This window comes from Xanthomonas sacchari, from assembly GCF_040529065.1.
Lineage (GTDB): Bacteria > Pseudomonadota > Gammaproteobacteria > Xanthomonadales > Xanthomonadaceae > Xanthomonas_A > Xanthomonas_A sacchari.
Genome location: NZ_CP132343.1, coordinates 2,167,708 through 2,223,859, shown reverse-complemented (window position 1 = coordinate 2,223,859; position 56,152 = coordinate 2,167,708). Strand labels below are relative to the sequence as shown.

At 70.0% G+C, this 56,152-nt stretch carries 52 protein-coding genes (2 of these 52 running past the window's edge); 26 read left to right on the top strand and 26 right to left on the bottom strand.

The features are described from left to right. The 6 genes from eno to RAB71_RS09370 all read right to left on the bottom strand — a co-directional run. On the bottom strand, positions 1 to 169 hold the 5' portion of the coding sequence (gene eno, locus RAB71_RS09395; RefSeq protein ID WP_010343432.1) for a phosphopyruvate hydratase. The gene continues 1,124 nt to the left of window position 1, outside the view; the window shows 169 of its 1,293 coding nt (coding positions 1-169); the start codon lies at positions 167 to 169; its stop codon lies beyond the left edge, outside the window. Between the two features lie 99 nt (positions 170 to 268). Beyond that, positions 269 to 598 (bottom strand): hypothetical protein, encoded by a 330-nt coding sequence (locus tag RAB71_RS09390; protein WP_010343430.1) that lies wholly within the window; start codon positions 596 to 598, stop codon positions 269 to 271. Positions 599 to 605: 7 nt separating this feature from the next. After that, positions 606 to 1,436: a 3-deoxy-8-phosphooctulonate synthase gene (kdsA, locus tag RAB71_RS09385; RefSeq protein WP_010343429.1), complete on the bottom strand. Its 831-nt coding sequence runs from the start codon at positions 1,434 to 1,436 to the stop codon at positions 606 to 608. Positions 1,437 to 1,443: 7 nt separating this feature from the next. Beyond that, a complete protein-coding gene (locus RAB71_RS09380) occupies positions 1,444 to 1,932 on the bottom strand; it encodes an acetyltransferase (protein ID WP_010343428.1) in 489 nt (162 codons plus the stop codon). Further along, entirely contained in the window at positions 1,929 to 3,596 is a 1,668-nt protein-coding gene (locus tag RAB71_RS09375; protein WP_010343427.1) for a CTP synthase, read from the bottom strand. Before RAB71_RS09375 ends, RAB71_RS09380 begins: the two co-directional genes overlap by 4 nt. A 137-nt stretch (positions 3,597 to 3,733) precedes the next feature. Further along, positions 3,734 to 3,988: a hypothetical protein gene (locus tag RAB71_RS09370; protein WP_010343426.1), complete on the bottom strand. Its 255-nt coding sequence runs from the start codon at positions 3,986 to 3,988 to the stop codon at positions 3,734 to 3,736. Positions 3,989 to 4,153: 165 nt separating this feature from the next. Here RAB71_RS09370 and parE point away from each other — a divergent pair, with 165 nt between their 5' ends. Continuing rightward, positions 4,154 to 6,043, top strand: a complete 1,890-nt coding sequence (gene parE / locus RAB71_RS09365; RefSeq protein WP_010343425.1) for a DNA topoisomerase IV subunit B — start codon at positions 4,154 to 4,156, stop codon at positions 6,041 to 6,043. Positions 6,044 to 6,328: 285 nt separating this feature from the next. Here the strand turns inward: parE and RAB71_RS09360 are convergent, their stop codons facing one another. Further along, complete coding sequence (locus tag RAB71_RS09360; protein ID WP_040902098.1) at positions 6,329 to 7,141, bottom strand: CDP-diacylglycerol diphosphatase; 813 nt, start codon at positions 7,139 to 7,141, stop codon at positions 6,329 to 6,331. A 156-nt stretch (positions 7,142 to 7,297) separates the two neighbouring features. On the opposite strand from RAB71_RS09360, the gene RAB71_RS09355 reads away from it, so the two are divergent. Then, positions 7,298 to 8,800: a S10 family peptidase gene (locus RAB71_RS09355; protein ID WP_029562153.1), complete on the top strand. Its 1,503-nt coding sequence runs from the start codon at positions 7,298 to 7,300 to the stop codon at positions 8,798 to 8,800. A 267-nt stretch (positions 8,801 to 9,067) separates the two neighbouring features. Here the strand turns inward: RAB71_RS09355 and RAB71_RS09350 are convergent, their stop codons facing one another. Further along, the gene (locus RAB71_RS09350; RefSeq protein ID WP_010343422.1) at positions 9,068 to 10,189 is read right to left on the bottom strand and encodes an inorganic phosphate transporter; all 1,122 of its coding nucleotides are present in this window, start codon (positions 10,187 to 10,189) and stop codon (positions 9,068 to 9,070) included. 85 nt (positions 10,190 to 10,274) lie between these two features. Next, positions 10,275 to 10,901, bottom strand: a complete 627-nt coding sequence (locus tag RAB71_RS09345; protein WP_010343421.1) for a DUF47 domain-containing protein — start codon at positions 10,899 to 10,901, stop codon at positions 10,275 to 10,277. 260 nt (positions 10,902 to 11,161) lie between these two features. On the opposite strand from RAB71_RS09345, the gene RAB71_RS09340 reads away from it, so the two are divergent. After that, positions 11,162 to 12,505 carry a hemolysin family protein gene (locus RAB71_RS09340; protein WP_010343420.1) on the top strand — a complete coding sequence of 448 codons (1,344 nt, stop codon included), beginning with the start codon at positions 11,162 to 11,164 and terminating at the stop codon, positions 12,503 to 12,505. Beyond that, positions 12,489 to 13,151, top strand: coding sequence for an exopolysaccharide biosynthesis protein (locus RAB71_RS09335; RefSeq protein ID WP_010343419.1), 663 nt, complete (start codon positions 12,489 to 12,491; stop codon positions 13,149 to 13,151). The genes RAB71_RS09340 and RAB71_RS09335 overlap by 17 nt, the downstream gene beginning before the upstream one ends. A 33-nt stretch (positions 13,152 to 13,184) precedes the next feature. Here the strand turns inward: RAB71_RS09335 and RAB71_RS09330 are convergent, their stop codons facing one another. Continuing rightward, the gene (locus tag RAB71_RS09330; protein WP_010343418.1) at positions 13,185 to 13,373 is read right to left on the bottom strand and encodes a hypothetical protein; all 189 of its coding nucleotides are present in this window, start codon (positions 13,371 to 13,373) and stop codon (positions 13,185 to 13,187) included. Between the two features lie 198 nt (positions 13,374 to 13,571). Next, a complete protein-coding gene (locus tag RAB71_RS09325) occupies positions 13,572 to 14,570 on the bottom strand; it encodes an LLM class flavin-dependent oxidoreductase (protein WP_010343417.1) in 999 nt (332 codons plus the stop codon). Positions 14,571 to 15,053: 483 nt separating this feature from the next. On the opposite strand from RAB71_RS09325, the gene RAB71_RS09320 reads away from it, so the two are divergent. Further along, on the top strand, positions 15,054 to 15,860 hold the full coding sequence (locus tag RAB71_RS09320; RefSeq protein ID WP_041500098.1) for an SDR family oxidoreductase: 807 nt from the start codon (positions 15,054 to 15,056) through the stop codon (positions 15,858 to 15,860). 134 nt (positions 15,861 to 15,994) lie between these two features. Here RAB71_RS09320 and RAB71_RS09315 read toward each other — a convergent pair whose 3' ends face one another. Both RAB71_RS09315 and RAB71_RS09310 read right to left on the bottom strand, forming a co-directional pair. After that, positions 15,995 to 16,732: a sulfurtransferase gene (locus RAB71_RS09315; protein ID WP_010341044.1), complete on the bottom strand. Its 738-nt coding sequence runs from the start codon at positions 16,730 to 16,732 to the stop codon at positions 15,995 to 15,997. Between the two features lie 97 nt (positions 16,733 to 16,829). Next, positions 16,830 to 17,195 carry a DUF6164 family protein gene (locus tag RAB71_RS09310; protein WP_010341043.1) on the bottom strand — a complete coding sequence of 122 codons (366 nt, stop codon included), beginning with the start codon at positions 17,193 to 17,195 and terminating at the stop codon, positions 16,830 to 16,832. A gap of 67 nt (positions 17,196 to 17,262) precedes the next feature. Between RAB71_RS09310 and RAB71_RS09305 the strand changes: the two genes are divergently transcribed. The 3 genes from RAB71_RS09305 (at position 17,263) to RAB71_RS09295 (ending at position 20,578) form a co-directional block, all read left to right on the top strand. Further along, positions 17,263 to 17,706, top strand: coding sequence for an FKBP-type peptidyl-prolyl cis-trans isomerase (locus RAB71_RS09305; RefSeq protein WP_010341042.1), 444 nt, complete (start codon positions 17,263 to 17,265; stop codon positions 17,704 to 17,706). A 13-nt stretch (positions 17,707 to 17,719) separates the two neighbouring features. Beyond that, positions 17,720 to 18,979 carry a TIGR03862 family flavoprotein gene (locus RAB71_RS09300; protein ID WP_010341041.1) on the top strand — a complete coding sequence of 420 codons (1,260 nt, stop codon included), beginning with the start codon at positions 17,720 to 17,722 and terminating at the stop codon, positions 18,977 to 18,979. A gap of 141 nt (positions 18,980 to 19,120) precedes the next feature. Then, positions 19,121 to 20,578 (top strand): serine hydrolase, encoded by a 1,458-nt coding sequence (locus RAB71_RS09295; protein WP_010341040.1) that lies wholly within the window; start codon positions 19,121 to 19,123, stop codon positions 20,576 to 20,578. Positions 20,579 to 20,609: 31 nt separating this feature from the next. Here the strand turns inward: RAB71_RS09295 and RAB71_RS09290 are convergent, their stop codons facing one another. From RAB71_RS09290 to RAB71_RS09275, 4 genes are all read right to left on the bottom strand, one after another. After that, positions 20,610 to 22,796, bottom strand: a complete 2,187-nt coding sequence (locus RAB71_RS09290) for a diguanylate cyclase domain-containing protein (protein ID WP_010341039.1) — start codon at positions 22,794 to 22,796, stop codon at positions 20,610 to 20,612. Between the two features lie 129 nt (positions 22,797 to 22,925). Beyond that, positions 22,926 to 23,420, bottom strand: a complete 495-nt coding sequence (locus RAB71_RS09285; RefSeq protein WP_081481901.1) for a GNAT family N-acetyltransferase — start codon at positions 23,418 to 23,420, stop codon at positions 22,926 to 22,928. Next, a complete protein-coding gene (locus tag RAB71_RS09280) occupies positions 23,417 to 25,039 on the bottom strand; it encodes an FMN-binding glutamate synthase family protein (RefSeq protein WP_010341037.1) in 1,623 nt (540 codons plus the stop codon). The genes RAB71_RS09285 and RAB71_RS09280 overlap by 4 nt, the downstream gene beginning before the upstream one ends. Positions 25,040 to 25,165: 126 nt before the next feature. After that, the gene (locus RAB71_RS09275; protein ID WP_010341036.1) at positions 25,166 to 26,455 is read right to left on the bottom strand and encodes a nucleotide sugar dehydrogenase; all 1,290 of its coding nucleotides are present in this window, start codon (positions 26,453 to 26,455) and stop codon (positions 25,166 to 25,168) included. Positions 26,456 to 26,819: 364 nt separating this feature from the next. Between RAB71_RS09275 and RAB71_RS09270 the strand changes: the two genes are divergently transcribed. Then, positions 26,820 to 27,143 carry a hypothetical protein gene (locus tag RAB71_RS09270; RefSeq protein WP_017911090.1) on the top strand — a complete coding sequence of 108 codons (324 nt, stop codon included), beginning with the start codon at positions 26,820 to 26,822 and terminating at the stop codon, positions 27,141 to 27,143. A 15-nt stretch (positions 27,144 to 27,158) separates the two neighbouring features. Then, a complete protein-coding gene (locus tag RAB71_RS09265) occupies positions 27,159 to 27,335 on the top strand; it encodes a hypothetical protein (protein WP_010341034.1) in 177 nt (58 codons plus the stop codon). A 78-nt stretch (positions 27,336 to 27,413) separates the two neighbouring features. Here the strand turns inward: RAB71_RS09265 and RAB71_RS09260 are convergent, their stop codons facing one another. Then, complete coding sequence (locus RAB71_RS09260; protein WP_010341033.1) at positions 27,414 to 28,394, bottom strand: LacI family DNA-binding transcriptional regulator; 981 nt, start codon at positions 28,392 to 28,394, stop codon at positions 27,414 to 27,416. A gap of 161 nt (positions 28,395 to 28,555) precedes the next feature. On the opposite strand from RAB71_RS09260, the gene ptsP reads away from it, so the two are divergent. From ptsP to RAB71_RS09190, 14 genes are all read left to right on the top strand, one after another. Beyond that, positions 28,556 to 31,069 carry a phosphoenolpyruvate--protein phosphotransferase gene (gene ptsP, locus RAB71_RS09255; RefSeq protein ID WP_010341032.1) on the top strand — a complete coding sequence of 838 codons (2,514 nt, stop codon included), beginning with the start codon at positions 28,556 to 28,558 and terminating at the stop codon, positions 31,067 to 31,069. Continuing rightward, positions 31,066 to 32,019 (top strand): 1-phosphofructokinase, encoded by a 954-nt coding sequence (gene pfkB / locus RAB71_RS09250; protein WP_041501137.1) that lies wholly within the window; start codon positions 31,066 to 31,068, stop codon positions 32,017 to 32,019. Before ptsP ends, pfkB begins: the two co-directional genes overlap by 4 nt. A gap of 55 nt (positions 32,020 to 32,074) precedes the next feature. Continuing rightward, positions 32,075 to 33,805: a PTS fructose transporter subunit IIC gene (locus RAB71_RS09245; RefSeq protein ID WP_104609566.1), complete on the top strand. Its 1,731-nt coding sequence runs from the start codon at positions 32,075 to 32,077 to the stop codon at positions 33,803 to 33,805. A 92-nt stretch (positions 33,806 to 33,897) separates the two neighbouring features. Then, on the top strand, positions 33,898 to 35,166 hold the full coding sequence (locus RAB71_RS09240) for a carbohydrate porin (protein ID WP_010342681.1): 1,269 nt from the start codon (positions 33,898 to 33,900) through the stop codon (positions 35,164 to 35,166). 597 nt (positions 35,167 to 35,763) lie between these two features. Further along, positions 35,764 to 36,471 (top strand): response regulator transcription factor, encoded by a 708-nt coding sequence (locus tag RAB71_RS09235; RefSeq protein WP_019802458.1) that lies wholly within the window; start codon positions 35,764 to 35,766, stop codon positions 36,469 to 36,471. After that, a complete protein-coding gene (locus RAB71_RS09230) occupies positions 36,468 to 37,889 on the top strand; it encodes a sensor histidine kinase (protein WP_010342683.1) in 1,422 nt (473 codons plus the stop codon). Before RAB71_RS09235 ends, RAB71_RS09230 begins: the two co-directional genes overlap by 4 nt. Beyond that, positions 37,886 to 39,316, top strand: coding sequence for an efflux transporter outer membrane subunit (locus RAB71_RS09225; RefSeq protein WP_104609565.1), 1,431 nt, complete (start codon positions 37,886 to 37,888; stop codon positions 39,314 to 39,316). The genes RAB71_RS09230 and RAB71_RS09225 overlap by 4 nt, the downstream gene beginning before the upstream one ends. Next, positions 39,316 to 40,449: an ABC transporter permease gene (locus tag RAB71_RS09220; RefSeq protein WP_010342589.1), complete on the top strand. Its 1,134-nt coding sequence runs from the start codon at positions 39,316 to 39,318 to the stop codon at positions 40,447 to 40,449. Before RAB71_RS09225 ends, RAB71_RS09220 begins: the two co-directional genes overlap by 1 nt. Beyond that, positions 40,446 to 41,210, top strand: a complete 765-nt coding sequence (locus tag RAB71_RS09215) for an ABC transporter ATP-binding protein (protein WP_010342590.1) — start codon at positions 40,446 to 40,448, stop codon at positions 41,208 to 41,210. Before RAB71_RS09220 ends, RAB71_RS09215 begins: the two co-directional genes overlap by 4 nt. Beyond that, the gene (locus RAB71_RS09210; RefSeq protein ID WP_104609564.1) at positions 41,207 to 42,109 is read left to right on the top strand and encodes an HlyD family secretion protein; all 903 of its coding nucleotides are present in this window, start codon (positions 41,207 to 41,209) and stop codon (positions 42,107 to 42,109) included. The genes RAB71_RS09215 and RAB71_RS09210 overlap by 4 nt, the downstream gene beginning before the upstream one ends. Positions 42,110 to 42,201: 92 nt before the next feature. Further along, positions 42,202 to 43,029 carry a carboxylesterase gene (locus tag RAB71_RS09205; RefSeq protein ID WP_010342592.1) on the top strand — a complete coding sequence of 276 codons (828 nt, stop codon included), beginning with the start codon at positions 42,202 to 42,204 and terminating at the stop codon, positions 43,027 to 43,029. Further along, a complete protein-coding gene (locus RAB71_RS09200; protein ID WP_010342593.1) occupies positions 43,029 to 43,391 on the top strand; it encodes an EamA family transporter in 363 nt (120 codons plus the stop codon). Before RAB71_RS09205 ends, RAB71_RS09200 begins: the two co-directional genes overlap by 1 nt. Further along, a complete protein-coding gene (locus RAB71_RS09195) occupies positions 43,388 to 43,786 on the top strand; it encodes a multidrug efflux SMR transporter (protein ID WP_010342594.1) in 399 nt (132 codons plus the stop codon). The genes RAB71_RS09200 and RAB71_RS09195 overlap by 4 nt, the downstream gene beginning before the upstream one ends. Then, positions 43,776 to 45,029, top strand: coding sequence for a DegT/DnrJ/EryC1/StrS family aminotransferase (locus RAB71_RS09190; protein WP_010342595.1), 1,254 nt, complete (start codon positions 43,776 to 43,778; stop codon positions 45,027 to 45,029). Before RAB71_RS09195 ends, RAB71_RS09190 begins: the two co-directional genes overlap by 11 nt. Positions 45,030 to 45,176: 147 nt before the next feature. On the opposite strand, the gene RAB71_RS09185 is transcribed toward RAB71_RS09190, so the two are convergent. Together RAB71_RS09185 and RAB71_RS09180 are read right to left on the bottom strand one after the other, a co-directional pair. Then, positions 45,177 to 46,055, bottom strand: coding sequence for an arginase family protein (locus RAB71_RS09185; RefSeq protein ID WP_010342596.1), 879 nt, complete (start codon positions 46,053 to 46,055; stop codon positions 45,177 to 45,179). Between the two features lies 1 nt (position 46,056). Further along, positions 46,057 to 47,124 (bottom strand): GNAT family N-acetyltransferase, encoded by a 1,068-nt coding sequence (locus tag RAB71_RS09180; RefSeq protein ID WP_029562030.1) that lies wholly within the window; start codon positions 47,122 to 47,124, stop codon positions 46,057 to 46,059. A gap of 112 nt (positions 47,125 to 47,236) precedes the next feature. Between RAB71_RS09180 and RAB71_RS09175 the strand changes: the two genes are divergently transcribed. Then, positions 47,237 to 47,512, top strand: a complete 276-nt coding sequence (locus RAB71_RS09175) for an acyl carrier protein (RefSeq protein WP_010342598.1) — start codon at positions 47,237 to 47,239, stop codon at positions 47,510 to 47,512. A gap of 6 nt (positions 47,513 to 47,518) precedes the next feature. Beyond that, positions 47,519 to 48,757, top strand: coding sequence for a beta-ketoacyl synthase (locus RAB71_RS09170; RefSeq protein WP_010342599.1), 1,239 nt, complete (start codon positions 47,519 to 47,521; stop codon positions 48,755 to 48,757). A 65-nt stretch (positions 48,758 to 48,822) separates the two neighbouring features. Here RAB71_RS09170 and RAB71_RS09165 read toward each other — a convergent pair whose 3' ends face one another. From RAB71_RS09165 to RAB71_RS09140, 6 genes are all read right to left on the bottom strand, one after another. Beyond that, a complete protein-coding gene (locus RAB71_RS09165) occupies positions 48,823 to 50,178 on the bottom strand; it encodes an aspartate aminotransferase family protein (protein WP_199774659.1) in 1,356 nt (451 codons plus the stop codon). 122 nt (positions 50,179 to 50,300) lie between these two features. Further along, complete coding sequence (locus RAB71_RS09160; protein ID WP_010342601.1) at positions 50,301 to 50,993, bottom strand: MtnX-like HAD-IB family phosphatase; 693 nt, start codon at positions 50,991 to 50,993, stop codon at positions 50,301 to 50,303. 550 nt (positions 50,994 to 51,543) lie between these two features. Next, a complete protein-coding gene (locus tag RAB71_RS09155) occupies positions 51,544 to 52,530 on the bottom strand; it encodes an MDR family oxidoreductase (RefSeq protein WP_010342603.1) in 987 nt (328 codons plus the stop codon). Positions 52,531 to 52,566: 36 nt separating this feature from the next. Then, entirely contained in the window at positions 52,567 to 53,142 is a 576-nt protein-coding gene (locus tag RAB71_RS09150; RefSeq protein ID WP_010342604.1) for a TetR/AcrR family transcriptional regulator, read from the bottom strand. A 220-nt stretch (positions 53,143 to 53,362) separates the two neighbouring features. Beyond that, on the bottom strand, positions 53,363 to 55,516 hold the full coding sequence (locus tag RAB71_RS09145) for a LamG-like jellyroll fold domain-containing protein (RefSeq protein WP_010342605.1): 2,154 nt from the start codon (positions 55,514 to 55,516) through the stop codon (positions 53,363 to 53,365). A gap of 468 nt (positions 55,517 to 55,984) precedes the next feature. Continuing rightward, a protein-coding gene (locus RAB71_RS09140) for a hypothetical protein (protein ID WP_138985745.1) crosses the window boundary here: on the bottom strand, positions 55,985 to 56,152 show its 3' portion. 246 nt of this gene lie beyond the right edge of the window; the window shows 168 of its 414 coding nt (coding positions 247-414); its start codon lies off the right edge, out of view; it ends in the stop codon at positions 55,985 to 55,987.

Here is a 56,152-nt window from a genome sequence, read left to right as displayed (position 1 = left end):
TCTTGTCGCCGTCGCGCAGCTCGACCGCTTCCTTGGTGCCGGTGGACGCGCCCGAGGGCACCGCGGCACGACCGAACGAACCGTCCTCCAGGATGACATCGGCTTCCAGCGTGGGATTGCCGCGGCTGTCGAGGATTTCACGGGCGTGGATGCTGCGGATCGTACTCATGGGCGGGCCGGTTACCTGTCAGGAGAGGGGGCGGGGAACGAATGCCGCATGATTATCCCCGCCGGCCCATCACTTGCCAAATCACGCCGATAAGGCGGCTCAGCGGAGGATCGCGGACAGGGGGATCGCCACGATCAGCAGCAGCGCCAGCAGCGCGGCCGCGATGACCGCACAGACGCGTCCCCGCCGCAATCGCCAGCCCTGCACCGCGGCGAGCAGCCCGCCCGGTGCGGAGACCGCCAGCACGCCCAGCGAGGTGAGGATCCACGGGCGCATGGCCCGGATGGCGTTGTCGCCATCGCCAGGCACGCCGATGCTGGCGAGGAAGCACAGGACCGTGCCGATCAGGGCGAGCCAGGCCAGCAGCGCCAGCAGCAACGCGGCCAGGCCCCACGACCGGCCGCAGCGAGGCGACGAGGTCGACACCATGCGCACGTCAGGCGAAGCGCGAGAACCCGTGCTTCTTGGTGACCGCGTCCAGTTCCATCAGCGTTTCCAGCAGCGCTTCCATCTGGTCCAACGGCCACGCGTTGGGGCCGTCGGACAGCGCCTTGGACGGATCCGGGTGCGTCTCGGCGAACACGCCAGCCACGCCAACCGCCACCGCCGCGCGCGCCAGCACCGGCACGAACTCGCGCTGGCCGCCGGAACTGCCGCCCTGCCCGCCCGGCAACTGCACCGAATGGGTGGCGTCGAACACCACCGGGCAGCCGGTCTCGCGCATCACGCTCAGCGAGCGCATGTCGCTGACCAGGTTGTTGTAGCCGAAGCTGGCGCCGCGCTCGCAGACCATGATCTGCTCGTTGCCGGTGGACTTGGCCTTCTCCACCACCGGCTTCATGTCCCACGGCGACAGGAACTGGCCCTTCTTGATGTTGACCGGCTTGCCGGCGGCGCACACGTTCTTGATGAAATCGGTCTGCCGCACCAGGAACGCCGGCGTCTGCAGCACGTCCACCACCGCCGCCACCTCGTGCATCGGCGTGTACTCGTGCACGTCGGTCAGCACCGGCACGCCGATCTGGGTCTTCACCGCCTCCAGCACCTTCAGCCCTTCTTCCAGGCCGGGGCCGCGGAAGCTGGTGCCGGAGGTGCGGTTGGCCTTGTCGAAGCTGGACTTGAAGATGAAGTTGATGCCCAGCCGGCCGGTGATCTCCTTGAGCCTGCCGGCGACGTCGAGCTGCAGTTGCATCGACTCGATCACGCACGGGCCGGCGATCAGGAACAGCGGCTGGTCCAGGCCTACGTCGAAGCCACACAGTTTCATACTGCCATCAATTTTCATGCACTGCTCCATCCAGCATTTTGATGAGCTTGGCTGGCGCGCCGCCAACTACCGCAAAGGCGGGAACGTCGTGAGTCACTACCGCTCCGGCAGCGACCACCGCGTGCTCGCCGATGATGCAGGGACCTACAAGGATCGCCCCCGTACAGATCCATGCACCCCGCTTTACAACGATATCGCGACCTTTTTGCGGAATGCTCGTTTGCCGCTCTCGGTCGAACCGAGTTGCATCATGACTGCCAGTCAGCAATTTCACTTCGTGGCCAAAAAACGCCCAGTCCTCGATCTTGATGCTTCCCGACGACAGGTTGAACGTTGCATTGTTAACGACCGCACTGGCTGCGATATCGAGCGTATTGGAACCGTCGGAAGATTCGAAAACCAGCGGTCTGTTAAGGACGATATCTTTGACGAACGCTTCGGTTTCAGGGTCTTTCAGGATCCTGCGCAGCAGGATCTTGTAGTCGTCCTCAATCATTGGGCAACCGCTTCCTTCAGCAACTTGCCTCCGGCCCTGCGCTCGCGCGCAGCGCGCACGAAGCCGATGAACAACGGATGGCCGTCGCGCGGCGTGGACAGGAATTCCGGGTGCGCCTGGCAGGCCAGGAACCACGGATGCGTCTCGCGCGGCAGTTCCACCATCTCCACCAGGGTGTCGTCCATCGACTTGGCGGCAATCACCAGGCCCGCGTCCTCGAGCTGGGTGCGGTAGCGATTGTTGAACTCGTAGCGGTGGCGATGGCGTTCGGCCACCACGTCCTTGCCGTACAGCTCGCGCGCAAGCGTGCCCGGCTTGAGCCGCTGCTCCTGCAGGCCCAGGCGCATGGTGCCGCCGAGGTCGGACTTCTCGTCGCGCTTCTCCACGTCGCCGCTGGCGGTGCGCCACTCGGTGATCAGGCCGATCACCGGGTACGGCGACTGCCGGTCGTTCTCGGTGCTGTTGGCCGCGTCCAGCCCGGCGACGTGCCGCGCGTAGTCGACCACCGCGGCCTGCATGCCGTAGCAGATGCCGAAGTACGGCACGCCGTGCTGGCGCGCATAGCGCGAGGTCAGCACCTTGCCTTCGAAGCCGCGGTCGCCGAAGCCGCCCGGGACCAGGATGCCGTCCACGTCGGCCAGCGCCGCCATGTCGCTGCCTTCCAGGTCCTGCGCTTCCAGCCACTTCAGGTTGACCTTGGTGCGCTGGCGCAGGCCGCCGTGCTTGAGCGCCTCGCCGACCGACTTGTACGCGTCCTGGTGGTCCACATACTTGCCGACCACGGCGATGGTGACCTCGTCGAGCGGATGCTTGATCGCATCGACCACCGCCTCCCACTCCGACAGGTTGGCCGCGCCGACCTTGTCGCGCAGCTTGAACTGCTCGATCACGATCTCGTCCAGGCCCTGCCGGTGCAGCTCCAGCGGCATGCCGTAGAGCACGTCGATGTCGGCGGCACTGATCACCGCGCGCTCGGAGACGTTGGTGAACAGCGCGATCTTGCGCCGCTCCGAATCCGGAATCGCCTGTTCCGAGCGGCACAGCAGCACGTCCGGCTGGATGCCGATCGAGCGCAGTTCCTTGACCGAATGCTGGGTCGGCTTGGTCTTCAGTTCGCCGGCCGCGGCGATGTACGGCACCAGGGTCAGGTGCATGAACATGGCCTTCTCGGCGCCACGTTCGGTGCGTACCTGGCGGATCGCTTCCAGGAACGGCAACGACTCGATGTCACCGACGGTACCTCCGATCTCGACCAGGGCCACGTCGTAGCCGGCGGTGGCTTCATCCACGCAGCGCCGGATCTCGTCGGTGATGTGCGGAATCACCTGCACGGTGGCGCCGAGGTAGTCGCCGCGGCGCTCCTTGCGGATCACGTTCTCGTAGATGCGCCCGGTGGTGACCGAATTCTTGCGCGACAGCCGCGTGCGCACGAAGCGCTCGTAATGCCCCAGGTCCAGGTCGGTCTCGGCACCGTCGTCGGTGACGTACACCTCGCCGTGCTGGAACGGGCTCATCGTGCCCGGGTCGACGTTGATGTAGGGGTCCAGTTTCATCATCGTGACCGACAGGCCACGTGCTTCGAGAATGGACGCAAGCGAAGCGGCCGCGATGCCCTTGCCAAGCGAGGACACTACGCCGCCGGTAACGAAGATCAGGGGGGTCATGGCTCAAAGGCCTCCCGGAAAGCCATAGTTTAACGGGTGAAGCGGATTTGCCCAAGCGCTTTTGCGCAACAGCCGCCCCACAAAAAAGCGACGCCCCGGGCGACCGGGGCGTCGTGTGCAGGAAACCGTGCGCAGGCTCAGGGCTTGCGCGCTTCCTCTTCCTCTTCCTTCTTCGGCGCGGCCGCATCCTTGCCGGCCTTGTGCTCGGCGGCCGCGGCGGCGCGGCGCTTGGCCTTGGCGTCGGCCTCGGCCTTTTCCTTGGCGACCTGCGCCTCGTAGGCGGCGGCACCGGAGGCGGCCGGATCGGCGCTCTGCGCCTGGGCCATCGCGACCGGCACGGCCACCGCGGCGGCGACCAGAGCGGCCAGGGTCAACAGCTTGCGAACGTTCATGGCGGACTCCTTTGGGACGTGCGACGAAGATGTGGGCGACGTCGCGGTTTTTCCAGGGCCAGCGTAGCGTGGAGCCCCCGCACCCGCCCTGAACACCGGCGACGTGCAAAAAACCGCCGCAGACCGCACACTTCCTGATCTGCTTCGCGCCACCTGCTGAGACGCATGAATACCCGCTACAACGCCGCCGACATCGAAGTTCTTTCTGGCCTGGACCCGGTCAAGCGCCGGCCCGGCATGTACACCGACACCGCACGCCCCAACCACCTGGCCCAGGAAGTCATCGACAACGCCGTGGACGAGGCGCTGGCCGGCCACGCCCGGCACATCGAGGTGACGCTGTACAAGGACGGCAGTTGCGAGGTGTCCGACGACGGCCGCGGCATGCCGGTGGACATCCACCCGGAAGAGAAGATCTCCGGCGTCGAACTGATCCTCACCCGGCTGCATGCCGGCGGCAAGTTCAGCGACCGCAACTACACCTTCAGCGGCGGCCTGCACGGCGTCGGCGTCAGCGTGGTCAATGCGCTGTCCACCCGGGTGGAACTGTTCATCAAGCGCGAAGGCAACGAATACCGCATGGCCTTCGCCGACGGCCACGCCGCCTCCAAGCTGGAGATCGTCGGCAGCGTCGGCAAGAAGAACACCGGCACGCGCCTGCGTTTCTGGCCGGACCCGAAGTATTTCGACACGCCGAAATTCGCGGTGCGCGCGCTGCGCCACCTGCTGCGCGCCAAGGCGGTGCTGTGCCCCGGCCTGACCGTCAAGCTGCACGACGAGGCCACCGGCGAGCAGGACACCTGGTATTTCGAGGACGGCCTGCGCGACTACCTGCGCGGCGAACTGGCCGAGCGCGAGTTGCTGCCGGCCGAGCTGTTCGTCGGCAACCTGAAGAAGGACCGCGAGATCGTCGACTGGGCGGTGGCCTGGGTGGTGGAAGGCGAACTGGTGCAGGAAAGCTACGTCAACCTAATTCCCACGGCGCAGCACGGCACCCACGTCAACGGCCTGCGCAGCGGCCTCACCGATGCGCTGCGCGAGTTCTGCGATTTCCGCAACCTGCTGCCGCGCGGCGTCAAGCTGGCGCCGGAAGACGTGTGGGACCGCGTCGCGTTCGTGCTGTCGCTGAAGATGACCGACCCGCAGTTCAGCGGCCAGACCAAGGAACGCCTGTCCTCGCGCCAGGCCGCCGGCTTCATCGAGGGCGCCGCGCACGACGCCTTCAGCCTGTGGCTGAACCAGAACGTGGAAACCGGCACGCGCATCGCGCAGATCGCCATCGACCGCGCCAGCGCGCGGCTGAAGACCGAGAAGCAGATCGTGCGCAAGAAGGTCACCCAGGGCCCGGCGCTGCCGGGCAAGCTGGCCGACTGCATCAGCCAGGATCTGTCGCGCACCGAACTGTTCCTGGTCGAGGGCGACTCGGCCGGCGGCAGCGCCAAGCAGGCCCGCGACAAGGATTTCCAGGCGATCCTGCCGCTGCGCGGCAAGATCCTCAACACCTGGGAAGTGGCCTCCGGCAGCGTGCTGGCCTCGGAGGAAGTGCACAACCTGGCGATCGCGATCGGCTGCGACCCGGGCAAGGACGAGATCGACGGCCTGCGCTACGGCAAGGTGGTGATCCTGGCCGACGCCGACTCCGACGGCCTGCACATCGCCACCCTGCTGACCGCGCTGTTCCTACGCCACTTCCCGGCCCTGGTGCGCGCCGGCCACGTGTTCGTTGCGATGCCGCCGCTGTTCCGCGTGGACGTGGGCAAGCAGGTGTTCTACGCGCTGGACGAGGAAGAGAAGCGCTCGCTGCTGGACAAGATCGAGCGCGAGAAGATCAAGGGTCAGGTCAGCGTCACCCGCTTCAAGGGCCTGGGCGAGATGAATCCGCAGCAGCTGCGCGAATCCACCATCCACCCGGACACCCGGCGCCTGGTGCAGCTGACCGTGGACGACGGCGACCAGACCCGCTCGCTGATGGACATGCTGCTGGCCAAGAAACGCGCCGGCGACCGCAAGCAGTGGCTGGAGACCAAGGGCGACCTGGCGTCGCTGGAGGTTTGAGGCTGTGCGCGCGCGCTGGCGCTTACAGTCAGCGCGTGCACGGTAGTGCAGATGCCACTTCCCCGACCGGCTCGGCGAGAGCCGCGTCGGGTTTGCACTAACGGGTTGTGACTGCTCCAGAAAGCATCCTGTGGGAGCGACTTCCGTCGCGACGCGCGAAGCAGGCAGCTGCCGGGGCATCATGCAGTCGGGACTGAAGTCCCTCCCACAACATCCCTGCCTGCGCTCCGCACGACCGGCGGATGCCGTTAGTTGGCCTGCGCGGCATTGACGCCGCCTGGGCCGTCAGCCGCGCGCAGCCGCCGCCGGCACCACGCCGGTGCAGTCGTGATCCTGCAGTTCTTCCGCACCGACCCCGTCACCGGGAAGCGCGGTAGCGGCCAGCAGCACGAAGCCGGGGCGGCCATCGAACGCCGCGCCGACCACCGCCAGGGTCTGGTGGGCCATGTGCTGGTGCGGCGGCAGGGCGCGCGCCAGCAGGGTCAGCGGATTCGCATCCAGCGCCTCGCCCTCCAGGCGCATGGCCCGATAGACGTGACCGTGGAGCGGCTGCGGCAACGGCGCCCAAGTGGGGCCGATCGCCGCCTGCATCGCCTGCAACTGGTCGCGCACCTGCGGCGCCAGGCAATCGATATGGATATGCAACTGGTCCTGCGAACGCGCCGAAGGCGGATTGATCGTCAGGCTGGTCAGTTCGCGCGGCAGCGGCCGCTGCAACAACTGCTCGACCCGGGTGCGCGCCTGCCAGGCCAGGCCCAGCCAGTTCGGCACGCCGGCACCGCGCGCGCGCGGATCCTCGATCCCGCTCACCGGCACCGTCGGGATCAGCAGGTACTGGTAGTCGCCGCGCAGGTCCTTCATCAAGGCATAGCGCTCGCCTGGCCCGGGATGCACGTCGCTGCACGGCGCCGGATCGGCGCCGAGCCGCGCTTGCGGCAGGCAACGCGTGCTCACCAATCGCCACAGGCGGTGCCGATCGTGCGCATGCGCATCGTGCGCGGCCGGCGAGTCGGCCACCGGCGGCGGCGCAGCGGCGCAACCGGCCAGCAGCACAACCAGGGACAGGCACAACGGCAGCTGGAAACGAACTGGAGGCATGCGTGACGGATCGGAGTACGGGACGAGCCGAGGATTGTAGCCAGCGCCGATGACCGGCATGGCGCGGCGCGCTGGCGCCGACCATGGCTTTGTGCACATCCGCCGCGCCGGCGCCGCGGCCTAGCATGCCGGCTCCCTCCCTGCGAGCGACCGCCCGTGCCGACCTTCCCCTCCGTGCTGCTGGCCGTGCTGCTGGCGGCGACACCGATGACCGCGGCACTGGCCGCCGACGCCGATGCGGCGAACGCCGACAAGGCCGACAAGCCCGCCGCCGTCGAACCGGCGCCGCTGCCGGCCGACGCGCAGACCAGCCAATCCACCCAGCTCGACGGCCGCACCCTGCGCTACACGGTCAAGGTCGGCACGCTGCCGGTGAAGGACAAGCAGGGCAAGGTCGTCGCCGACGTGGTCTACACCGCCTACACCATGGACGGCAAGGACCGCCCGGTCACCTTCGCGCTCAACGGCGGCCCCGGCGCGGCCTCGGTGTATCTCAACCTGGGCGCGATCGGACCGAAGGTGGTGGCGTTCGGCAGCGAAGGCGACAGCGCGTCCGCGCCGGCGCAACTGCGCGACAACCCCGGCACCTGGCTGGACTTCACCGACCTGGTGTTCATCGACCCGGTCGGCACCGGCTTCAGCCGCTCGCGCATCCCCGACGAGCAGGCCAAGAAACAGTTCTACAACCCGCAGGCCGACATCGAGTACCTCTCGCGCACCATCTACGACTGGCTGCTGAAGAACCAGCGCCTGCAATCGCGCAAGTACCTGGTCGGCGAAAGCTACGGCGGCTTCCGCGGCCCGCGCATCACCCACTACCTGCAGACCAAGCTCGGCGTGGCGATGAACGGCGTGGTTCTGGTCTCGCCGTATCTGAACCCGACCCTGGACGACAACGGCGACGTCTCGCCGCTGCCGTGGATGCTGACCCTGCCGTCGATCGCCGCCGCGCGCCTGGAGCGCGAGGGCAAGCTGACCCCGGAGGCGATGCGTCAGGTGATCGACTACACCCGCGGCGACTACGTCACCGCGCTGCTGCGCGGGCGTTCCGACCCGGCCGGCACCACCCGCATGATCCAGCAGGTGACCGCGATGACCGGCCTGGACCCGGCCTTCGTGCGCCGCGCCGGCGGCCGCCTGGAGACCCAGGCGTACCTGCGCGAGGTGTTCCGCGACAAGGGCGAACTCGGCAGCCGCTACGACTCCAACGTCACCGCCTTCGACCCGTTCCCCAACGCTCCCGAGCAGCGCGCCAACGACCCGCTGCTGGACAGCATCATCGCCCCCACCACCACCGCGATGGTCGATTTCGTGACCCGCGTGGTCGGCTGGAAGGTCGACGCCCGCTACGAAGCGCTGAACTACGACGTGAACCGGCTGTGGGACTGGGACGACGAACTGCGCAAGGGCTCGGTGACGCAACTGCGCCAGGCGGTGGCGATCGATCCGAAACTGCGCGTGCTGATCGTGCACGGCTGGAACGACCTGTCGTGCCCGTTCATGGGCTCGGTGCTGACCGTGGACCAGATGCCGGTGATGGGCAACGACCCGACCCGCGTGCAGGTCAAGAACTACCCCGGCGGCCACATGTTCTACAACCGCGCCGACAGCCAGCGCGCGTTGCGGCAGGATGTTCTGGCGATGTATCGGGCGAATTGATGGGAATGGGGAATTGGGAATGGGGAATCGCAAAGGCGGCTCCCCATTAGTCGAGACAGTTCCTCGACCTGCGTGGTTCAGGGGTGTTCCGCGATAGAGCTATGCGACTGCCCTGGCCCTAGAGCTATGCGACTGCCCTGGCCCTGAGTTCGCCCTCGTTGCGGCGCGAGGGAAATGGGACGAACCAACACCGCAACATGGTCACCGTTCGCGGGAAATCTATGCTTTTACGATTCCCGTTTCCCCACTCCCGATTCCCGGCCCCACTCACACCCACCCAGCCAAGGCGAATCCGCGGAAAATCAGATACGCCACGCCGGCCGCGGCGGGGATGGTGAGAATCCAGGCCCAGACGATGCGTTCGATGACGCCGAAGCGCAGCGAGCGCGGGTTCTTGGCGAAGCCCACGCCCATGATCGCGGTGGAGATGCTGTGGGTGGTGGACACCGGCATGCCGAAGTGCGCGGCCAGGGTCAGGATCGTGGCCGAGCTGGTTTCCGCGGCGAAGCCGTGGATCGGATGCAGCTTGACCATCTTGTGGCCCAGGGTCTTGATGATCTTCCAGCCGCCGGAGGCGGTGCCGGCGGCCATCACCACCGCGCAGGTCAGCACGATCCAGGTGGCGATGCCCTGCCCCTGATGGGCGTCGGGGTGCAGGAACGCCAGCCACGACGGCAGGTCGTCCAGGGCGCCGGTGCTCTGCGCGCCGATCAGGGTCATGGCGATGATGCCCATGGTCTTCTGCGCGTCGTTGTGGCCGTGCGCGTAGCCCATGTACGCGGCCGAGGCGATCTGCGCCTTGCCGAAGAAGGCGTTGACCCAGCGCGGCCGCGCCAGCCGCCCGAGCGGGCCGCCGAGCCTGGCCAGGCCGGCGATCGCCGCCCACAGCAGCAGCATCACCGCGATGCCGAGCAGGAAGCCGGCGATCGGCGAGGTGACCATCGGCACGAACACCTTCCACAGCAGGCCCTTGTTCTTGGCCCAGTCTCCCACGGTCTGCGACCAGATCAGCGCATCCCAGTCGTTGTGCGCCGCGGCCAGGCCGGCGCCGCACAGGCCGCCGATCAACGCGTGCGAGGACGAGGACGGCAGGCCCTTCCACCAGGTGATCAGGTTCCAGACGATGCCGCCGAGCAGCGCGCACAGCACCACCTGCGGGGTCACCGCGACCACGTCGGTGTTGAGCAGGCCGGAGGCGATGGTCATCGCCACCGCGGTGCCGGTCAGCGCGCCGACCAGGTTCATCGCCGCGGCCAGCATCACCGCCCAGCCGGGGCTGAGCACCTTGGTGGCGACCACCGTGGCGATCGAGTTGGCGGTGTCGTGGAAGCCGTTGATGAATTCGAACACCAGCGCCGCCAGGATCACGATCAGGACCAGGCTCAGCATCGGCGCGCCTCCACGCACGCGGCGGCGGCGGCCGGCGCGCGCAGGGCGCGACGGCCGCGCAGGCAGCAACTCCGCAGCGCGTCCATCAGGAGTTCTTCAGCACGATCTGGTAGACCACCACGCCGGCCTCGCGGCAACGGTCGATGGCCTTCTCCAGGATTTCGAAGAACTCCTTGAGCAGGAACATCTGCAGGTTGTCCAGGCGGCCGGAGTAGATGTCGCGGTACAGCTCCAGCATCAGTCGGTCGGCCTCGTTCTCCAGCGAGCGCAGCTTGTCGTTGAGCGCGCTCATCCGGTCCAGGTGCATGTTGCGCAGGTCGTGGACCATCTCCACCACCACCGCCGCGGCCTGCTCCAGCATCGCCGCGCGCGGGGCGAAGTCGATGTGCTCCAGGTGCTGGATCGCCAGCGAGTAGCGGTCGGCGAACTTCTCCACCTGCTTGGGGATCTTGTACAGCGCCGAGCCCAGCGCCTCGATGTCCTCGCGCTCGATCGGGGTCATGAAGCTGTCCACCAGCGCCTGGCCGATCTTGTCGGAGGCCGCGCGCTCGCGCAGGCGCGCCAGCTTGAAGGCGTCCAGCGCCGGCTGCCGGTCGGACTCGCGCATCATCGCGTGCAGGGCCTTGGTGCTGTCGTAGGCGGCCTGTGCCGCCTCGTCGAGCAGGGTGTAGAACTGCTTGCCGGAACCGAAGATGGTCTGCAACGAAAACATGCAACGCGCTTCCCGCCGTCGCGGGAAGGACGGCACTGGGGCGGAATTATGACTGTTTGCTGACACCTGCGGGTAGTCGCGGCCGCTGGGCAGGCCCCGGGCCATGTCGGCGCGGCGTGGACGCGGCCCCCGCCCGGGTTTGTTACCATCGCCGCCGCGCCCTTCGCGGGCGCACCCTATGGACGACCACCCCAGCCCCCCTCCCCTGCGCCGCAACGGCGCCCATGTCCCCGCTTTCCTTGGCGCCAAGGAGCGCGCGCATGCTTGAACTGTTGATCGTTGCAGCCCTCATCCTGCTCAACGGTTTCTTCGCGATGTCCGAGATGTCGCTGATGACCTCGCGCAAGAGCCGGCTGAAGCAGATGGCCCAGTCCAGCACGCGCGCGGCCAAGGCGCTGGCGCTGGCCGAGAACCCCGAGCACTTCCTGTCCACCGTGCAGATCGGCATCACCGCCATCGGCATCCTCACCGGCACCTTCGGCGGCGAGGCCATGGGCGTGGCGATCGCGGTCAAGCTGCAGGCGCTGTTCCCGGCGCTGGCGGCCAACTTCACCCTGTTCGGCGACCCGCAGCCGTGGTCGGCGCTGATCGGCAAGACCCTGGCGATCGTGCTGATCACCTTCCTGACGCTGATCTTCGGCGAACTGGTGCCCAAACGCCTGGCGCTGACCCGCTCGGAGGTCATCGCCGGCTTCGTCGCCATTCCCATGGGCTGGCTGGCCCGGGCCGCCGCGCCGTTCGTCTGGGTGCTGTCGCGCTCGACCCGGCTGGTACTGCGCCTGCTCGGCCTGGGCAAGGAGGAATCGGCTTCGGTGACCGAAGAGGAGATCCGCATGCTGGTGGCCGAGAGCCACGAGGCGGGCGTGATCGACGCGCACGAGCGCGACATGATGAACCGGGTCATGCGCCTGGGCGACCGCACCGCCGACAGCCTGATGACCCCGCGCAACCGCATCGCCTGGCTCGACGCCAACGCCGAGCCGCAGCGCAACCTGCAGGTGATGCGCGAGCACGAGTTCTCGCGCTACCCGGTGTACCGCGGCAGCGACCAGGACATCGCCGGCGTGCTGGAGGTGAAATCGCTGGTCACGCGCATGGACGGCGACGCCACCCAGCTGTTCCAGAGCCTGCGCGACACCCTGTTCGTGTCCGAGTCCACCCACGCGATGAAGCTGCTGGAGATCTTCCGCGAGGAACAGCAGTCGATGGCGCTGGTGGTGGACGAGTACGGCGAGATCCAGGGCCTGGTGACGATCAGCGACCTGATGGGCGCGGTGGTCGGGCGCCTGCAGTCGGCCGACACCGCCGACGAGGACGCGCTGGTGGTGACCCGTGCCGACGGCTCGCTGCTGATCGACGGCTCGCTGGCCATCGAGGAACTGCGCGAACTGCTCGGCGGCGCCGAGCTGCCCAGCGCCGAGGAAGGCGACTACAACACCCTGGCCGGGCTGTGCATCTACTACTTCGGGCGCATCCCGCACGCCGGCGAGTTCTTCGACTGGGCCGGCTGGCGCATCGAGATCGTCGACCTGGACGGCGCGCGCGTGGACAAGCTGCTGCTGCGCAGGCTGCAGGACGAGAACAGCGATGACATCACCGGGTGACGCACCCGGCGGTGCGCCGCACGACGGCGACCACGGCTACAGCGCCGAGGGCATCCGCACCCTGCTCGACACCTTCGTCCTGGGCGACCCGGACGAACACCTGCGGCTGCGACTGATCCTCGCCGATCTGCAGCAGAGCGCGTTCGGCGTGTTCCTGTTCGTGGCGATCCTGCCCGCGTTTCTGCCGGTGCCGGGCCTGGCCGGCGGCATCAGCGGGCCGCTGGTGACGCTGATCGGCCTGCAGATGCTGATCGGGCTGCGCAAGCCGTGGTTGCCGCGCTTCATCGGCGAGCGCGGGCCGCGCCGCCGCACCATGCAACGCTTCGTCGGCCGCATCGCGCCGTGGCTGCGGCGCCTGGACCGGCTGCTCAAGCCGCGCCTGCCGGCGCTGGTCGACACCCTGCCGGCGCGTGCGTTCAGCGGCCTGCTGTTGGTCGTGCTGGGGATCCTGCTGTCGCTGCCGATCCCGTTCACCAACTACGCCTTCGGCGCGATGCTGCTGCTGTTCGCGCTGGCGCTGCTGGAACGGGACGGTGGGCTGATGCTGCTGTCGTGGCTGGGCAGCATCGCGGTGGCGCTGAGCCTGGGGTTGGCCTCGGACCAGGTGGTCGACCTGGGCCGGGAATGGATGCAGAAGCTGCGCTGACGCATCGCGGCGGCGGCGCGCAACGCCACCCGCTCACTTCACCAGGTACAGCCCGGTCTCGTTGGCGAACACGTTGCGCATGTGCGCCTGACGCGGCGAGGCGTTCTGGGTCGACCGCTCGACCGCCTGGCTGCGTACGCGCTCCAGGCATTTGCTCAGCTGTTGCAGTGCCGCCTCCAGTCCACATTCGTGCACCGGCGCAATCGGATGTTGTGCGTTCATTGCCGATCCCCTGTTCGCGTCGTTGTACGGCCATGTCCTGGGCCGAACGCCACGCTGATGCATGACGCGCCACGATCACATACCCGGCAAAATCAAGACATCGTGAAAGCAGTGCGTGCTGTGATGCTCATCAACACTGTTGCGGCGTTTCTCGCTGGAGTGCGTCTGCGCTCGTAGACACCTGCGCAGATGCACGCATCAGGCGGCCGCAGCGACCTGGGTCCATGCCTCCGCCGCCGATTGGAACGAGCGCAAGCGCGCCGCGTGATCGTGGATGTTCGCGGTCAACAGCAGTTCGTCCGGGCGGTGCCGCGCGACGAAGTCCGACAGACCCTGCGCGACCGTGCCGGGATCGCCGAGCACGGTGCAGGCCAGCGCCCGTTCCACACCCAGCTTCTCGTGTGGCGCCCAAAACGCTTCGATGTCGTCGATCGGCGGCGGAATCAGCCCGGGGCGACCGCGGCGCAGGTTGACGAAGCTCTGCTGCTGGGTGGTGAACAGGCGCCGCGCCTCTTCGGTGGACGCGGCGGCCACCACGTTCAAGGCCAGCACCGCATACGGCGCCTGCAGGCGCGCCGACGAGCGGAACTCGCGGCGATACACCGCCAGCGCCTCGTCCATCGCGTCCGGCGCGAAATGCGAGGCGAAGGCGAACGGCAGGCCCATCGCCGCGGCCAGGCGCGCGCTGAACAGGCTGGAGCCGAGCAGCCATACCGGCACCTCGATGCCGGCGCCGGGCACGGCGCGCACCAGTTGCCCGTCCACCGCCGGCTCGAAATAGCGCAGCAGTTCGGCGACGTCGTGCGGGAACTGGTCGGCGCTGTCGAAGTAGCGGCGCAACGCGCGCGCCGTGGCCTGGTCGGTGCCGGGCGCGCGGCCCAGGCCCAGGTCGATGCGTCCGGGATACAGAGACGCCAGGGTGCCGAACTGCTCGGCCACCTGCAGCGGCGCGTGGTTGGGCAGCATGATGCCGCCCGCGCCGACGCGGATGCGCTTGGTACCGCCGGCCACATGCCCGATCAGCACCGCGGTGGCGGCGCTGGCGATGCCGGGCATGTTGTGGTGCTCGGCCAGCCAGTAGCGATGGTAGCCCCAGCGTTCGGCGTGCTGGGCCAGGTCCAGCATGTTGGCGAAGGCGGCGCTGGTGTCGCTGCCTTCGCAGACCGGGGCGAGGTCGAGGATGGAGATCGGCATCATGGTGCGGCGGGTTCCTGCAGGCGATGCGGACGAGGTGGGGACGCTGGTTGCCGATTGCAGCGGCCGTGGCCGGAACGCTGATTTGCGTTGGGTGTGATGGGTGTGGTGGGTGTGTGTGGATGCGGGATGCTTGGCTGGCCGCCGTACCCTCACCCCAACCCCTCTCCCGGAGGGAGAGGGGCTTTGGCTCTCCCTTCTCCCACCGGGAGAAGGTGCCCCGAAGGGGCGGATGAGGGTGCGGGCGAAGCCTCGGATTGCCAGATCGCGACGCGAGCGCTGCGCTCCGTACCCTCACCCCAACCCCTCTCCCAACGGGAGAGGGGCTTTGGCTCTCCCTTCTCCCACCGGGAGAAGGTGCCCCGAAGGGGCGGATGAGGGTACGGGCGAAGCCTCGCATCATCCGATCAACGAAAGCGCCACTACCACATTGGTTGCACAGCGCGCTGGCTAGGCTGACACCCCTGCCCTCGCCCGGTCGCCCCCATGTCGCTGATCCCGCCGCCCGCCCCCGTCCCCGCCCTGCCCTTGCGCGACCGTGTGGTGCTGGTCACCGGAGGCGCGCAAGGTATCGGCCGCGGCGTGGTGCAGGCGGTGCTGGGGGCTGGCGGCACGGTCGTATTCGGCGATCTCGACGCCGACGCCGGGCGGGCCTGCGTGACCGAACTGGATACCGGCGAGCGCCTGCTGTTCCGCCGCGTCGACGTGGCCGCCGAGGCCAGCGTGAGCCGCTTCATCGAGGCCGCGCTGACCCGGTTCGGCCGCATCGACGGGCTGGTCAACAACGCCGGCATCGCCGATCCACACACCGGACCGCTGGAACGGCTGTCGCTGCGCGAGTGGAACCGACGGCTCGGCGCGAGCCTGGGCGGGGCGTTCCTGTGCAGCAAGCACGCCCTGCCGGCATTGCGCGACAGCCGCGACGGCGGCGCCATCGTCAACATCGCCTCCACCCGCGCGCAGCAGTCCGAGCCGGACACCGAGGCCTACGCCGCGTCCAAGGGCGGGCTGGTGGCGTTCACCCACGCGCTGGCGATCAGCGCCGGGCCGGCGGTGCGGGTCAACTGCATCAGCCCCGGCTGGATCGCGACCGATGCCTGGCGCAAGCCGAATGCGCGGCGCACGCCCAAGCTGTCGCGGCAGGACCATGCGCAGCATCCGGTCGGTCGTGTCGGTACGCCACCGGACATCGGCGCCCTGGCGGTCTATCTGCTGTCGGCCCAGGCCGGCTTCATCACCGGCCAGGAGTTCGTGGTCGATGGCGGGATGACGCGCAAGATGCAGTACGCCTGACGGCGTGGGGATTGGGGATTCGGGATTGGGGATTCGTTGAAGCCGCTGCTGCTTCGCCTGACGGGCCACGTGCATTAGCTGGCAGCAACCCGCCTTTGCCAATGCCCAATCCCGACTCCCCAATCCCACGACAATCAGCCGCCCACCAGCGGCTCCAACTGCGGATCCAGCGCCACGCGTTCGTCGAAGACGAAGCAGCGGCCGTCGTAGCCCTCGCCGCCCACTTCCTCGAAGTAGCCGAGGATGCCGCCGTCCAGTTGCAGCACGTTGTCCATGCCGTCGGCGCGCATCCACAGCGCCGCCTTTTCGCAGCGGATGCCGCCGGTGCAGAAGCTGACCACGGTGGCGTCGGCCAGGGCCGCGCGATGCGGGGCCAGCGCCTCCGGCAGGTCGGTGAACTTGACGATCGGCAGGGTCAGCGCGCCGGCGAAGGTGCCGTAGACCACTTCCTGCGCATTGCGCGTGTCCAGCAGCACCACGCGCCGGCCGGTGTCGTCGTGCCCCTGGCGTAGCCAGCGCTGCAGGGTCGCCGGCGCCACCGCCGGTGCGCGCGCCGCCTCCAGCGGCGAAGCGGCGTCGCGGCGGAAGCTGATGATCTCCGGCTTGACCTTGACCTTCAGCCGCGCGAACGGCTGCTGTGCGCTGGTGCTGGTCTTGACGCGCAGATCGGCGAAGCGCGGATCGGCACGCAACTGCGCGTAGAAGCCGTCGATCGCCGCCGGCACGCCGGCCAGGAACAGGTTGATGCCCTCGCCCGCCACCAGGATCGTGCCGCGCAGGTCGCCGTCCTGCGCCCAGGCGTGCAACTGCGCGGCGAGCGCGTCGGGGTCGGCGATGGCGACGAAGTGGTAGGCGGCGGTGTTGGCGATCATCGACGCATTTTAGAGCCTGCGGCGCATCGCCGCTGCGCGAATCGGGCTGCCCCACCGCACACCGGCACATCGGCGACGCGTGTCGCAGCGTGCGCCGCTAGCCGCGCAGCAGCAGGAACGGCAGCAACACCAGCGAAGCGACCAGCAGCATGCCCAGCAGCGTCGCCAGCACGAACAGCGGGCGCCGCCGCAACAGGCCGGCGAAGGTCTCGGCGCTGCCGTCGCGCAACGCCGCGGCGCGCTCGGCGCGGGCGCGTTGGCCACGTTCGGCCTGGTACTCGGCCAGCAGCGCCTTGGCGCGCGGCTGCTCGGCGTCCTCGCGCAGCCAGATGCCGCCGGCGGAGATGCCGAAGGTGCCGGCGCGGGTTTCGTAGTAGCCGATGCCGGCGGCATCGAGCAGCGCGCAGACCTCGGCGCGTTCGTCGTCGGGCACGTGGCGCAGGTTGAGCAGCAGTTTGGCCATGCGCGGAATGATAGCCGCTGCGGCGATGCGCTACCCTTGCACGCCCTGCCCGCCGTGGACGTCCCGCATGCGCCGAATCCTGCTGCTGTTGAGCCTGTCGTTGCCGGCGTGGCTGCTGAGCGGCTGCACGCCGCCGGGTCCGCCGCCCGGCGGCAGCATCGCCGCGTTCCAGGCCACCGACGAGCGCGTCGGCGACGGCGCCGAGGCGCGCCCCGGCAGCCGCGTCACCGTGCACTACACCGGCTGGCTGTACGACGAGCACGCCAAGGACAAGCGCGGCGAGAAGTTCGACGCCTCCGCCGACCACGGCCAGCCCTTCAGCTTCGTGCTGGGCGGTGGCCAGGTGATTCGCGGCTGGGACGAGGGCGTGGCCGGCATGCGCGTGGGCGGCAAGCGTCTGCTGATGCTGCCGTCGGACTACGGCTACGGCGACAGCGGCGCCGGCGGGGTGATCCCGCCGGGTGCCTCGCTGGTGTTCGAGGTCGAACTGCTCGATGTCCAGCCGCGTTGAGCCGACTGCGCCGATGCCCGCCAGCAAGCACGCCGCGCCGGTGCGCGGCCGTCTCGCCATCGTCGGCGGCGGTCCGGCCGGGCTGATCGCCGCCGAGACCGCGCGCGCCGCCGGCGCCGAGGTCGACGTGTACGAGGCCAAGGGCTCGGTGGGACGCAAGTTCCTGATCGCCGGCAAGGGCGGCCTCAACCTGACCCACTCCGATCCGTTCGAGCGCTTCGTCGCCCGCTATCGCGAACGCGCGACCGCGGTCGGCGACTGGCTGGCCGACTTCGATGCCGACGCGCTGCGCGCCTGGGCGCAGGCGCAGGGTGTGGAGACCTACGTCGGCAGCTCCGGCCGGGTGTTCCCGCTGGACCGCAAGGCCGCGCCGCTGCTGCGCGGCTGGGTGCGGCGGTTGAAGGACGCCGGCGTGCGCTTCCACGTGCAGCAGCGCTGGCTGGGCTGGGACGCGGACGGCGCGTTGCGCTTCGCCGGCGCCGACGGCGAGCAGCGCGTGCAGGCCGATGCCTGCGTGCTGGCGCTGGGCGGCGGCAGCTGGCCGCAGCTCGGCTCCGACGGCGCCTGGCAGGACACGCTGCGCGCACGCGGCGTGGAGGTGGCGCCGCTGCAGCCGGCCAACTGCGGCTTCGACGTGGACTGGAGCGCACATTTCCGCGAGCGCCATGCCGGCGCGCCGCTGAAGCCGGTGGTCGCGCACTGGCACGACGCGCAGGGCCAGGCGCAGTCGCTGCAGGGCGAATGCGTGGTCGGCGAGCACGGCATCGAAGGCAGCCTGATCTATGCGCTGGCCGCGGATCTGCGCGAGGCCATCGCCGCGCACGGCCCGGCCACGCTGTGGCTGGACCTGGTACCCGGCCGCGACCTGCCGCGGCTGCAGGCCGAACTGGGCAAGCCGCGCGGCGGCCGCAGCTTCGGCGAGCATCTGCGCCGCCAGGCCGGCATCGACGGGGTCAAGGCGGCGCTGCTGTTCGAGATCCTCGGCAAGCAGGCCGGCCAGGATCCGGCGCTGGCCGCGGCCACGCTCAAGCGCCTGCCGCTGACCCTGCTGCGCCCACGCCCGCTGGCCGAGGCGATCAGCAGCGCCGGCGGCGTACGCCTGGAGGCGCTGGATGCGCAGCTGATGCTGCGGGCGCTGCCCGGCACCTTCTGCGCCGGCGAAATGCTCGACTGGGAAGCGCCGACCGGCGGCTACCTGCTCACCGCGTGCTTCGCCAGCGGCGTGCGCGCCGGGCGCGGCGCGGTGGCCTGGCTGCAACGCGCCACGCGCTGAGCGACATCGGCACGGCGACTGGCCGGAACGGCCAGTGACCTTCGGGCCTGTCGTCGCCATCGCCGCAGCACGTATTCCTGCACGGACGTGACGACCGCGGCTGTCTCGCGGTTCCAGCTCACCTGCCGCCTGGAGCGACGTATGCGTCCATCGATCCTGTTCTGCGCACTCGGCCTGGTTAGCAGCGCCGTGGCCGCAAGTGCCCTACCCGACACCAGCCCGAAGATCCGGCAGGTCGAGCAAGGCCTGCTGCCGGCCGTGGTCACCCAGGACCAAGCGGGCGCGCAACTGTCGCTGCTCGACCAGATGGACGCGCTGCACGTCCCGGGCATGGCGATCGCGGTGATCCATCGCGGCCGCGTCGCCTGGGCCAAGGGCTATGGCGTCACCGCCACCGGCGGGGCCGCGGTCGATGCCAGGACCCTGTTCCAGGCCGGCTCGGTGAGCAAGCCGGTGGCGGCGATGGCGGCCTTGTCCCTGGTCCAGGACGGACGCGTGGCGCTGGACGCCCCGGTCAATGCGCGCCTGACCTCGTGGACCCTGCCCGATTCCGCCGACAGCCACGACCATCCGGTAACGCTGCGTCAGTTGCTGTCGCACACCGCCGGCACCAGCGTGCACGGTTTCGACGGCTACGCCCGCGGCGCCGCCGTGCCCACCCTGCAGCAGGTGCTCGACGGCCAGACGCCCGCGAACTCGGCGCCGGTGCGGGTGGAGGCGCCGGTCGGGGTGCGCTACCGCTATTCGGGCGGCGGCTACACGGTGATGCAGCAATTGCTGATCGACGTCGGCGGACAGGACTTTCCGACGCTGCTGCAGCAGCGCGTGCTGGCGCCGCTGCGCATGCGCGCCAGCAGTTTCCGCCAACCGCTGCCCGCACGCGATCTGGCGCACGCGGCGCAACCGCACGATGCCAATGGTGCACCGGTGGCAGGCGGCCCGCACACCTACCCGGAACTGGCCGCGGCCGGCCTGTGGACCAACGCCCAGGACCTGGCGCGCTATGCGATCGAACTGTGCGATGCGCAGGCCGGCCGCGGCCGCGTGCTGTCCGCCGCCAGCGTCCGCGCCATGATGACCCCGGTGCGGGATGGCTACGGCCTGGGCCTGAACATCGGCGGCGCCAGCGCGCGCAAGTACGTCTATCACGACGGTTCCAACGCCGGCTACAAGGCCACGCTGGTGGTGTATCCGCAGAGATGCGATGGCGCGGTGGTGCTGAGCAATGGCGACCAGGGCTACCAGTTGGGTCTGGAGATCGTGCGCGCCATCGCCGCGGCCTACGCCTGGCCGGACTTCCAGCCGGTCCGGCGCACTGCCGTCGCGGTGGACATCGCCGCGCAGCGGCGCTTCGTCGGTACGTTCGCCATTCCTGAGCTGGGCACGTTCCGGATCCGCGAAGCGCAGGGCCGCCTGCTGGTGGAACTGCGCAAGGATCAGGCGTATCCGCTGATTCCCGCGTCGGATCACGCATTCTTCCTGAGCGCGCAGGACATCGTCATCCGCTTCGATACGCCCGGCGATGCCGACCAGGGCACGCTCGACGCCGATGGCGGTCACTATCCGTTCCGGCGCGTGGCCGCGGACAGCGCACCGTAGCCAGCACCGGCATCGCGCCGGCGGACTACGCTCAGAGGGTTGCGATCTGCACCCGCGCCTGCGGATCGCGCTTGGCCACGTACATGGCCTCGTCGGCGCGCTGGGTGAGCAGCACCGGATCGAAGCCGGGGCCGGCCTGCACGGCGATGCCGATGCTCGGCTGCAACGGCAGGTGCCGGCCACTGACCTCGCAGCCGTCCGCGCACGCCTCCATGATCCGCGCCGCGGCAGCCAGCACTTCGCGCCTGGCGTCGGCCAGGCCTTCCAGCAGCACCACGAACTCGTCGCCGCCCAACCGCGCGATGCTGTCCTGCCCGCGCAGGCAACGCTGCAGCAGCCGCGCGAAGTGCACCAGCAGCGCATCGCCGACGTGATGGCCGAAACGGTCGTTGACGCTCTTGAAGTCGTTCAGATCCAGGAACATCACCGCCACCTGGCCCTGGCTGCGGCGCTCGCTCATGCGTCGCCGCAGCGTCTGGTTCCAGGCCATCCGGTTCGGCAGCCCGGTCAGCTCGTCGCGCAGCGCGCGCTCTTCCAGCAACCTCGCCAACCGGGTCTGCCCGGTGATGTCGCTGATCATCAGGTGTAGGCCGACCCGCTGTGGCGCCAGCGCCACGTCTGGGATGAGGCTGAAGTGCATGATGCGCAGGGCATCGGCGGCATCGCACAGCTCGGCGTCGAACTGCGCCGGCACGCCCTGCAATGCCGCCGGCAGATGCGGTTGCAGCAAGGCCAGTTGCTGCGGGTCCAGCACCTCGTGCAGGCGGCGGCCGATGATGCGCTCCGGTGCCAGCCCGAACCACTCCGCGTACGGCCGGTTGGCGAACTGGTAGCGCAGGTCGTGGTCGAGGTAGGCGATCAGCGCCGGCGCGTTGTCGGCGATGGTGCGCAGCTGCGCTTCGCTGTCGCGCAGGCGGTGTTCGGCCAGATGCTGCTCGGTGATGTCCTGGATATGGGTGACGAAGTGCAAGGGGCGCTGCTGTTCGTCGCGCACCAGCGACACCGCCAGACGCGCACGCACGGTATGGCCGTCGTGGTGACGGTAGCGCCTTTCGCTACGGTAATCGCTGCTGTGGCCGGCGATCAGCGCGGCCACCTGTTCCATGTCCACGGCCAGATCTTCGGGATGGGTCAGATCCTGGAAACGCAACTGCAGCAGTTCTTCGCGGCTGTAGCCGAGCATCGCGCACAAGGCGTCGTTGACGTCCAGCCAGCGCCCCTCCAGCGACACCAGCGCCATGCCGTGCGCGGCCGCCGAGAAGGCGCCGGAGAAACGCTGCCCCGCCAGCAGCGCCGCGTGCGCCGCCGCGCGTTCGGCGCTCACGTCGCGCATCACGCACACCGCGCCCAGGCTGCGCCCATCGCCGCCGTCCAGCCGTTCCGCATTGCACAGCACGCTGCGCGGCGCCTGCCCCTTGGCGGCGATCACGATCTCCGCATCGCGCACCGATTCGCCGCGCCAGGCACGGACCAGCGGCACTTCCTCGCTGGTCAGCGGGCGCCGGCCGCTGGCATCGAACAGGTCGAAGTACTGCGCCCACTGCTCGGGCGGCAAGGCGCGCGGATCGGCCCCGTGCCACTGCCGCGCCACCTGGTTGAACTCGCCCAGCGTGCCATCGGCCAGGCACGAGACCACGCCGTCGGGCATGGTTTCCAGCAGCAGGCTCAGCGTCTTGGCTTGGTCATGGGCGATGCGTGCGTCGCGGCGCGCCTCCAGATGCGCGGTGACCTGCCTGGCCAGGCGCTGCAGACCTTCGCGCTGGCGTGCGTCCAGTTGCCGCGGACGGGTGTCGATCACGCACAGGGTGCCGTAGCTATAGCCCTGGTCGCCGACCAGCGGCATGCCGGCGTAGAAACGCAGGTGCGGCGCGCCGCACACCAGCGGGTTGCCGGCGAAACGCGGATCCAGTGTGGCGTCCGGCACCTCCAGCAACTGCGGCTCCAGCAAGGCATAGGTGCAGAACGCCATCTCGCGCGGATAGCCGGTGGTGCCGGCGGGCAGGCCGCAGCTGGCCTTGAGCCATTGCCGGCGTTCGTCGATCAACGAGACCAGGGCGATCGGCACCTCGCACAGCCGGCTGGTCAGCCAGATCAGGTCGTCGAAGGTCGGCTCCGGCGGGGTGTCCAGCATCCCCAGCTCGGCCAGCGCACGCAGGCGCTCCGCTTCGTCGACGGGCAGCGGCGCGGGAACGACGTCGGGGACCGAGGGTTGGTTCATGCGCAGCACGCCGGGGAGGAACCGGCACGATAGCCGGCAGCGGTGTGGATGGCGAGCATGCGCAACGCGTGCGGCAGTGCAAAAAAGGCCGTCGTTGCCACATCCGCGCCATGTTGTGGGATACCGACCTCAGCGTGGCGCCGCGCCGCGCTTCTCCATGAACACGCACGCCAGCACGATCCCGCTGGGATGGGGATAGCCTCCCTCGCGCACCACCACATACCCCTGCGCGCGGTAGAACGCCACCGCGTTCAGCGCAGCGGCGACATGGATGCGCGGACAGGCTGCAAGGCGCTGTTCCAGTGCCTGCAGCAGACGCCGGCCGAGACCGCCGCCGCGCAGGGTGGGATCGACGAACAGGCCGTCGATCTCGGCACCGGCCAGCTCGACGGTGCCGAAGCCGAGCACGCGGCCGTCGCGATCCTCGGCGACGATCGCCCCACCCGCGGCGACCAGCCCGCGGTACGACGCCGGTGCCGGGGCCGCCGACCAGCGCGCGATCACCTCCGGCGGGTAATGGCTGCTGCAGACCTCGCGGACACAGCGGGTGCGCAACGCCCACAGCGTTGGGATGTCCTCGGGCACCCCGGGCCGCAACCGTATCGGCGGCGGCGCCTCGCTCATTGCGACTTGCTGTCGCGCAGCCGCCGGATCCGCTCCGGCGGCTGGAACGAATCGCTGCGCGCGTCGCCCCAGTAATCGTGGAAGACCGCATGGTCGGGCACCGTGCGCAGCAGTTCGCCCGGCTCCAGGTAGCGGTACAGCGAGGCCAGCGAGCGGATCTCCACCTGCGAGATGCGGCGCAGGATGTGTTCCGGCCCCAGTTGCGCAGGATGCGCCAGCCCGGCGGCACTGAGCAGTTCGCGCAGGGCCTTGAGCGTGTTGGCGTGGTAATGCGCGACCCGGGTGGCCTTGTCGGTGGGGTCCAGATGCTGCCAGCGGCGCCGGTCCTGGGTGGCGATGCCGGTGGGGCAGCGGTCGCTGTGGCAACTCAGCGACTGGATGCAGCCCAGCGCGAACATGAAGCCGCGCCCGGCGTTGCACCAGTCCGCGCCCAGCGCCAGGGTGCGCGCGATGTCGAAGGCGCTGGTGATCTTGCCGGCGGCGCCGAGCTTGATGCGCTCGCGGATGTCCAGCCCGACCAGGGTGTTGTGGACCAACAGCAGCGCTTCGTGCATCGGCACGCCGACGTGGTCGATGAACTCGGCCGGCGCCGCGCCGGTACCGCCCTCGGCGCCGTCGACGACGATGAAATCCGGGTACAGCCCGCTTTCCTGCATCGCCTTGGCGATGGCGAACCACTCCCACGGATGGCCGATCGCCAGCTTGAAACCGGTCGGCTTGCCGCCGGACAGTTCGCGCAGACGCGCCACGAACTGCAGCAGCTCCAGCGGCGTGGAGAACGCAGAATGCCGCGACGGCGACACGCAATCCTGGCCCATGGCGACGCCGCGGGTGGCGGCGATCTCGGCGCTGACCTTGGCCGCCGGCAGCACACCGCCGTGGCCCGGCTTGGCGCCCTGCGAGAGCTTGATCTCGATCATCTTGACCTGCTCCAGCGTCGCGTTGGCGACGAAGCGCTGCGGGTCGAAGCGCCCCTCCTCGTCGCGGCAGCCGAAGTAGCCCGAGCCGATCTCCCACACCAGGTCGCCGCCGCACTCGCGGTGGTAGGGCGAGATCGAGCCCTCGCCGGTGTCGTGGTAGAAGCCGCCCTGGCGCGCGCCGGCATTGAGCGCGCGGATGGCGTTGGCCGACAGCGCGCCGAAGCTCATCGCCGAGATGTTGAACACGCTGGCCGCGTAGGGCTGCGCGCAGTCGGCGCCGATGGTGACGCGGAAGTCGTGGCCGGCGATCTCGCTGGTGGCCAGCGAATGGTTGATCCACTCGTAGTCCGGCGCGTAGGTGCTGCGCTGGGTGCCGAACGGCACCACGTCCATCACGTTCTTGGCGCGCTGGTACACCAGGGCGCGCTGCTGCCGCGAGAACGGCGCTTCTTCGATGTCGCTCTGCAGGAAGTACTGGCGCATCTCCGGGCCGACCGACTCCAGTCCGTAGCGGAAATGCGCCAGGATCGGGTAGTTGCGGCGCAGGGTGCTGCGGGTCTGCAACAGGTCCACGGTGCCCAGCACCGCCAACACGGCAAAGGCCGCCACGCCCCAGCCCCACAGCGGCCAGATCGCGCACAGGGCGATGGACAGCGCCAGCAGCAGGCAGCTGGCGAGATAGGCTAGGTAGCGGTGCATCGCGGTCCTCGCAGGCGTCTGAAGCCGGCGAGTGTAGAGGGTGTGGCGGTCATGGCGTTGCCACCGCCGCCGGGTCCGCTCCGCGCAGGTACAGCTTGCCGGTGCCAGGCGCGCCCGCGCCCCGTCTTACAGGCGGTCGTCCACCGCCGCGCGCGGCCACACCGACTTGACGTCGTAGACCACCAGGTCGGGCGTGCCGAGCGCGCGGATCTGCGCCGCGTCCAGGTCGCGGTAGGCCGCGTGCGCCACCGCCAGCACCACCGCGTCGTAGCGGCCGGGCACCGGCTCTGGCAGCAGCTCGACGCCGTGCGCCTGCGCCGCCTGCGGATCGGCCCAGGGATCGCAGGCGTCGACGCGGGCGCCGGCCGCGGCCAGCGCCTGCACCAGCTCCAGCGCGCGGCTGTTGCGCAGGTCCGGGCAGTTCTCCTTGAAGGTGACGCCGAGCACCAGCACGGACGCATCGGCCATCGCCACGCCCTTGCCGGCCAGCAGCGCCTGCACCCGCGTGGCGACATGCGCGCCGACCCGGTTGTTGACCTGGCGCGCGGTGTGGATCAGGTCCGGGTGGTAGCCCACGCTCTCGGATTTGTGCAGCAGGTAGTAAGGATCGACGCCAATGCAATGGCCGCCGACCAGGCCCGGCCGGAACGGCAGGAAGTTCCACTTGGTGCCGGCGGCGTCCAGCACGTCCTGGGTGTCGATGCCGAGCCGGTCGAAGATCAGCGCCAGCTCGTTGACCAGGGCGATGTTGACGTCGCGCTGGATGTTCTCCACCACCTTGGCCGCCTCGGCCACGCGGATCGACGGCGCGCGCCAGGTGCCGGCGGCGATGATCCCGGCGTACAGCGCGTCGACCGCGTCGGCGGCGGCGGGATTGGAGCCGGAGGTGATCTTGCGGATGTCGGCCAGGCGCCGCTGGCGGTCGCCGGGGTTGACCCGCTCCGGGCTGTAGCCGCAATGGAAGTCGACGTCGCAGCGCAATCCCGAGCCCTGCTCGAGCAACGGCACGCAGACTTCCTCGGTGGTGCCCGGGTAGACGGTGGACTCGTAGATCACCAGGTCGCCGCGCTTGAGCACGCCGGCCAGCAACTCGCTGGCCTGGCGCAGCGGCTGCAGGTCGGGCTGCTCGTGCGCGTCGATCGGGGTCGGCACGGTGACGATGTACACGTTACGGTCGCGCAGCGCGGCGGCATCGTCGCTGTAGCGCAGGTGCACGCCGGCGCGCAGTTCCTCGGCCTCCAGTTCCAGGGTCTGGTCGTGCCCGGCGCGCAGTTGCGCCACCCGCTGCGCATCGATGTCGTAGCCGAGCGTGTCGTGGCGGGCGCCGAACGCCACCGCCAGCGGCAGGCCGACATAGCCGAGGCCGATCACGGCAATGCGCGGCGGCGCGGAATCGAACACGGGGGCGACGGACATGCCAATCCTTTACGGGCGCCGGCAGCGGCGGCCGTCGGCGCGTGGTGGGGAAATCGGGGTGCCCGCGGACGCGGACCTCGTGCATGGTAAGCGGCTGCGGCGGCGCGGACCAAGTCGATCGGCGGAACGCCGGGTCGCGCATGCGCGCCTCGTCTTCACACGCCGCGTCGGCCGCCTTCACAACGCTGTGTGTGAAAGTCGGCGTCCAACATCACGCTTTGTGGCCGTGTGAGCGCGCGTCTTGTCATCCACACCACATGAGCACCACCTCACCTTTACGCGCCGCGGCCTAGGGTGATGGAGCGGTGGCTGCCAGGGGGGCACCCTCCGCCTCCCTCTTTCCTCTCACTCAAGGAGAACTCGCGTGAGTCACGCTCCGAGCCTGCTCGTGGATGTCGAAGCCGAATTGGCGCACTGGAAAGCGCTGCACGCGGCGGGCAAATTGGGGTCGCAGTCGTTCAGCGAACATGCGCGCCTGATCAAGATGGCCTGCGATGTGTTCCTGCAGTTGCCGCGCGAATCCAACGACGTGCGATTGCAGCGTCTGCGTCAGCGCTACGACGCCGAACACCCCTGGCCGCGCATCGCCTGGAGCGATGCCGAAACCCTGGTCGTCGCCTGCTGGGCGCGCCTGGACGGATCCGAGCAGCACGACCGCCATCCGGATCCGGCGCCCACACCCGCCTGATCCAGGAGGTTCGTCATGTCCCCGCCCGCCAACCGCGACAACGCCCACGATTCCCAGCAACGCAGCCACACGCCGGACAAGATCCACAACGACGATGCGCAGTGGAAGGATCGCGACCAACCCGACAGCGACCCCAAGCGCGACCACGCCGATCCCGAGCACGACTACCCGCGACCGGACGGCAGCGAGTAAGCAAGCCACCACTCCCGCTGCGGCAGCGTACCGTCGCCGCAGCGGCACCCATCCCACATCCTCACGCCCCAGCGGCCATCAGCGCAGGCTCGATCCGCGCACGATGCAGCGACCGCTGAGCACCACTTTGCGGGTGGGCTGCGTCGGCGCGTTCATCCGCTCCAGCAGCAACGACATCGCGGTGCGGCCCATCTCTTCCACCGGCTGTTCGATCACGGTGATCCCGGGCTCGACCAGGTCGGTCCAGCTTTCGTTGTCGAAGCCGGCCAGCGCCAGATCCTGCGGAATGCGCAGGCCGGCGCCGCGCGCGGCCTTCATCGCGCCCATCAGCAGCAGGCTGTTGCTGGCCACCAGCGCGTCCGGTCGCGACGCCTGCGCCAGCCAGTCCTGAACCTCGGCGATCGCCGCCTCCGCGCTCGGCGCCACCTCGCGGTAATCCGGCGCCAGGCCGTGTCCGCGCATCGCCTCCAGATAGCCGTCGCGACGCTCGGCGGCGGTGCTGCTGGTCCTGCCGAACAGGCCGCCGATCCGGCGCACGCCCCGGTCGACCAGGTGATCGACCAGGGCCGCCATCGCCGCCGCATTGTCCAGCACCACGCTGTCGTGCGTGCCACTTTTGCCGGCGCGGTCCAGCAGCACCACCGGATGGCCGAAGCTCAACTTGCCCAGTTGGCTCTGGGTGGTGCGGGTGGGGGCGAAGATCAGCCCGCTGACCCGCTCTTCCTGCATCAGTTGCAGGTACAACGCCTCGCGTTGCGGATCCTCGTCGGTATTGCACAGGATCACGCGCATGCCGGCGCGGTAGGCCACGTCCTCGACCGCGCGGATCGCCGCGGTGAAGAACGGATTGCGGATGTCGGCGACGATCAGGCCCACGACCCCCGAGTGCTGCGAGCGCAGCCGCCGCGCCATCAGGTTGGGGCGGTAGCCGGTTTCGCGCACCGCTGCTTCCACCCGCGCCCGCACCTCCTCGCTGACCGGGCCGTGGCCCAGTGCGCGCGACACCGTCGAGGTCGAGACGCCGGCGACCCGCGCTACGTCGTGAATGCTGACGCTCACTGGCAACGTTCCCGCTTGTTTTCCATGTCGACCCCCTGTCTTTGTGGCGCTGCCGGATAGTAGCACCAGGCTTTTCCGAAAGAATTGTGCACTGCACATTGACGATCGACTGGGAACGTTCCCACACTGCGCCACTCGTCGCCCACCCTCAAGGACTCCGCGTGTCCCAGACGCCCTCCTCATCCCTGGTTTCCAGCGACCTGGTCCGGGTCGCTGCCCAGGCCCACGACAAGGCCGACGCGATCGCCCAGGCGGCGCAGTTGCTGATCGCCGCCGGCTGCGTGCCGCCGGCCTACGAGGCCAGCATGCTGCGCCGCGAAGCACTGGCCAACACCTTCCTGGGCCATGGCGTGGCGATCCCGCACTGCACCGGCGAGGACCGCCACCTGGTGCGCCGCGACGGCATCGCCGTCCTGCAACTGCGCGACGGCGTGGAGTGGAACCCGGGCCAGACCACGCGCCTGGTGGTCGCCATCGCCGCCCAGTCCGACACCCACATCGCCGTGCTGCGGCGGCTGACCCGTTTGATCCAGGACCCGCCGCGGCTGGAGGCGCTGTTCGCCAGCGACGACCCGCAGACGATCGTCGCCGCGCTGAGCGAGGACGCGGCCCCCACCGCGCCCACCGCCCCGGCCAGCGACCTGGCCGAACGCTTCGACTGGACCGTGCGCTATCCCACCGGCCTGCACGCCCGCCCGGCCACGCGCTGGGTGGAAACCGCGCGCGGCTTCGCCGCCCGCATCCAGGTGCGTGCCGGCGACCAGGTCGGCGACGCCAAGAACCTGGTGTCGCTGCTGCAACTGGGCCTGCACGCCGGCGACACCGTGACCATTTCCGCCGAGGGCCAGGACGCGGCAGCGGCGCTGGCGCGGCTGCGCAGCGTGATCGACGCGCTGACCGCGCAGGAACAGGCCGATGCCGAAGCCGCCGTGCAACGCCGCGCCGCGCCGGTCGCCGGCTGGACCCCGCCGCAGGCGCAGCCGGCCATCGTCGGCATCGGCGCCAGCCCCGGCCTGGCGATCGGCGTGGTGCACAAGCTGGCCGGGCATGATGTCGCGGTGGCGGACACGCCGGTGCCGCTGAGCGACGGCGGCGCCCTGCTCCACGACGCCCTGCAGCGCACCCGCGCGCAACTGCAGGCCATCGAGGACGACACCCGCCGCCGCCTCGGCGCCGGCGATGCGGCGATCTTCCGCGCCCAGGCCGAATTGCTCAACGACACCGACCTGATCACCCTGGCCTGCCAACTCATGGTCGAGGGCCACGGCGTCGCCTGGTCCTGGCAGCAGTCGGTCGAGCGCTTGGCCAACAAGCTCTCGGCGCTGGGCAATGCGGTGCTGGCCGGGCGCGCCAGCGACCTGCGCGACGTCGGCCGCCGCGTGCTGGCGCACCTGGATCCGAGCCTGGCCGGCGGCAGCCTGGCGCAATTGCCGGCCGCGCCGTGCATCCTGCTCGCACACGACCTGTCGCCGTCGGATACCGCCAACCTCGACACCGCGCGCGTGCTCGGCCTGGCCACCGCCGTGGGCGGCCCGACCTCGCACACCGCGATCCTCTCGCGCACCCTCGGCCTGCCGGCGCTGGTCGCCGGTGGCGCCGACCTGCTGGACCTGGAGGACGGCGCCACCGTCATCGTCGACGGCACAAGTGGCCGCCTGTACCTGGCGCCGTCGGAGGCCGACCTGGCCTCGGCCCGCGCCTACATCGACGAACAGCAGCAACTGCGTGCGCGCGAGGCCGAGCAACGCAACCAGCCGGCGCAGACCGAGGACGGCCATCGCCTGGAGATCGGCGCCAACGTCAACCTGCCCGAGCAGGTCGCCGCGGCACTGGCGCAGGGCGCCGAGAGCGTGGGCCTGATGCGCACCGAATTCCTGTTCCTGGAACGCGGCAGCACCCCCAGCGAGGACGAGCAGTACGCCACCTACACGGCGATGGCGCAGGCACTGGACGGCCGCGCGCTGATCGTGCGCGCGCTGGACATCGGCGGCGACAAGCAGGTCGCGCACCTGAACCTGCCGCGCGAGGACAACCCGTTCCTGGGCGTGCGCGGCGCGCGCCTGCTGCTGCGCCGCGCCGACCTGCTGCAACCGCAACTGCGCGCGCTGTACCGCGCGGCCAAGGACGGCGCGCGCCTGGCGATCATGTTCCCGATGATCACCTCGGCCGCGGAACTGCTGACGCTGCGCGCAGAATGCGAGCGCCTGCGCGCGGAGCTGCAGGCGCCGGAGGTGCCGCTGGGCATCATGATCGAAGTGCCGGCCGCGGCGATCCAGGCCGATGCGCTGGCCAAGCACGCGGACTTCTTCTCGATCGGCACCAACGACCTGACCCAGTACACCCTGGCCATCGACCGCCAGAACCCGGACCTGGCCGCCGAGGCCGACAGCCTGCATCCGGCGGTGCTGCGCCTGATCCGCACCACCGTCGAGGGCGCGGCGCGCCACGGCCGCTGGGTCGGCGTGTGCGGTGGCCTGGCCGGCGATGCGTTCGGCGCGGCGCTGCTGGCCGGGCTGGGCGTGCACGAACTGTCGATGACCCCCAACGACATCCCCGCGGTGAAGGCGCGCCTGCGCGGCAGCCGCCTGGACGCGCTGCAGGCGCTGGCACAGCGCGCGCTGGAGTGCGAGAGCGCGGCGGACGTACGCGCGCTCGACGGCGGAGCCGACGCATGAGCGTCGATGCCGTCACCATCACCCTGAATCCGGCGATCGACCTGACCGTGGCGATCGACCGGCTGCAACCGGGCCAGGTGCACCGTGCGCGCAGCGCCCATGCCATCGCCGGCGGCAAGGGCATCAATGTCGCCGCCTGCCTGGCCGACGCCGGGCTGCGCTGCGCCGCGCTCGGCGTGCTCGGCGCAGACAACGCGCAGACGTTCGAGACGCTGTTCGCCGAACGCGGCATCGACGACCGCTGCCTGCGCGCGCCCGGCGACACCCGCACCAACCTCAAGCTGGTCGCCGCCGACAGCGGCGCCACCACCGACATCAACCTGCCCGGCCTGGCCCTGGACCAGGCGCAGCTCGACAGCGTCGGCGCGCGCCTGGCCGAACTGCTGCGCCCCGGCCTGCCGGTGGTGCTCTGCGGCAGCCTGCCGGCCGGCCTGGCCGAGGACACCTGGCGGCAGCTGCAGGCGCAGGCCGCCGCGGCCGGTGCACGGGTGCTGCTGGACACCAGCGGCGCGCCGCTGCACGCCGCCCTGGACGCGCCGCGCGCGCAACTGCCGTTCGCGATCAAGCCCAACCGCCACGAACTGGAGGAATGGGCCGGCGCGCCGCTGGCCAGCACCGCCGACCTGCTCGGCGCCGCACGCGCCTTGCTGGCGCGCGGCATCGGCCTGGTGGCGGTGTCGCTGGGCAGCGACGGCGCGCTGTTCGTACGCGGCGAGCAGGCGCTGCTGGCGCAGCCGCCACAGGTGACCGGCGGCAGCAGCGTCGGCGCCGGCGATGCGATGGTGGCCGGCCTGGTCGCGGCATTGCGCGCCGACGCCGACCTGGCGACCTGCGCGCGCCAGGCCACCGCCTTCGCCGTGGCCACGCTGGGCAGCGGCGTCGCCCGCCGCCTGCCGCGCGAGCGCCTGGCCGAGCTGGCCGCTGCGGTTCGCGTGGAGACCCTGGCATGACTTCCGTCGCGTCGCTGCTGTGCGCCGCGCCCTCTTGCGCTCATCGGGAGCCCGCATGAATCCGATCCTCGTGGTGATCGCCGCCGGCGATCGCAGTACCGAAGCCGTCCTCGCCGCCGAGGCGCTGCGGCATGCCGCCACGCTGCGGGGCGCCGTCCTGCAGGCCGAGGTGCGTACGCCGCAGGGCGTGATCGCACCGCTGGACCTGGCCGCCGCATCCGCCGCCGCGCCGCTGCTGCTGGTCGGCGACGGCGACGTCGATGCCGCCCGCTTCGCCGGCCGCCGCATGCAGCGCAGCGCGCTGGACGCGGTGCTGGCCGATGCCGGCGCGGTGCTGGCGCCGCTGCTCGCCGCCGCGACGTCCGACGCCGCCGCCGTGCCGGCCGCGACCGACGGCACCGAGGGCGCTGGCAAGCGCATCGTCGCCATCACCTCCTGCCCCACCGGCATCGCCCACACCTTCATGGCCGCCGAGGGCCTGCAGCAGGCGGCCAAGCTGCTGGGCCACCAGATCCGAGTGGAAACCCAGGGCTCGGTCGGCGCGCAGGACGCGCTCAGCGCCGAGGAGATCGCCGCCGCCGACTTGGTGCTGATCGCCGCCGACCGCGAGGTCGACCTGGGCCGCTTCGGCGGCAAGCGCCTGTTCAAGAGCGGCACCAAGCCGGCGATCAACGACGGCCCTGGCCTGATCCGCAAGGCCCTGGCCGAGGCCAGCGTGCACGCCGCCGGCAATGGCGGCAGCGCCCCGGCCAAGGTCCAGGGCGGCCGCTCCGCCGGCCCGTACAAGCACCTGATGACCGGCGTGTCGTTCATGCTGCCCTTCGTCACCGCCGGCGGCCTGCTGATCGCGCTGGCGTTCGCGCTCGGTGGCATCTATGCCTTCGACGACGCGCACAAGGGCACCCTGGCCTGGTCGCTGTTCCAGATCGGCGCCAAGGCCGGCTTCACCCTGATGGTGCCCGCCCTGGCCGGCTACATCGCCTACTCCATCGCCGACCGCCCCGGCATCGCCCCCGGCATGATCGGCGGCATGGTCGCGGCCAACCTCGGCGCCGGCTTCATCGGCGGCATCCTGGCCGGGTTCATCGCCGGCTACGGCGTGGCCGCGCTGAACCGGGCGATCAAGCTGCCGCGCACGCTCGAGGGCCTGAAGCCGGTGCTGATCCTGCCGGTGCTGGGCACCCTGCTGGTCGGCCTGGCCATGCTCTACGTGGTCGGCCAGCCGGTGGCCGAACTGCTGGCCTGGCTCACCGAGTGGTTGCGTGGCATGCAGGGCAGCAGCGCGGTGCTGCTGGGCCTGCTGCTGGGCGCGATGATGGCCTTCGACATGGGCGGGCCGGTCAACAAGGCCGCCTATGCCTTCTCCACCGGCCTGATCGCCAGCCAGGTGTACACGCCGATGGCCGCGGCGATGGTCGCCGGCATGACCCCGCCGCTGGGCATCGCCCTGGCCACCTGGGTGTTCCGCAGCCGCTTCACCCAGGACGAGCGCGGCAGCAGCGCCGCCACCGGCGTGCTCGGCCTGGCCTTCGTCACCGAAGGCGCGATCCCGTACGCCGCACGCGACCCGCTGCGCACCATCCCCGCGCTGATGCTCGGCTCGGCGCTGGCCGGTGCGATCTCGATGGCCGCCGGCGCCGAACTGAAGGTGCCGCACGGCGGTGTGTTCGTGCTGCCGATCCCCAATGCGGTCAGCCACCTGGGCATGTACCTGGTGGCGCTGCTCGCCGGCACCGTGGTCACCGCGGTGGCGCTGCGGGTGCTGAAGAAGCCGGTTAACGCCTGATCCCGTCCATGCGCCGGCGCGTCGCCACGCGATGCCCCTCCCCCCGTCGCCGCTGGCGGCGCGCCGGCCTTTCCCTGCTGAGGAGTTCCGCCATGTCCCGTCCCCTCGTCTCGTCCCTGCCCCTGGCCACCCTGGCGCTGGCGCTCGCCGCACCGCTGGCCCACGCCCAGGACGCCAGCGACGCCTTCAAGCTCAAGCTCGCCTACACCGGCGAAGGCGCCGTGTCGCTGGACGGCGGCAAGCATGAGGGCAGCGCCTACGCCGGGCAGCTGATGTTCGGCACCGACGTGGACCTGCAACGGCTGATGGGCTGGAACGGCGCCACGCTGAAGGTCTACGGCATCAATCGCCACGGCACCAACCTGGCCAACGGCAACATCGGCAACAGCACCTCGGTGCAGGAAATCTATGGCGGCCAGGGCACCCGCCTGGCCAACTTCACCATCGACCAGAAGCTGTTCAACGATCGCCTGGAACTGGAAGCCGGCCGCAGCGTGGCCAACATCCACTTCCTGGGCTCGGAGCTGTGCGGCTACTTCCAGGGCAACTCGGCCTGCGGCAACCCGACCTTCGTGTTCCGCACCAGCAACTTCACATACTGGCCGGTGTCCAGCTGGGCCGCGCACGCCAAGGCCTGGGTGACCCCGAACGTCTACGTCCACGTCGGCGCCTACGAGGTCAACCCGATCCAGGCCGAACGCGGCCAGCACGGCCTGAACTGGAGCACCAACGACAGCACCGGGGTGATCGTGCCCTACGCGATCGGCTACAGCACCCAGGCCAGCGGCGCGCGCCTGCCGGCGATGTACGAGCTCGGCGGCTGGCAGGACAATTCCGACTACCGCGATCCGCTCAACGACCGCAACGGCAATCCGGCGCGGCTGAGCGGGCTGGACTACGCCACCCGCAGCGGCCGCTCCGGCGCGTTCGTGCGCTTCGAGCAGCAGGTCACCCGCCCCGACCCGGACAGCAACCGCGGCCTGGTGCTGTTCGGCTCGGTGCTCAAGGGCACCTCCGGGCAGTTGATCGAAGACCATTTCCTGGAGCTGGGCCTGGTCCAGCGCGGCACCTTCGCCAGCCGCCCGCAGGACAACATCGCCTTCGTCGTCACCCAGCAGCACTACAGCGACGACGCCCTGGAAGACCTGCGCCTGGCCCGCGCCGCGGCGGGCGGCAGCGGCACCCCGCACCGCTCCCAGACCATGATGGAACTGAGCTACGGCATCCAGGTGACCCCGCAACTGCGCATCGCCCCGAACCTGCACTACATCGTGCACCCGGACCAGTTCAACGAGCCGGCACGTACCCGCGACCTGCCGAATGCCCTGGTGGCGGGTTTGCGGCTGGACTGGGCGCTCTGAGGGGCCGGGATTTGGGATTCGGGATTGGGGATTGGCAAAGGCGGGCGGGCTGCGGCCTGAAAGTTTGCGTGCAGGCAGCGGTGTGCGGTGCGGCGCTTACAGGATCAGTGCAGACCGACCCGTCCGTGCATGATGCCCACATGATTTAAGCCTGATAGCGGCACGTTGAACGCACGAGGCCCCGGCATGCCGGGGCCTCGTGCGTTTTCTTCCCTTCGATTCCGATCGCAGTGGCGCTGCGCCGATCCGTCGGCGCCTGCGGGAGCGAAACGTGGCCGGCGAATCGAGATCCGTTCGATTCCGTGAGAACCATCTCCCTGGCGCGGGAGCGGTGACGTTGCCGACGCATGCATGATGCCGCCGCCCCGGGGGCGTGAGGATCGGCGGATGCCGCGGTCGGCTATAGGACTTTTCCTACCCGGCGGCGTCCGCACCGGCGAGTGCGCGAAAGATGTCATGGATGACAATCGTCATCACCGCATCGCAGAATCTGGATACAGACTCCATCGAAGCTACATCGACGTATGTGAACGTAGTGACTTCGCCGCCGCCGATTACGACGGTTTTCCCACATCCCCGTTGCAAGCATTTCGCGTCATGCGCATCCTGGTTGCCGAAGACGATACGTCCATTGCTGTTGCATTACGCGACTCGCTCGCCGAGTGCGGCCACGTGGTAGACCATGTCGGCGACGGTGCCGCTGCCGAACGCGCACTCGGTAGCGAAAGCTATCAATTGCTGGTGCTGGACCTGGGCCTGCCGCGCCGCGATGGGCTACAGGTGCTGCAACGCCTGCGCGCCCGCCGCGACGAGATCCCGGTGCTGGTGGTGACCGCCCGTGACGCGGTGGAAGACCGCATCCGCGCGCTCGACGAGGGCGCCGACGACTATCTGATCAAGCCCTTCGAACTGTCCGAGTTCCTGGCCCGGACCCGCGCGCTCCTGCGCCGCAGCAGCAGCGGCGGCGTGCCGGAGCTGGTGCTGGGACAATTGCGCATCAACCTGGCCGGACGCCGGGTGTGGCTGCAGGACCAGCCGCTGGACCTGACCGCGCGCGAGTTCGCGCTGCTGGAAACCCTGCTGCTGCGCAGCGGGCGCGTGGTCAGCCGCAGCCAACTGACCGAGGCGCTGTGCGATTGGCAGCACGAAATCACCGACAACGGCCTGGACATCTCCATGCACCGCCTGCGGCGCAAGCTGCATGGTGCCGGCGTCGGCATCCGAACCATCCGCGGCCTGGGCTACCTGCTGGAGGAGTCGCACGCCGCCTCACCGGCCGCCGACCACGCACAGACCTCGCAGTGAGCGCGACCACCGCCGCGCACGCGCCGGCCTACCGCCATCCCAGCCTGCGCCAGCGATTGCTGGCGTTCCTGCTGATCCCGACCGTGCTGCTGATGCTGGTGGTGTCGTCGCTGTTCTACCTGCTGATGCTCAAGTACACCAATCACGTCCACGACATGGACCTGAAGGAGGACACGCAGGGCCTGGCGAACGCGGTCAACGACCCCGGCGAGCGCATGCCGCTGACCCTGCAGGCGCGGCAGCTGCTGGAGTACAGCAGCGACGGCCGGGTGTTCTTCAAGCTCGACAGCCGCCGCCACGGGGTGATCAGCGGCAGTACCCAGCCGATTCCCAAGCACCCGGATCCGGCCGAGATCGGCCGAGTGATGCTGTACGACGACCGCATGGACAACGGCGTGCCGGTGCGCGTGGCCAGCCTGCTGCTGCCCTCGGCGCTGGAGCCGGGCGACTGGCTCACCGTGTCGGTGGCCGAGACCCTGGACGACCGCCACCGCCGCGCCCGCGAGATCCTGGTGCTGATGCTGCCGACCGAACTGCTGCTCACCTGCTCGCTGCTGGTGCTGGTGTGGCATGGCGTGCGCGTCGGCCTGCGCATGCTGGAGCCGGCGGTGCGCCGGCTCGACGACAGCCAGCGCGACCTCAGCCCGGTGTCCGGCCCGGACATCCCGGTGGAGATCCTGCCGCTGACCCAGGCCATCGACGGCCTGCTCGGCCGGCTCAAGCACATGATGGCGCTGCAGGAACGCTTCCTGGCCGATGCCGCGCACCAGTTGCGCACGCCGCTGGCCGGGCTGAGCATGCACGTGCAGCGCGCCCAGGCCGGCCAGCGCCCGGAAGACACCGCGCAGGCGCTGCAGCACATCCGTCAGTTGACGGACCGCGCCACCCGCACCTCCACCCAGTTGCTGGCGCTGACCCGCACCCAGGCGCCGCGCGAGAGCATCCGCGAGCTGCTGCCGCTGGACCTGGCGCAATGGCTGCCGCAGGCCCTGTCCGACCGCATCCCCGACGCGCTGCACGCCGGCGTGGACCTGGGCTACGACGCCGGCGACGACGACGCGCCCGCCTGGGTGGCCGCCGACACCTATGCGCTGCGCGAACTGCTCGACAACCTGCTGGACAATGCCTTCCGGCATGCCGCCGGCCGCATGGTCACGGTCAGCCTGCGCCGCGATCCGCTGTACGTGCGCCTGGCCGTGGACGATGCCGGCAGCGGCATCGACGAGGCCCTGCTGCCGCGCCTGGGCGAGCGCTTCTTCCGCGCGCCGGACGCGCCCGAAGGCGGCACCGGCCTGGGCCTGGCCATCGTCGCCAACATCGCCGCCCGCCACCACGCGACGCTGCGCTACCGGCGCTCGGCACTGGGCGGCCTGCGCGCGGAACTGGACCTGCCGGCCGGCGCGGAGCCGCGCGCATGAGCCGCCACCGTCTTCGCTGCGCCGGCGCACTGGCGCTGGCCAGCGCGCTGGCGCTGGGCGGCTGCGCCAGCAAGCCCATTCCCGATCTGCGCCAGCCGTCGCTGCCCGCGCACTGGAGCAGCGCGACGCCGCAGGCGGCTGCGCCGCGCCCGCCGGGCAGTGCCTGGTGGCAGGATTTCCACGATCCGCAGCTCGATGCGCTGGTCGCGCAGGCGCTGCAGGACGATCTCGAGGTCGGCCAGGCGCTGGCACGGCTGCGCGCGGCGCGGCGGCTGGACGCGGTCGCCGACGCGACCCTGCGGCCGCAACTGCGTGCGCGCACCGAGGATCCGATCGATCCGGACGCCAGCGCCTCGTTCCTGGTCGTGGGCGTCGATTCGGAGTGGGAGCTGCCGCTGTTCGGTCGCGGCGAAGCCACCAACCGCGTGGCCCGCGGCGACCTGCAGAGCGCCCAGGCCAACCTGGCGCAGGTGCGCGCGGCGACGATCTCCGACGTGACCCACAACTGGATCGACCTGCGCCACGCGCAGCAGGCCGAACGCCTGCTGCAGGACATCGCCGACGCGCGCCAGCGCCAGGCCAGCCTGCAGCAGACCCTGGTCGACCTGCATCTGGCCGCGCCGGCCACCGCGGCGCAGGCGCAGGCGGCGGTGCTGCAGGCGCAGAGTGCGGTGAACGAACCGCGCGACGCCGCGGCGGCGGCGGCGCGGCGCCTGGCGGTGCTGCTGGGCCGCGACGCGCCCGACCCGGCGTGGAGCACGGCCGCGGCCAGCAGCGCGCCGGGACAATTGCAGATCGCCGCCGTCGACAGCGTGCCGGCCGACCTGCTGCGGCGACGCCCGGACATCGCCGCGCGCGAGGCCGAGGTGATCAGCGCCGCCGGCGCCCTGGGCATCGCCCGCGCCGACCGCTACGGCAGCATCGGCCTGGGCGGCGCGATCCGCTGGTCGACCAGCCTGCTGAGCCACCGCCGCACCACCACCCACGGCATCGCCTCGTTCGGCCCGGTGATCGACATCCCGCTGTTCGACTGGGGCATCCGTCAGGCCAGGGCCAAGGCGCGCGGCGACCTGCTGGAAGCGGCCACCCTCGCCTACCGGCAGACCGTGCTGTCGGCGGTCAACGAGGTCGAGGACGCGCTGACCGCGCTGGAACAGCAGCGGCGCAACGTCGAGACCGAGCAGCAGGTGCTGCAGGCGCAGCAGCAGGTCGCCGAGGCGGCGCAGCAGCGCCGGCGGCTGGGCCTGGGCAGCGACCTGGACGTGGCCACGCAGCAGGCCGCGCGCGACCAGGCGACGCTGGAACTGCTGGAAGCGCAGCGCCAGCGCGACCTGGCCTACGTCGCCCTGCACACCGCGCTGGGCAGCGCCACCGCGCCGATTCCCGGCGCCGGTACCGGCAACGCGCGCGAAGGCGCGCAGCCCTGATGGTCGCGCTGGCCCGCCAGACCCTGCGCTACGAGTGGCGCCGCTTCCTGCCGGTGGTGGTGTCGGTGGGCTTCGCCAGCCTGTTGCTGCTGCTGCAGACCGCGCTGGTGCTGGGCATCTTCGGCAGCGCCAGCGTGTACGTCTCCGGCTCCGACGCCGACCTGTGGCTGGGCTATCCCGGCACGCAGAGCGTGGACCAGGGCCGCGCCATCGATCCGGACGCGGCCGCGCCGCTCTACCTGGACCCGCGCGTGGCGCAGGTCGAGCCGTTCATCTGGTTCGACGGCGACTGGCGCGGCCCCGGCGACACCGGCGCGGTGTCGGTGTACATCTCCGGCATCGACACCCGCGACGGCGGGCTGATGTTCTCGCGTCTGCTCAGCCCGGCGCTGCGTGCGGCGCTGCGCGAGCCCGACACCGTGGTGGTGGACCGCGCGGAACTGGACAAGCTCGGCGTCGACATCGGCAGCAGCGCGCGCATCAACGGCCACCGCGTGCGGGTGATCGGGGTCGGCCGCGGCCTGCGCGCGCTGGGCGGAGTCAACGTACTGGCCTCGCTGGACACCGCGCGCGCGCTCAACACCGACACCGCGCATCCGGACTGGCCGACCTACATGGTGGCCAGGCTGCGCCCCGGCGCCGACCCGCAGGCGGTGGCGCAGGCGATCGACAGCGCGGTCACGCGGCCGCGCGTGGAAGCCTGGAGCGCCGACGATTTCGCGCGGCGCAGCATCCTGTTCTGGATGTTCGATACCGGTGCCGGCTCCGGCGTGCTGTTCCTGGGCGGCATCGTGCTGCTGGTCGGCGTGGCCATCACCAGCCAGACCCTGCTCGGCACCGTGCTCGGCGCCGCGCGCGAGTACGCCACGCTCAACGCGCTGGGCGTGAGCATGCGCAACCTGCGCTGGGTGGTGCTGGAACAGGCCGCCTGGGTCGGCGCGCTGGGCCTGATCGGCGCCAGCGCGCTGGGTGCGGCGCTGGTCGCGCTGGCCCGCGCGCACGACGTGCCGGTGGCGTTCAACGCCAGCGGCTGGGGCCTGTGCGTGTGCGCGGTGATGCTGCTGACTGTGGTCTCGGCCCTGGCCGCGCTGCGCGGGCTGCGCCGCGCCGATCCGGCGTTGCTGCTGCGATGAGCCGGATCGTCGCCGCCGCCGCGCTGCACCCGGCCGCCGCCACCCTGCGCGGCAGCGGGCTGTGCAAGAGCTTCGTTTCCGGCAGCCTGCGCACGCCGGTGCTGCGCGACGTGGAACTGCAGGTGTGGCCGGGCGAGCTGACCCTGATCTCCGGCCCGTCCGGCTGCGGCAAGAGCACCCTGCTGTCGATCCTCAGCGGCCTGCAGCGCGCCGACGCCGGCCAGGTACTGGCGCTGGGCGAGGAACTGGGCGCACTCGGCGCCACCGCGCTGGAGCAGTTCCGGCTGCGCCACACCGGTTTCATCTTCCAGGGCTTCAACCTGTTCCCGGCGCTGTGCGCGCTGGACCAGGTACGGCTGCCGCTGCAGTACATGGGCCTGGCCCCCGCCGAGGTGCGCAGCCGCGCCGAAGAGGCGCTGGCCGAGGTCGGCATCGCCCACCGCCAGCATCTGCGCCCGGCCGAACTGTCCGGCGGCGAGAAGCAGCGCGTGGCGATCGCCCGCGCCCTGGCCAAGCACCCTGCACTGCTGTTCGCCGACGAACCGACCAGCGCGCTGGACGCCGGCAACGGCCAGATCGTGATCGACCTGCTGCACCGCATCGCGCGCCGCCATAACACCATGGTGCTGTGCGTGAGCCACGACCCGCGCCTGATCCGCCACGCCGACCGCGTGCTGTCGATGGAGGACGGCCGCATCCTCGACGACCGCCGCGTGAACGCGCCGCCCTCGCCCCTGCCCTCACGGAATCCCGCACCATGAAAGCGTTCGCCGCCGCGCCCCTGCTGAGCCTGCTGCTGGCCGCATGCGCGCCATCGGACCGCACGCCGGCCCCGGCGGCGGCCGCCGCCCCCCCGGCCTACCTGGCGGTGGCGCGCGGCCGCATCGACGTGGAGGGCGGCGTGCTCAAGCTCGGCCTGCCGGTCGCCGCGACCCTGCGCGAGGTGCCGGTGCACGAGGGCGACGCGGTGCAGAAAGGCGCGGTGCTGGTCGCCGGCGACGACCGCGCCGCCGCGGTCGACCTGGACATCGCCCGCACCCGCGCCCAGGCCGCGGCCACCCACCTGAAGCAACTGCAGCAGCGCCTGCAAAGCGCCCAGCAGAAGCAACGACGGCTGGCCGAGGCCGCGCGCCTGGGTGCCGGCGACGGCCAGAGCGCCGACGACGCCAGCGACGCGGTGCAGAGCCTGATGGACGCGCTGGACACCGCACGCAGCGATGCGGCCTTGGCAGACGCGCAGGTGCGCGCGGCCGAGCTGCAGCGCGCGCAGTACCGGCTGCAGGCGCCGGTGGCCGGACGCGTGCTGCAGCTGTCGGCGGCGGTCGGCGCGCGCACCGAGGCCAACGCGCCGCTGTTGACCCTGCTGCCGGACGCGCCGCGCCTGGTCCGCGCCGAATTGAACGAAAGCTATGCCGGCAGCGTCACCCCGGGCATGGCCGCCGAAGTGATCAGCGACGACGGCCGCCAGACCGTGCTCGGCGAGGCGGTGGTGCGCTGGCTGGCGCCGGCCTACGGCCCCACCCAGTTGCACGACGACGCCACGCCCGCCGGCAACGACCGCAGCGTGGCCTGCGTGCTGGCCTTCACCCAGCCCTCGACCCTGCGCCTGGGCCAGCGCGTGCTGGTCCGCTTCCGCAACCCGGCCACGACCAAGCGCTGACCCTGCACACCGCCGCCGCGGCGAAAGGCTGCTGAAACGCGCAGCGGCGACCCTGCACGGATTGCCGAGACTGCGCAGCCGCGCCCATTCACATGATCCAATCTGCCGAGTTCCACTTCGAAGGCGGCCGCAACGCGGTGCTGCTGATCCATGGTCTGACCGGCACGCCCAGCGAGATGCGCCTGCTCGGCAAGAGCCTGAACCGCGAAGGCTTCAGCGTCTACGGCGTGCAACTGGCCGGCCACTGCGGCGACGAGGACGACCTGCTGGCCACCAGCTGGCACGACTGGTACGCCAGCGTCGAGGCCGCCGCCGCGCGCGTGCGCCCGCAGGTCGACCGTCTGTTCGTGGCCGGGCTGTCGATGGGCGCGGTGCTGGCGCTGCGCCTGGCGCAGCAGCGTCCGGAGTGGGTGGACGGGGTCGGCGTGCTCGGCGCCACCTTCCGCTACGACGGCTGGAACATCCCCAAGCGCGCGCGCCTGGCGTTCCTGCTGCCGTGGTTCAAGCGGCTGGGCATCGGCAAGCGCCGCATGTTCCTGGAAGAGCCGCCGTATGGCCTGCGCGACGAGCGCATCCGCGCCCAGGTCAGCAGCGCCATGCTCGGCGGCGACAGCAGCGCCGCCGGCCTGCCCGGCAACCCCTGGCACGCGCTGGCCGAGATGTACCTGCTCGCACGCGACGTGCGCCGCAACCTGCCCAAGGTGGTCGCGCCGTGCCTGGTCGCGCACGCGGCCGAGGACGACATCGCCGACCTGCGCAACGCGCGGCTGGTGATCGCCAACGTGTCCGGGCCGACGGAACTGCTGCTGCTGCACGACAGCTACCACATGATCACCCTGGACCGCGAACGCCGCGTGCTCGGCGCGCGCCTGGCGCAGTTCTTCGCCGCCCTGTCCGCGCCGCAGCGGGCCGCCGCCTGATGGCGATGACCGGCTCGGTGGTGGCGATCTGGCTGGCGACGGTGGCCTTGGACACCGCCGGCCAATTGGCCTTCAAGTACGTGGCCAGCCACCCGCAGGGCACCGGCATGGCGCGCTGGCAGCATATGGCGCGGCAGCCGCAGCTGTGGTTCGGCGTGGCCTGCTACGTGTTCGAGTTCCTCGCCTGGACCGCGTTCCTGTCGCTGGTGCCGCTGGGCCGCGGCGTGCTGCTGGGCTCGATCAACATCGTGGCGATCATGCTGGCCGGGCGCTGGCTGTTCGGCGAACGCCTCGGGCGCATGCAGGTGGCCGGCATCTGCCTGGTCAGCGCCGGCGTGGCCGTGGTGGGGCTGGGCTCATGAGCCGGCCGTCGCTGCATCGCTATGCGGTGGGCTTCGCCCTGCTGCTGAGCTTCGACACCCTGGCCCAGATCGGCTTCAAGCTGGCCGGCACCCACGCCTTCCCGCCGCAGGCCGAACTGGCCTGGGTGCTGCGCCTGCTCGGCAGCCCCTGGCTGTACGCCGCGTTGCTGGGCTACGTCGGCGCATTCTTCACCTGGATGAAGCTGCTCGAGCACGCACCGATCGGCCCGGCCTTCGCCGCCTCGCACCTGGAGGTGGTCAGCGTGATGCTGCTGTCGGCGTGGTGGTTCAACGAACACATCGGCCTGCTGCAGGCGCTGGGCGCGGCACTGATCGTCGGCGGCATCGTCTGCCTGGCGATCGGCGAACGCGCGGATCCCGCCGATGCGCATTGAGGTGCCGCCGACCGCCGGCCTGCCGCTGCAGTGGCGCGACCTGTGGCCGGGCCGCCCGCGCACGCGCCTGGCCAGCGCGCTCGGCCTGCCGCAGGCGCTGCTGACCTGCTCCGGCACCGCCGCGCTGATCGTGGCGCTGCGTACCCTGACAGCGGCCAGCCTGCGCCGGCAGGTCGTGGTGTCTGCCTATACCTGCCCGCTGGTGGCGCTGGCGGTGGCGCATTGCGGCCTGCAACTGGTGCTTTGCGATCTGCTGCCCGGCTCGCTGGAGCTGGACCCGGTGCAACTGGCGCAACGCTGCGGCGGCGACACCCTGGCGATCATCGCCACCCACCTCGGCGGACGCCTGACCGACCTGGCGCCGCTGCGCCGCGCAGCCGAGGGCTGCGGCGCCTTGCTGATCGAGGACGCGGCGCAGGCGCTGGGCGGCGTGCATGCCGACGGCCGCCCCGCCGGCCTGGGCGGCGACATCGGCTTCTGCAGCCTGGCCGCCGGTAAGGGGCTCACGCTGTACGAAGGCGGGCTGCTGATGTCGCGGCATGCGCCGCTGCAGCGCAGCCTGGCCGACACCGCCGCGCGCCTGGGCCAGCGCGACTGGCGCTGGGAACTGCGCCGCAGCCTGGAGCTGCTCGGCTATGCCGCGCTCTATCGGCCGCAACCGCTGCGCTGGGCGTACGGCGCACCGGTGCGGCGTGCACTGCGCCGCGGCGACCGCGTCGGTGCGGCCGGCGACCGCTTCGGCACCGCGATCGCCCAGCATGCGGTCGGCGCCTGGCGCGAAGGCGTGGGCGTGCGCGCCAGCGCGCGCTGGCCGGCATTTCTTGCCCAGATTCGCGAACAGGGCCGGCGCCGCAGCGCGCGCCTGGCCAGCATCCCCGGCCTGAGCGTGATCGCCGATACCCCGGGCGCCCAGGGCAGCTGGCCGATCCTGATGGTGCTGCTGCCCGATGCGGCCGCCCGCGAATCGGTGCTGGCCGCGCTGTGGCCGCGCGGGCTCGGCGTGGCGGTGCCGTTCGTGCATGCCCTGCCCGACTACGACTACCTGGACGGCATCGTCGAACGCACGCCGATGCCCAACGCCAGCGACTTCGCCGCGCGCTGCCTGAGCATCAGCAACAGCCCCTGGCTGGACGAGGCGCGCTTCGAGACCATCGTGGCCACGCTGCAGGCGGCCTGCGCCACCGCGGTCGGGCCGGCGCCGCTGGATGTCGACCTGGTGCCCGCCGCTGCGCCGAGCGCTTGATCGGGCGACGGGCGACTTCGCCAGCGTCGCGGTGAAAATGTGCCGCTCATAACGACAGGAAGCATCCTGTAGGAGCGGTTTCAGCCGCGAGATGCGTTACCGGTAATGCTCTCGCGGCTGAAGCCGCTCCTACAGAATGGCGCTGCGCTAACCGACGCTGGCCGCATCCAGCGCCGCCAGCAGCCGCAGGTTCAACGCATGCTGCTGCGCCTGCCACGCCGACAGGTCCGCCGGCGACAGTTCGGGCTGCGCATCCAGCGCCGCCAGCTTGCGCTTCCACCATTGCGGGTAATGGGCCAGCGAGACTTCGCCGGTGATGTCGCTGCCGCACACCTGCCCGCGCAGCGCGTCGATCGCCTGCAGCAACTGCGGCACGCGCAGCTGGCCCTGGTCCCAGTTGGTGCGCACGTCCTGCGGATCCAGCACGTCCTTGTCCAGCGACAGATAGGTCGGCATCGGCGTGCGCCGCAGGTGCTCGACGAACGCATCGCTCAGCGCGCTTACGCTGTCGAAGCCGCGCACCGCCCGGCCCAGGCCCAACCGCCGCGCCCAGCCCACGTCCACGCCGCTGCACCAGTAGCGCAACTTGCCGCGGTACAGCGGCAGCAGATGGTTTTCCCAGGCATGGCCGGGGCCGACGTCGCCGGAGGTGATGCCGGCCACCTCGACCTGCGCCACCTGCGGCAGCGCGGCGATGCGGCGCACCCACGAGCCGCAGTGCACGCCGAACGGGAAGCGCATGTTGTCCGGATGGTTGTCGAACACCACCACCCGCAACGGCGCCTGCGCGCGCTGCGCCAGGCGCACGATCAACGGCAGGCTCAGGTGATGGAAATCGCCGCTGCCCAGCAGCACGGTGCCGTACCGCGCCGGCAGCGCCTGCTCCAGCGCCGCGCCGAAGCGGCGCAGCCGCGCCATCGAGCAGGCGAAGCGCAGGCCGTCGCACCAGTCGCGCAGCGGCAGGCGCACGGCATCGGGTACGGCGCCCAGCGAATCATCGAGATCGAGCAAAACCGGAGTGCGCATCTCAGTCCTCCTCGGCGGCATCGGCGACCGGCCCGACGTCGTCGGATTCGAACAGCGGCCGCAATCGGCGCAGCACCGCGCGCAGCAGCGGATTGCGCAGGTACACCGCATGCCAGGTGTAGGTGAAGCTGGCGCCGAGCTGGGCCTTCACTTCCGGATCGGTCCAGCCGGCGACATAGGCAGTCAGGCCGTGGCGGCAGGCGTAGTCGAGGTTCTCGATCCAGCTCAGCGCGTACAGGTTGTGGTCGCGCGCGTCCGGGTAATGCAGGCCGATGTACTTGTCCAGCAGCCGGCCTTCGTGCACGTAGCACAGGTTCCAGCCGATGATGCGGCCCTGGTGCCGGTACACGAACACCTGCCCGCCCGAGTCGGCGTCGGTCAGCAGCGCATCGAAGAACGGCGCGGTGAGCAGGTCGAAATGGATCTCGCTCTGCGCATACACCTCCTGGTACAGCGCATAGCAGTGCGCGCGCAGCGCCGGATCGGCAAAGGCCGGGCCGGTCGGCAGCACCTCGATCTGCAGGTCGGCGCGCGAGCGCAGCTTGCGGCGGATGTTGCGCCGGCGCCCGCGCGAGAGCCGCGCCAGGTAGTCGTCGGTGGAAGCGAAGTCGATCGGCACCCAGGCCAGCGCCTGCCCGCGCAGCAGCACGTAGCCGTTGCGCTCGCAGGCGTCCAGGAAGGCCTGCGCCCAGGCGTTGTCGGCGTCGTCGAGCAACGGCGAACGCTGCGGCACGTCCTTGACGATCATCAGCGCGCGGCGCCGGCCCAGTTGCGTACGCCACTGCCGCGGCAATTGCGCCGGATCGGCCGCGCGCGGCAGCCAGGCGTATTCGCTGACGGTGCTGCCGACGAAGCTGGTACGCGGCCGCAGCAGGCGCTGCCACAGCCGCTGCAGCGGCAGCCGCGCCACCTTCGCGCGCAGCGCGGGTTCGGCGGTGGTGAGCAGGTCGAAATCGGCCTCGAAGGCCGGCACCCCGTGCTCCAGGGGCTGGATCAGGAAACCGGCTGGCGGGTGCTGCAGGAACTGCCGCTGCAAGGCCTGCGGCTCGAGTTGGTTGACGAAAGGCATCTGCAAGATTGATCGTCTAGCGTGGAGAATGGATGCTGCGGCCCAGGCCGCAGCGTGCGATCCACCGGCGGCGGGCGCCGCGCGGTGGCCCTTCATTTCGCGGAGCACTGCCATGACCCCGTCCATCGAGTCGCAAATCCACAGCATCGTCGCCAAGCATGGCGAGATCGACCCGGCGCGCCTGACCCCCGATGCCAAGCTGCAAGACCTGGGCGTGGATTCGCTCGAGGCCATCGAAATCCTGTTCGACATCGAAGAACACTTCGACATCACCTTCCCGCAGCGCGACCCGAACCTGGACGACGGTTCGCTCGGCAAGCTGGTGCAGGCGGTCGAGGACGCGCTGGCGGCCAAGGCGGCGGCCGGCGCGGCGCAACCGGCGCACTGACGCGCCATGGGCGCCTCTCCGCACGCGCGGCGCGTCGTCATCACCGGCATGGGCGCGGTCAGCGCGCTCGGCCTGGGCGCCGAGGCCCTGTGGAGCGCGATGCGCGAGGGCCGCAGCGGCATCGCCGCCCTGCCCTCGCCCGATCCGCTCAGCACGTTGAAGATGCGCAAGGCCGCGACCCTGCCGGGGTTCGCGCCCGACGCCACGCAGACCGGCGGCATCGCCCCCGGCCAGCTCGACCGCATGACCCAGATGGCGCTGGTCGCCGCCCGCGAGGCGATCGCCCAGGCCGGCCTGCCGCACGGCGATGCCGCGCTCGGCGCGCGCTGCGCGGTGGTGGTCGGCACCGGCGTCGGCGCCGAACTCAGCCGCGACGAACAATCGCGCCGGCTGTACCGCGACCAGGCCGAACGCCTGCATCCGCTGACCATCGTGCGCAGCATGGCCAACGCCCCGGCCAGCCAGATCAGCATCGCCTTCGGTCTGCGCGGCCCGGCCTTCGCCGTGTCCAGCGCCTGCGCCTCGGCCAACCACGCCTTCGCCCAGGCTGCGCTGATGGTCCGCCATGGCCTGGCCGACGTGGCCATCGCCGGCGGCAGCGAAGCCTGCCTGAGCCTGCCGCTGATCCGTGCCTGGGAAGCGATGCGGGTGGTCAGCGACGACACCTGCCGGCCGTTCTGCGCGCAGCGCAGCGGCCTGGTGCTGGGCGAAGGCGCCGGGATGTTCGTGCTGGAAAGCGCCGAGCACGCCGCCGCCCGCGGCGCGCTGCCGCTGGCGGAACTGGCAGGATTCGGCATGAGTTCCGATGCCGGCGACATCGTCGCGCCCAGCATCGACGGCGCCGCCACGGCGATGCGCCTGGCGCTGAAGGACGCCGGCCTGGCGCCGCAACAGATCGACTACATCAACGCCCACGGCACCGGCACGCAGGCCAATGATCGCTGCGAAACCCAGGCGCTGCGGCAGGTGTTCGGGACGCACGCCGAGGCGTTGGCGGTCAGCTCGACCAAGGCGGTGCACGGCCATGCGCTCGGCGCGGCCGGCGCGCTGGAACTGGTGGCGGCGATCGGCGCACTGCGCGAGCAGGTGGTGCCGCCCACGGCCAACTTCCTCGATGCCGATCCCGAATGCGACCTGGACTACGTGCCCAACCAGGCGCGCGCCCGCCAGGTGCAGGCGGTGCTGAGCAATTCCTTCGCCTTCGGCGGATTGAATGCGGTGATCGCGCTGCGCGCGGCGGGCTGAAACGCCCGCCGCCGCAGACAACGGCGGGAGGCAACGCGAACCGCGCGCGTCGTCTCCCGCCCGGCTCATGCGACCTGCTTGGCGCGGGTCAGCAACTGGTCCAGCAAGGACAGGCCCAGGTCGATCTCTTCGTGGCTGATGTGCAGCGACGGCGCCAGCGTGATCACGTTCTTGTAGTAACCGCCCACGTCCAGGATCAGGCCGATGCGCTTGCCGTTGTGGCGCAGCTCGCCTTCCAGGCCCATGTCGACCATGGTGTCGAGCAGCTTGCGGTTCGGCGTGAAGCCGTCCGCCTGGCAGATTTCCGCACGCAGGGCCAGGCCCAGGCCGTCGACGTCGCCGATTTCCGGGTGACGCTTCTGCAGGTCGCGCAGGCCGTCCAGGAAGTGCGCGCCCTTGGCCATGACCATCGACTCGTAGTCGGTCTCGGCCAGCATGCGCATGGTTTCCAGGCCGACCGCGGTGCCCAGCGGGTTGGAGGCGAAGGTGGAGTGGGTCGAACCCGGCGGGAACACGGTCGGGTTGATCAGCTCCTCGCGCGCCCAGATGCCGGCCAGCGGATTGAGGCCGTTGGTCAGCGCCTTGCCGAACACCAGCACGTCCGGGGTCACGCCGAAATGCTCGATCGCCCACAGCTTGCCGGTGCGGAAGAAGCCCATCTGGATTTCGTCCACCACCATCAGGATGCCGTACTTGTCCAGCACCCGCTTCAGGCCGGTGAAGAAGTTCGGCGGCGGAATCACGTAGCCGCCGGTGCCCTGGATCGGCTCGACGTAGAACGCCGCGTACTCGCACTGCCCGGCCTTGGGATCCCACACGCCGTTGTACTCGGTCTCGAACAGGCGCTCGAACTTGGCCACGCACTGCTCGCCGTACTCTTCCTTGGACATGCCCTTGGGGCCGCGGAAGTGGTACGGGAATTCGATGAACTGGGCGCGGTCGAAATGACCGAAGCGGCGGCGGTAGCGGTACGACGAAGTGATCGCCGAAGCACCGAGGGTACGGCCGTGGTAGCCGCCTTCGAAGGCGAACACCAGGCTCTTGCCGGCGCTGGCGTTGCGCACCAGCTTCAGCGAGTCTTCCACCGACTGCGCGCCGCCGACGTTGAAGTGCACGCGGCCCTTGCGGCCCCACTTGCGCTCGGCGTCGACCGCGATGGTCTTGGCCAGCTCGATCTTGGTCGGGTGCAGGTACTGGCTGGCGACCTGCGGCAGGGTCTCGATCTGGCGGGTCAGCGCCTGGTTCAGGCGCGGATTGGCGTAGCCGAAGTTGACCGCCGAGTACCACATCTGCAGGTCCAGGTACGGCACTTCCTCGGTGTCGTACAGGTAGCTGCCGTCGCAGCGGCCGAAGATGCGCGGCGGCTCGCTGTAGTGCACGGTGTCGCCGTAGGAGCAGTACTGGGCCTCGTCGGCCAGCATCTGCGCATCGCTCAGCGCGCGCTGGTGGTCGGCACCGGTGCGCAGCAGCGCCTCCGGATCGGGCGCGGCATCGCCATGCAGCGGTGCGAGCGAGGAAAGCGAAACATTCCGGTTCATCGGGATCAGGCTCGTTGGGTGACGGGAAGCGGGAAGGACACGGTGGTGGTCGCCGGCACCGCCAGGTCGGGCAGCAGGGCGATGGCGTCGTCGAAACCGGTGATCGCGCAATGGGCGATCCCGTTGGCGCGGCAATGGCGCAGCAGCCCGTCCTTGGCGAACACCAGGTCGGCCTTGCCGGCCAGGCAGAAATCGGAGCGGCCGTCGCCGATCAGCAAGGTGGCGCGCTCGGGCGGCTGTTGCGCCATCACCGCGCACTTGCAGGTGCCGCTGGGGCAGTCCGGGCGCGCATGCGGCGAGGCCATGCGCCATTCGCCGGCATCGGTGCGCAGCAGGCGGTTGGCGATGATCGGCAGATGGTGCAGGCCGTGGCGGGCGAGGATGCGGGCGATGCCGTAGTCCAGCCCGTCGCTGACGATGCTCAGCGGGATGCCCAGGCGCTCGGCCAGCGCCACGAAGCGCACGAAGGCCGGATCGATCCGCACGCCATCGAGCACCCGGTGCAGCGCCTCGACGTCGCCGTCGAGCAGCGCGACCTGCTTGCTCATGCACTCGCGGGCGCCGATCCGACCGGCGACCCAGTCGTCTTCCAGCGCCTGCCAACCGGGGCGCCCGAGGTGCTCGAGCAGGCTGTCGGTCACGTCCTGCAGGGACACGGTACCGTCAAAATCGCAAAGGATGTTCCATTGGGCGCGCAAGGTGGCTCTCCGGCTGATGGGGGCAGAGCCTAGGCACGCTGTCTTTCGCACTCCTTTCGGCGAAGTGAAAGAAAGCGGAGCGTTCACATTGGACGTGGTAGCTCGGCGCCTGCTCGGCACGGACGCGCGGAAGCGTCAGCCCGGTCCAGGACGCGACGACGCCCGCGTCAGCTGCCAGGCGTTCCGCGGCGCAGTTGCGCGTGGTTTCGGCGGAAAAGCTTGCAAAGGGGGAGATTCGTCGAAGACGGCAACGTGGCCACCCTGGGCCCGCCTTCGGAACGTAAAGCGACGTCCATCCCAACGCAAAGCCGCCTCACTGCGTGCCAGGCAGTGGCTCATTGCCATCAGGAAACCAAGCCGCACCGCCGCCCACCATCCATTGCGGATGGGGACCGGCAGCGCGTCCTCATGCGACAACGGCGGCACCTCCAGACAGATGGCCTACAGGAAACATCACACCGCCGGCATCGATCTCCCGGCGCGGCGGGCTGACAGGTGGCTTGCGCACGGCACTGCGATCGAGGCTCGCCACCGAGGCCAGCCCCTCCCCTCAGCGATTGACGTCCACCACCAAGCGTCCGCGCACCTTGCCGTCGAGCAGATCGCGCGCGGCGCCGATGGCCTCACCCAGGCCGATGTCGCGGGTGATGGCGTCGAGCTGTGACAGGTCCAACTCCTTCGCCAGCCGCGACCACGCCTCGACGCGCTCATGCCTAAGACGGGTGACGCTGTTGATCCCGAGCAGGCTGACCCCGCGCAGGATGAACGGCGCGACGGTGGCGGGAAGCTCCATGCCCTGCGCCAGACCGCATGCCGCCACTGCCCCATCGGCGCGCGTACCGGCGCATACGTTGGCCAGGGTGTGGCTTCCGACCGAATCTATCGCTGCGGCCCAGCGCTCGGCCTGCAGCGGCTTGCCTGGTTGCGACAGCGTCGCGCGATCGACGATCTCGTGCGCGCCAAGCGCCTTCAGATAGTCTGCTTCCTGCGGACGGCCGGTGGAGGCGATCACGCGGTAGCCGCGGCGCGCCAGCAGGGAAATGGCGAAGCTGCCGACGCCGCCGTTGGCGCCGGTGACCAGTACCTCGCCATGCTCTGGACGCAGGCCGTGGCGCTCCAATGCGAGCAGGCACAGCATGGCCGTGTAGCCTGCCGTTCCGATCGCCATCGCCTGGCGGGCGCTCAGCGCCTGCGGCAGGGGGATCAACCAATCGCCGTCCACGCGTGCGCGCTGGGCCAGGCCGCCCCAGTGTTTTTCGCCCACGCCCCAGCCGTTCAACAGCACCGCATCGCCGACGCGATAGGCCGGATCTTCGCTGTGCAGCACGGTACCGGCTACGTCGATGCCTGGCACCATCGGGAAGCGGCGCACCACGCCGCCCCCTTGACCGGTGATGGCCAGGGCGTCCTTGTAGTTGAGCGTGCTGTACGCGACCTCGACGGTGACCGTCCCCGGCGGCAGGGCCGCGTCGTCCAGCGGCTGCAGCGCGGCGCGATAGCCGGCATCGTCCTTGTCGATGAGGATGGCGTTGAACATGAGCACTCCTTGGATGAGAGAGGGAAGCAAGCCGATCTAGCGTGGCAGGCCGGCGAAGTAGCCCTGTGCGAACACCTGCATCGGTGCGACGCTGCACGCCAGCCGTGCGCGCAGCACCGCGCCCTCCCAGCCAATCCAGAAGTACGCGGCAAGGGCATCGGCATCGGCATGCGCGGCCAGCACGCCCTCCGCCTGCGCCGAACGCAGACAGTCGGCCACCCGCTGCTGCCAGCCCAGCAGCACGGCATCCAGACGCGCGCGGAAGTCGCCGGGCAGCGTGGTCACTTCCTGAGCCAGGTTGCCGACCAGGCAACCGCGCTGGAAGTCGAAGCGTTCCATGCCCTCCTGGGCGTCCTCGACGAAGTGGCGCAGACGCTGCAAGGCTGGCACCTCGTCGGCTTGCAGATGACGATCGAGCTTGCGCAGGAAATAGGCGTCGTACGCCTCGAGCACCGCCAGGCCGAAGGCGTTCTTGCTGCTGAAGTAGTGATAGAACGACCCCTTCGGCACCTTGACGCGGGACAGCACGGCGTCGATCCCGGTCGCCGCATAGCCCTGGCTGGTCAGCACCTCCATACCGGCGCGCAACAGCAGGTCGCGCGTGTCCTGCAACGCGCGTTCCGACTTTGGCGGCCGCCCACGGCGAGGCTGCACTGAAGCGACTGGAAGCTCCATGCGCCAATATTAGACCGACCGTCTCAAAAAATACAAGGCCGAAAGCAGGCCGGACGGACCGGCCAGGAGAGACGCGCTCGGTGTATGCGAGATCGCATCGGTGCGGCCATGCACCGATGCGTGACAAGGCGTACGGGCAGCGCAGCTGCCCGACCTCTTAGCGGGCCAGGCCTGCGATGAAGCCCGCGTCCTGCGCGCCGCTATAGATGCGCAGATCCTGCATGCGGCCCTTGAAGTAGGGATCGCCGCCGTACTGGGAGCGGCCCAGCCAGGTCTGCGTGGTCTCGCCCAACTGGAAGGGATTGATCCAGATCCCGTCTGCGGTGGCGACCGGTTTGCCGTCCACGTAAAGCGTGCCCACCTTCCCCGAGAGTGCGGCCGCCACATGCACCCAGCGTCCGGTAGGCAACGCATCGGCCGTGACCGACTCTTCGTTCCAGAACTGATTGCGGGAACTCGAAAAGCGCAACTTGCCGCTGCCGTCGCGTGTGAGCAGCGCCATGTACGCCACGTCGTTGGAGCCGAAGTCGAAGATGCGCGCGTTGACCACCGACGCATCCAAGTACACCCACACCGCCACCGTGACATCGCCCAATGCCGACACCGCACCGTCGGGCAGCAGCACATGACCGCTACGGCCGTCGAACTGCAAGGCGCTGCCGCCATTACGGCCTGCACCCCAGCTGGTGCCGCCCTGCAAGCGTCCATGCTGCCCGCGGCCGCTGGTGTCGTTGACATCGCCGTTGAGCGGCAGGTGCAACCACAGCTCGCCGGGAACCGCCACGCGCGCAGTCTCCGCACCGAGCATCGGCCCGGCGTCCTTGGTCAGTGCAACGATGCGGTAGTACCAGGTGCCCTGCGCGGGAACGTCGGTGTAGGTACACGGATCGGCGACGCGCGCGATCGCCGCGAACGGGCCGTTGGGCGACGCGGCACGCTGCACCACGTACAGCGAAGCGCCTGCACTGCCCCACCACGACAGTTGCACCTTTCCGCTGCTCAGGAAAGCGCTAAGGCCGCTGGGTGCGGCCGGCGCGACCGGATCGCGCGCATAGAGCAAGGTGCCGATGCCCGGCTGATCGCCACCATCGACGCGCTCGGGCCGGATCATGTCGCGCATCGCCTCGCTCCAGGGAGCCGCGAGTCCCTTGCGGTTCACATAGTGGTTGCAGATGAGTTCCCAGTTGGGCCGCAGTTGATTGGTGCCCGCCGTCGCGGTGCCAAGCCCGAACACCCCGTTGTAGGGCGCGAACGGCAGCGTGAACAGCGCATTGCCGCTGGTATCGGTCAGATTGGTCTTGGCCACGTATTCCGCACCGGCCAACAACCGGTTGTTCCAATGACCGAACAGATCCTCGCCCTGATTCCAGGCCATCTCGCACAACATGCCGGCCAGCGAGATGCCGAGGGTCGAGTGACCCTGATCGCGATGGCTCTCCTGCCACTGCCCCAGATACCCAGGATGCAGGTAGTAGACGTTGTTGGCGCTCGCGCCGTTGCCGCGGCCCGTCTTGTAGTAGCCGCTCGCTTCGGCCATCAGGTCGGCGCGGTCGCAGAACACGCCGATCGCATAGATGGAGCAGATGTTGGCCAGGTCCCAGTTGGCCCAATAGTGCGTGACCTTTCTGATCTCCGTGCCGTTGTGGTTGACCAGGAAGTCGTGGCACTTCGGGTAGAACACGTTGAGCAGCATGGCCTGGAAGCGTGCCAGGTCTTGCTCCGCCCAACCGGAGTACGTCCGCATCAGCTCGGCGGCGTTGGCCCACTGGTTGCCGTAGAGGCCCGAGGCAAGATAGAGGTTCGAGTTGCCGCCCAGTTCGGTCAAGGTCGACGACCAGGCATTGAGGAACTCGATGGCCTTCTTCGCATAGCGCTCGTCGTTGCTGATCTTCCAGCGCAAGGCCAGGTGCAGCGTGCGCACCATGTCGCCGACCATCTGCCAATAGTTCTCGCCCTCCACGCCGCGCGTCACCAACGCCAAAGGACGCGGCGTCGCATCGAGGTTGGTGTCGTTGGTCTTGAGCATCATGTTCCAACCGCCCACCCACGGCTCGGCGTTGGCAGCCAACTTGTCGCGGATGCGCTGCATGTCGGCCTCGGTGACCAACAGGCCGGGATGCACGATACCGGACACCCCGGACGCAGCGGTGGCCAGCGCATCGGCGCCGCCGACGTGACGCAGCCCGGCAGACGTCGGCGAAGCGCCTACGGCACGTGCGGTGATTCCCAGTGCCAGCGCGCCTGCAGTCCCGAGAAGAAAGGTGCGGCGGCGCTGCAGGATGGCGTCGTCATCGTCGTTCGAATATTGCATCGCCTCTACCCTCCCCATCGAAAAGATGCGGGCGAGTCTAGCCCCAGGCATCGCGCGTATCGGCGATTGGAGCTGCGCCAACGACCGGCAATGCAACAAACCATGACGCGATGCCGAAGCTTGCGTGATGCGGCGCGCGCCTTGTCATCTGATAGACACGCGCGTCGCGAAAGCCATGGTTCGGTGGCGGTGCCGATCGCACCGGTTGCTTAGCACAGTTCGGCGTTGCTAGCACGAGCCTGGTTCGCGTCAGCCGCTCTTCGTCTCGCGACCGATGCATCACCGACCGTGACGCCATTCGGTGTGCGCCGAGAAACAATTCAAGCCCAGGATGGCGATACTCAAAAGCGGTTACGCACCGGGGTTTGTGGCCCGCCGTTGAAGAGGCCACAGTGGCAGTGGAGTACGCTGCTGCCTGGCTGCCTGGATGTGGAGACGCATCTGGCGCGGGGACATCCTCACCAGAACTCATGACTCCCACATCTCCTTCCTCACCACCCTCCACACTCCGGCCTTCTTTCTCAGAAATACATCTGCATTCTTTCCTGTAGGAGGAAACGAGATCTCGACAAAAGCCGCATCGTCATCAAAATAAATTTTATCAATACTGATGAATGGCCGACTCTGGCTAAATCC

Bases quoted from the DNA above. Each gene is read 5' to 3' on its own strand.
- RAB71_RS09390 (WP_010343430.1), bottom strand. From the start codon at position 598: ATGGTGTCGACCTCGTCGCCTCGCTGCGGCCGGTCGTGGGGCCTGGCC.
- RAB71_RS09190 (WP_010342595.1), top strand. From the start codon at position 43,776: ATGCGCATTGAGGTGCCGCCGACCGCCGGCCTGCCGCTGCAGTGGCGC.
- RAB71_RS09285 (WP_081481901.1), bottom strand. From the start codon at position 23,420: ATGAGCGAGGCGCCGCCGCCGATACGGTTGCGGCCCGGGGTGCCCGAG.
- RAB71_RS09310 (WP_010341043.1), bottom strand. From the start codon at position 17,195: ATGGCCAAACTGCTGCTCAACCTGCGCCACGTGCCCGACGACGAACGC.
- RAB71_RS09370 (WP_010343426.1), bottom strand. From the start codon at position 3,988: ATGAACGTTCGCAAGCTGTTGACCCTGGCCGCTCTGGTCGCCGCCGCG.
- RAB71_RS09345 (WP_010343421.1), bottom strand. From the start codon at position 10,901: ATGTTTTCGTTGCAGACCATCTTCGGTTCCGGCAAGCAGTTCTACACC.
- RAB71_RS09265 (WP_010341034.1), top strand. From the start codon at position 27,159: ATGTCCCCGCCCGCCAACCGCGACAACGCCCACGATTCCCAGCAACGC.
- RAB71_RS09300 (WP_010341041.1), top strand. From the start codon at position 17,720: ATGCCCGCCAGCAAGCACGCCGCGCCGGTGCGCGGCCGTCTCGCCATC.
- RAB71_RS09350 (WP_010343422.1), bottom strand. From the start codon at position 10,189: ATGCTGAGCCTGGTCCTGATCGTGATCCTGGCGGCGCTGGTGTTCGAA.
- RAB71_RS09320 (WP_041500098.1), top strand. From the start codon at position 15,054: ATGTCGCTGATCCCGCCGCCCGCCCCCGTCCCCGCCCTGCCCTTGCGC.
- RAB71_RS09210 (WP_104609564.1), top strand. From the start codon at position 41,207: ATGAAAGCGTTCGCCGCCGCGCCCCTGCTGAGCCTGCTGCTGGCCGCA.
- RAB71_RS09380 (WP_010343428.1), bottom strand. From the start codon at position 1,932: ATGATTGAGGACGACTACAAGATCCTGCTGCGCAGGATCCTGAAAGAC.
- RAB71_RS09330 (WP_010343418.1), bottom strand. From the start codon at position 13,373: ATGAACGCACAACATCCGATTGCGCCGGTGCACGAATGTGGACTGGAG.
- RAB71_RS09170 (WP_010342599.1), top strand. From the start codon at position 47,519: ATGGGCGCCTCTCCGCACGCGCGGCGCGTCGTCATCACCGGCATGGGC.
- parE (WP_010343425.1), top strand. From the start codon at position 4,154: ATGAATACCCGCTACAACGCCGCCGACATCGAAGTTCTTTCTGGCCTG.
- RAB71_RS09325 (WP_010343417.1), bottom strand. From the start codon at position 14,570: ATGATGCCGATCTCCATCCTCGACCTCGCCCCGGTCTGCGAAGGCAGC.
- RAB71_RS09340 (WP_010343420.1), top strand. From the start codon at position 11,162: ATGCTTGAACTGTTGATCGTTGCAGCCCTCATCCTGCTCAACGGTTTC.
- pfkB (WP_041501137.1), top strand. From the start codon at position 31,066: ATGAGCGTCGATGCCGTCACCATCACCCTGAATCCGGCGATCGACCTG.
- RAB71_RS09240 (WP_010342681.1), top strand. From the start codon at position 33,898: ATGTCCCGTCCCCTCGTCTCGTCCCTGCCCCTGGCCACCCTGGCGCTG.
- RAB71_RS09155 (WP_010342603.1), bottom strand. From the start codon at position 52,530: ATGTTCAACGCCATCCTCATCGACAAGGACGATGCCGGCTATCGCGCC.
- RAB71_RS09180 (WP_029562030.1), bottom strand. From the start codon at position 47,124: ATGCCTTTCGTCAACCAACTCGAGCCGCAGGCCTTGCAGCGGCAGTTC.
- RAB71_RS09235 (WP_019802458.1), top strand. From the start codon at position 35,764: ATGCGCATCCTGGTTGCCGAAGACGATACGTCCATTGCTGTTGCATTA.
- RAB71_RS09305 (WP_010341042.1), top strand. From the start codon at position 17,263: ATGCGCCGAATCCTGCTGCTGTTGAGCCTGTCGTTGCCGGCGTGGCTG.
- RAB71_RS09275 (WP_010341036.1), bottom strand. From the start codon at position 26,455: ATGTCCGTCGCCCCCGTGTTCGATTCCGCGCCGCCGCGCATTGCCGTG.
- RAB71_RS09200 (WP_010342593.1), top strand. From the start codon at position 43,029: ATGGCGATGACCGGCTCGGTGGTGGCGATCTGGCTGGCGACGGTGGCC.
- RAB71_RS09360 (WP_040902098.1), bottom strand. From the start codon at position 7,141: ATGCCTCCAGTTCGTTTCCAGCTGCCGTTGTGCCTGTCCCTGGTTGTG.
- RAB71_RS09205 (WP_010342592.1), top strand. From the start codon at position 42,202: ATGATCCAATCTGCCGAGTTCCACTTCGAAGGCGGCCGCAACGCGGTG.
- RAB71_RS09225 (WP_104609565.1), top strand. From the start codon at position 37,886: ATGAGCCGCCACCGTCTTCGCTGCGCCGGCGCACTGGCGCTGGCCAGC.
- RAB71_RS09245 (WP_104609566.1), top strand. From the start codon at position 32,075: ATGAATCCGATCCTCGTGGTGATCGCCGCCGGCGATCGCAGTACCGAA.
- RAB71_RS09195 (WP_010342594.1), top strand. From the start codon at position 43,388: ATGAGCCGGCCGTCGCTGCATCGCTATGCGGTGGGCTTCGCCCTGCTG.
- RAB71_RS09295 (WP_010341040.1), top strand. From the start codon at position 19,121: ATGCGTCCATCGATCCTGTTCTGCGCACTCGGCCTGGTTAGCAGCGCC.
- RAB71_RS09185 (WP_010342596.1), bottom strand. From the start codon at position 46,055: ATGCGCACTCCGGTTTTGCTCGATCTCGATGATTCGCTGGGCGCCGTA.
- RAB71_RS09145 (WP_010342605.1), bottom strand. From the start codon at position 55,516: ATGCAATATTCGAACGACGATGACGACGCCATCCTGCAGCGCCGCCGC.
- kdsA (WP_010343429.1), bottom strand. From the start codon at position 1,436: ATGAAACTGTGTGGCTTCGACGTAGGCCTGGACCAGCCGCTGTTCCTG.
- RAB71_RS09165 (WP_199774659.1), bottom strand. From the start codon at position 50,178: ATGCTGGCCGACGAGGCCCAGTACTGCTCCTACGGCGACACCGTGCAC.
- RAB71_RS09335 (WP_010343419.1), top strand. From the start codon at position 12,489: ATGACATCACCGGGTGACGCACCCGGCGGTGCGCCGCACGACGGCGAC.
- RAB71_RS09175 (WP_010342598.1), top strand. From the start codon at position 47,237: ATGACCCCGTCCATCGAGTCGCAAATCCACAGCATCGTCGCCAAGCAT.
- RAB71_RS09375 (WP_010343427.1), bottom strand. From the start codon at position 3,596: ATGACCCCCCTGATCTTCGTTACCGGCGGCGTAGTGTCCTCGCTTGGC.
- RAB71_RS09280 (WP_010341037.1), bottom strand. From the start codon at position 25,039: ATGCACCGCTACCTAGCCTATCTCGCCAGCTGCCTGCTGCTGGCGCTG.
- RAB71_RS09290 (WP_010341039.1), bottom strand. From the start codon at position 22,796: ATGAACCAACCCTCGGTCCCCGACGTCGTTCCCGCGCCGCTGCCCGTC.
- RAB71_RS09220 (WP_010342589.1), top strand. From the start codon at position 39,316: ATGGTCGCGCTGGCCCGCCAGACCCTGCGCTACGAGTGGCGCCGCTTC.
- RAB71_RS09215 (WP_010342590.1), top strand. From the start codon at position 40,446: ATGAGCCGGATCGTCGCCGCCGCCGCGCTGCACCCGGCCGCCGCCACC.
- RAB71_RS09315 (WP_010341044.1), bottom strand. From the start codon at position 16,732: ATGATCGCCAACACCGCCGCCTACCACTTCGTCGCCATCGCCGACCCC.